This is a genomic window from Streptomyces sp. NPDC037401, from assembly GCF_055602345.1.
This window is the reverse complement of the sequence record NZ_JBVJWO010000012.1, coordinates 186,636-235,657: the sequence shown is the minus strand read 5'-3', so window position 1 is coordinate 235,657 and position 49,022 is coordinate 186,636. Positions and strand designations below refer to the sequence as shown.

The following is a 49,022-nucleotide window of genomic DNA, read 5'->3' as shown; positions in this document are numbered from 1 at the left end:
ACCAGCATCGTGGCCAGGCCCGGCGCGAGCATGCCCGCGCCCTTGGCCATCCCGCCGACCGTCCAGCCCTCGCGCGTCACCACGGCCGTCTTGTGGACGGTGTCGGTGGTCTTGATGGCGATGGCGGCGTCCTCGCCGCCGTCGGCCGTCAGGGCCGCGGCGGCCTGCTCGACGCCCGGCAGCAGTTTGTCCATCGGGAGCAGCACGCCGATCAGGCCGGTGGAGGCCACGGCGACCTCGCCGGCGTTGTGCTCGCCGCCGAGGACCTCGGCGACCTTCTCGGCGGTGGCGTGGGTGTCCTGGAAGCCCTTCGGCCCGGTGCAGGCGTTCGCGCCGCCGGAGTTGAGGACGACGGCGGAGACGGTGCCGCCGCGCAGGACCTGCTCGGTCCAGTGCACCGGGGCCGCCTTGACCCGGTTGGAGGTGAAGACGCCCGCGGCCGACAGCCTCGGCCCGTTGTTGACCACGAGGGCCAGGTCCGGGTTGCCGTTCTCCTTGATGCCGACCGCGACGCCGGCGGCGGTGAATCCCTGAGCAGCGGTGACGCTCACTGCATCTCCTTCTTCGCTTCTCCGCCCGCGCGGCGCGCCGGCACGGCCATCATCGTCGTCTGCAGCCCGGTGGCCGCGCGTGCGACGCTCACGGTGCGACTCCGATCGTGGAAAGTCCGAGGCTCTCGGGGAAGCCGAGGGCGATGTTCATGCTCTGCACCGCCCCGCCGGCGGTGCCCTTGGTCAGATTGTCGATGGCGCTGACCGCGATGATCCGCTGCGCCGCCTCGTCGTGGGCGACCTGGACCTGAACGGCGTTGGAACCGTAGACCGACGCCGTCGACGGCCAGCGGCCCTCCGGGAGCAGGTGGACGAACGGCTCGTCCGCGAAGGCCTTCTCGTACGCGGCGCGCAGCGACTCGGCCGTGGTCCCGGGCACGGCCTTGGCCGAGCAGGTGGCGAGGATGCCGCGGGGCATGGGGACGAGGTTCGGCGTGAACGACACCGAAACGCGCTGCCCGGCCAGCGGGGACAGGTTCTGCACCATCTCGGGGGTGTGCCGGTGGCCGCCGCCGACGCCGTACGGGGTGACGGAGCCCATCACCTCGGAGCCGAGCAGGTGCGGCTTGAGGGCCTTCCCCGCGCCGGAGGTGCCGGTGGCGGCGACGATCACCGCTTCCGGCTCGGCCAGGCCTTGCGCGTACGCCGGGAAGAGCGCGAGGGAGACGGCGGTGGGGAAGCAGCCGGGTACGGCGACGCGCTTGGCGCCCTCCAGCGCGGCGCGGCCGCCCGGGAGTTCGGGGAGTCCGTACGGCCAGGTGCCCGCGTGCGGGGACCCGTAGAATTCCTCCCAGTCGGCGGCGTCCTTCAGCCGGAAGTCGGCGCCCATGTCCACGACGAGGGTGTCGTCGCCCAGTTGTTCGGCGACGGCGGCGGACTGGCCGTGGGGCAGGGCGAGGAAGACCACGTCGTGTCCGGCCAGCACGTCCGGCGTGGTGGCGTCCAGGACCCGGTCGGCGAGCGGGAGCAGATGCGGCTGGAGCGCACCGAACCGCTGCCCTGCGTTGGAAGCGCCGGTCAGGGCACCGATTTCGACCTCGGGGTGCGCGAGCAGCAGGCGCAGCAGCTCCCCGCCCGCGTATCCGCTCGCTCCGGCCACCGCAACTCGTACCACCATCGGACCCTCCTCCTTGGGGGCATGACTATACGTAACGCTGCACGTTTATGCAAAGTCCTTCCGGGTCGCGGGCGCCGGCGCATGGTGTAATAAATGAACGGGCATTTATTAATGCCCGTTCGACGAAGACGACGAGGACGAGGGAGGACAGCCGATGGCCGGGCGTCCCCGGAGCGTGGACGATGCGGAGATCCTGCGGGCCGCCGTGGCGGTGATGGGCCGCGCGGGGCCCGCGAAGCTGACCCTGGCGCTGGTCGCGCGGGAAGCGGGCCTGGTGCCGGGCACGCTCGTACAGCGGTTCGGATCCAAGCGCGGACTGCTCCTCGCACTGGCGGAACACAGCGCCCAAGACACGGGGACACTCTACGAGCAGGTGCGCGCCTCGCACACCTCCCCCCTCGCGGCCCTCGGCGCGCTGCTGACCGGGCTCTCCGAGCCGCTGGACACCCCCGAGTCCTTCGCCCACCACCTGGCGTTCCTCTGCGCGGACCTCGGCGATCCGGAGTTCCGCGAGGTCGCCCTCGACGCACAGCGCCGGCAGGGCGGGCTGATCGCACGGCTGCTGGCGCAGGCCCTGGACGCGGGCGAACTGCTGCCGGACACGGAGACCGGCCCGCTCACCGCCGCCGTACAGGCCGCCGTGGCGGGCAGCGGGCTCCTGTGGGCCGTGGACCGCGAGGACACCCTCGCCCGCCGCCAGTGCGCCGCCCTCGACCACGTCCTCGCCCCGTACCGCACCGAACCGACCCGGGAGGCATCCGGTGACCACCCCCACCCCCACCACTGACGAGCGGCCCGCACGGCACTTCCGGGCCCACGGGTACCTGGGAGCCAGCCTCGACGGGTACATCGCCCGACCCGACGGCAGCCTGGACTGGCTCGAAGAGCGCGGCGCCGAGGCCGGGGACACCGGCTACGAGGCCTTCATCGCGGGCATCGACACCCTGGTCATGGGCCGCAACACCTACGAGAAGGTGCTCACCTTCGGCTTCTGGCCGTACGACGGCCTGCGCGTGCTGGTCCTGAGCACCCGGCCCGCTCCCCCGGACCCGCGCGTCACCGTCCTGCCCGGCCTGGCCCCCCTCCTGGCGCACCTGGAGGCGGTCGGGGCGCGGAACGTCTACGTGGACGGCGGGCAGGTCGTGCAGTCCTTCCTGCGCGAGGGCCTGCTCGACGAGCTCACCGTGACGACCGCTCCGGTCCTGATCGGCGAGGGGATCCCGCTCTTCGGGCCGCTGGACGGGGACGTGGGGCTCACCCACCGCACGACGAGGACCCTGGGAGCGGGATCGGCGGGATTCGTGCAGACGACGTACGACGTGGCGGGGGCTCAGCCCAGGCCGTGACGGACCCACACGTTGGGCTCGACGTAGACGGCGTAGCCCTGGTCCGGTTCGCACCGGACCGGGACCAGGGCGCCCGGGACGGTGACCGGGCCGGCGGTGTCGAAGGGCAGGCCGGTCCAGGCCCGCCACTCGTCGAGGCCGCCCGAGATGGTCATCGAGGCCGGGGCGACCTTGTCGATGACGCCGCCGGCGCGGACGTGGACCCGCAGCCACGGGTCGTACGGCAGGCCGTCCTCGCGGGTGCGGAAGGCGTACTCGTCGATGAGGGCGTCGGGTTCGGCGTGCTTGAGGTTGGGGCGGACAGGGGCGACGACCTCGGAGAAGCCGCGGGAGCGGGCGTTGTCGCGCATCGCGGCCAGCATCCGGCCGGAGAGCCCGGTGCCCTGGCGCCCGGTGGCGACGGTGATCTCGATCGCGCTGACGGTGTCGGGCGCGACGCCGTGGCGCAGGTCGGAGAAGGCCCACAGGAATATCTGGTCCCAGCCGCGGGCGGGGAGTTCGCCGCGGCCCGGCCGGTGCAGCGCGAACGGCAGGCTGAAGGCGCGGGCGACCACCTCGTCAGCTTCGGTGCCGTCGGTGCCCGCGGTGGCCACGAGCACGTACTCGGGCAGCTCGGCGACGATCCGGCCGTACAGCAGCCAGCCCAGCGGGTCCTGGAGCGAGAACTCCGGCCAGCTGTCCTTCATGTCCCAGAGCCGGGAGGCCAGTTCGGGCCGCTCGGCCAGGGTGGTGATGTGCACGTCGGCAGAAGTGTCGTCCATGATCGCAGACTAGGCGGCGGCCGCCGTCGGCCTCAATGCATTTACGCGCGGTCCGGCCCGCTCAGGCGGGCGCCTGGAGGGACAGGTGCCAGCGGCCGGCCCAGCCGTGGAGGGTGACGGCGGCCAGCGGGCGCACGTCGACGTTCCAGTAGGTCAGCGGGGGCGCCTGGAGCGCGTAGACCAGGGCCGCGCGGACCACGGAGGGTTCGGCGACGGCCACGATCGCTCCGCCGTCGTCGGCGGGCCGGGTGTCGAGCCAGCCGCCGATCCTGGTGATGAAGGCCAGCAGGGACTCGCCGCCGTGCGGGGCGGACCGCGGGTCGGCCAGCCAGGCGTCGACGGCTTCGGGTTCGCGCGCCGCGACCTCCGCCAGGGTCAGCCCCCGCCAGCGCCCCATGTCGCACTCGCGCAGCGCGGGCTGGGCGATCGGGGCGTAGCCGAGGGCCTGCCCGGTGGCCCTGCTGCGGGGTGTGGGCGAGCAGTAGCGGAGCTCTGCCGCACCCAGGGCCACCAGCCCGCGCGCCGCGTGCTCCACCGTCTGCCAGCCGGTCCGGTCGAGCGGCCGGTCGTCGTCGAAGCGCTCGGCGAGCAGTGGGGAACTGCGCGCTGCGGCGACGAGCGAGACCCGAACATGCATGCGGCGATGGTGAGCCGCCTCACGCACCTGGTCAAGCGTCAGTGCGCAGCAGATGCGCGCAGGCCGACAGCCGGCGCACGGCGTCGGTGAGTTCGGCGGACCCCGACACCCCGGCGAAGCTCAGGCGGATGTGCGGCGCCGGCGGCTCGGCGCTGAAGAACGGGCGGCCCGGCCCCACCGCCACCCCCTCGCGCAGGGCGGCCGCGACGAAGCCGGCCTCGTCGGTGCCGTCGGGCAGCCGGGCCCACAACTGGTACCCGCCGCCCGGGAGGTGGGGCAGCCTCAGGGCCGGCAGGCGCAGGGCCAGCTCCCGGGCGAGGACGTCGCGGCGGTGCCCCAGCTCGGCTCCGACGGTCCGCAGGTGCCGGGCCCAGGCGGGTGCGCCCACCAGTTCCAGGGCGGTCTCCTGGAGCGGCCGCGGTACGAAGAAGCTGTCGACGACCTGGATGGCCCGCAGCCGCTCCAGCACCGGCCCGCGGGCGGCGAGCGCGCCCACCCGCAGGCTGGGCGAGGTGGCCTTGGTGAGCGAGCGGACGTGCACGACGACCCCGTCCGGGTCGTCGGCCGCCAGCGGGACGGGCAGGGTGACGCCGTCGTCGTGGCCGAGGTGGCGGGCGAAGTCGTCCTCGACGACGAAGGCCCCGGCGGCGCGGGCGATCCGGCGCACCTCGGCGCGCCGGGCCTCGGAGAGCACCGATCCGGTGGGGTTCTGGAAGAGCGGCTGGCAGATGAACACGCGGGCGCCGGTGGCCTCGAAGGCCGCTTCGAGCAGTTCGGTGCGCACCCCCTGCGCGTCCACCGGTACGGGCACGGGCCGCAGTCCGGAGGCGCGGGCGATGGCGAGCATCCCCGGGTAGGTCGGGGACTCGACGAGTACGGGGGCCCCGGGCGGGGCCACGGCCCGCAGGGCGGTGGTCAGGGCGCTCTGGCCGCCCGCCGTGACCAGGACGTCGGCGGCGGTGACCTGTCCGCCGATCGCGCGGGCGAACCAGTCGCGCAGCTCGGGCAGGCCGTCGACGGGCGGGCGGGTCCAGGCGCCGGGCCGGCGTCCGGCGCGCGCGAGGGCGGCGGCCATCGCCCGCTCGGGCTGCAGGGACGGGTGCAGGTAGCCGCCGTTGAGCTCGCTCACCCCGGCGGGAGGCACCGCCAGCGAGACCAGGACCCCGGAGGCGTCCACGGAGCGCGGCACGGACTCGCCGGCGGGCTCGGCGCTGAGGGTGACCTCCTGCCAGGAGGTATCGCCCGCCACGGCGGCCTCGGTGCGGGGCCGGGCCCGGAAGGCGCCCGCGCCGGGCCGGGTCACGACGAGGCCTTCGGCGGCCAGCTGGGCGAGTACCCGGGTCACGGTCACCGGACTGACCCGGAAGCGCTCGACGAGCACCCGGCTCGACGGCAGCTTTCCACCTACTGGATAGCGGTTCAGTTCAGAGCGCAGGAACTCCGTCAGTTCTGCCCCACTGCTACGCTCGTTCATGAGAGCACAGAATAGCGCTACCGCCTCTTCGCCGATAGCGGTCCCGGCCCGGGAGACCCGGGGAGCGGGCTCCGGCCGCGGGACCGCGTACGCCGCGCTCGGCGTCGCCGCCTTCTCCACGACCTTCCCCTCCACCGCCTGGGGCCTGGAGAGCTTCGGCCCCTGGTCGCTGGTCGCCCTGCGCGCCACGCTGGCCGCCACGGTCGCGGTCGCCCTCCTGCTCGCCCTGCGCGTGCCGCTGCCGCACCGTGCCCACTGGGCGGGGCTCGCCGTGGTCGCGGGCGGGGTCGTGGCCGGCTTCCCGATCCTGACCACCCTGGCGCTCCGGACGTCGACCACCTCGCACGCGGCCGTGATCGTGGGCCTGCTGCCGCTGACGACCGCGGCGTTCGCGGCCGTGCGCACCGGGGTCCGGCCCTCACGCACCTTCTGGGCCGCGGCGCTCGCCGGGGCCGCCGTCGTCGTCGGCTTCACCCTCGGCCAGAACGGCGGCTCCCTCGCGCCGGGCGACGGCTACCTGTTCGTCGCCCTGCTCGTCTGCGCCGCCGCCTACGTCGAAGGCGGCCGGCTGGCCCGGCTGATGCCGGGCTGGCAGGTGATGGGGTGGGCCCTGGTGCTGTGCCTGCCCGTCGCCCTGACCGGGGCCGCGCTGGGCCTCGCGTACGAGCCCGTGCACCTGACCTGGCACGGGGTGACGGGCCTGGTGTGGGTGGCGGTGGGCTCGACCTTCTGCGGCGGGTACGTCTGGTACCGCGGGATCGCCTCGATCGGCCCCGCCCGGGCCAGTCAGCTCCAGCTCGCCCAGCCGCTCCTGACCCTCGTGTGGTCGGTGGCACTGCTGGGCGAGCAACTGTCCCCCGCCGTCCCGCTCGCAGCCGTCGGCGTACTGCTCTGCATCGCGGTGACCCAGCGGGCTTAAATACGACGAACCGCCGTAAACTGCTGTCACCGGAACACTCCGCCCCCAGGGAGGTCAGCAATGCGCGCGACCGAAGGCGACCAGCTGGTGCAGCACGGCAGAGTCGTGGGACAGCACGACAAGGTGGGCGAGATCACGCAGGTGCTGGGCGACAACGGCACCCCTCCCTACCGCGTGCGCTTCGAGGACGGCCACGAGGCAGTGATGTCCCCGGGCCCCGACTGCGTCGTACGACACCCCGCGGAGCCCGGACACTGATCAGCGCGGCGGCACTGCCGCCGGGTAGTGGTCGGCCACGACCCGGGCCATCGCTCCGTTGGGATCCGCGGCCACCTGCTTCGCGGAGAAGAACACGTGGCCGCGGACCTCGGCGTGCCGGGCCGCCAGCGTGAGATGCCGGGACAGCTCGTCGGTACGGCGCCAGGCGGCGGTGGAGCTGTTCGCGTCACACCGGTAGAGCGCCTCGCCGACGTACAGGTCGACGCCGGTGTCACGGACGGTCTGCGCCCACCAGGGCACCAGCGTGGCGTAGTCGGCGGACTTGTACCCGATGTGCCAGTAGAGCTGCGGCACGACGTAGTCGATCCAGCGCTCCCGGACCCAGCGCCGGGTGTCGGCGTACAGGTCGTCGTACGTCGCCAGGCTGGTGGTGTCGGAGCCCCGCGGGTCCGCCGACTTGGTGCGCCACACGCCGAACGGGCTGATCCCGAACCGGGTGCCGGGACGCACCGCCGCGATCCGCTCGGACATCTCGCGCACCAGCGTGTCGGTGTTGTGGCGCCGCCAGGCGGCCCGGGAGGCGAAGTCCCCGCCGTGTTCCTCGTAGGCGGCGTCGTCGTCGAAGTACTCCCCGTCGACCGGGTACGGGTAGAAGTAGTCGTCCCAGTGCACGGCGTCGACCGGATAGCGGGCGACCGCGTCGAGCATCGCGTCCTGCACGAAGCGCCGCACCTCCGGCAGCCCCGGGTTGTAGTAGAGCTTCCCGCCGTAGGGGACCGTCCACGAGGGGTTCTCGCGCGCCGGGTGCGAGGACGCCAGCCGGCCGGGATCGTCGTGGTTGTTGGCCACCCGGTACGGGTTGAACCACGCGTGCAGCTCCAGCCCCCGCGCATGGGCCTCGGTCACCGCCGTGCCGAGCGGGTCCCAGCCCGGGTCGGCGCCCTGCACGCCGGTCAGCCACTGCGACCACGGCTCGAAGGACGACGGCCACATGGCGTCGGCGCTGGGGCGCACCTGGAGCACCACGGCGTTGAGCCTGCGCTCCACGGCGGTGTCCAGCAGCCCGACGAGCTCCGCGCGCTGGCGCTCCGCGCTCAGTCCCGACCGCGAGGGCCAGTCGACGTTCTGCACGCTGGCCACCCACATGCCGCGGAACTCCGGTCCGGGGCCCCGCTCCCGGCCCGTCGGCCCGGCCGCGGCCGCCGCCGTCCCGGCGCCCGTTCCCACCACTGCGATGCCCGTACCCGCCGCCGTCACGGCACCGGCCAGGGCACCCGCCGCCCCTGCCAGCAGCCCCCTGCGCCCGATGTGCGCCATGTGACACTCCCGTCTCACTGAGTGACGAAGATCCGTACGCGCCCAGCATGCCCGCCCCGGCCCCGCGGACCGTGCAGGGTCGGGAGTAACGTCGGGGGGCGTGGCGGGCGCCGGAATGCAGTTATCACTGACACACGGGGGACCTGCCGGCGGATGACCACGAAAGGCACGATGTGACTGACCTCCCTACCGACATCAAGCGCGTCGGCGTAGTGGGCTGTGGCCAGATGGGCGCGGGCATCGCCGAGGTGTGCGCCCGCAGTGGTCTTGAGGTCAAGGTCGCCGAGACCACCGGCGAGGCCCTGGAGATCGGGCGGACCCGGCTGCACAACTCCCTGACCAAGGCCGCCGAACGCGGCAAGATCAGCGAGGAGGAGCGGGACGCGACCCTGGCCCGCCTGAGCTTCACCACCGACCTCGGCGAGTTCGCCGACCGCGACCTCGTCATCGAGGCGGTCGTGGAGAACGAGCAGATCAAGACCGAGATCTTCCAGGTCCTCGACCAGGTGGTCACCCGGCAGGACGCGATCCTCGCCTCGAACACCTCTTCCATCCCGCTGGTGAAGCTGGCCGTCGCGACCTCGCGTCCGGACCAGGTCATCGGCATCCACTTCTTCAACCCGGCGCCGGTGCAGAAGCTCGTCGAGCTGATCCCCGCACTGACCACCTCCGAGGAGACGGTCAAGCGCGCCGACGCCCTGGTGCGGGACGTGCTCGGCAAGCACGCCATCCGCGCCCAGGACCGCTCCGGCTTCGTCGTGAACGCGCTGCTCATCCCGTACCTGCTGTCGGCGATCCGGATGTTCGAGTCCGGGATCGCGAGCCGCGAGGACATCGACAACGGCATGGAGCTCGGCTGCGCCCACCCGATGGGTCCGCTCAAGCTCGCGGACCTCATCGGCCTGGACACCGTCGCCTCGGTCGCCGACAGCATGTACGCCGAGTTCAAGGAGCCGCTGTACGCCGCTCCCCCGCTGCTCCAGCGGATGGTCGACGCGGGCCGCCTCGGCCGCAAGACGGGATCGGGCTTCTACCCGTACGGGTGATCCCCCGGGGCCGTCTCAGCCCAGCCGGAGATGGTGCAGCAGCAGGAGACCGGCCGCCATGTTGGCGGCCGGCACCTCGCCGCGCGCGATCATGTCCGGCACGAGCTTGAGCGGCACCCACTCGCGGCGTGAGGATTCGAAGTCGTCCTGCGGGTGGCCGACGTAGGTGGCGCCGTCCGCCCAGTAGAGGTGGTGGCGGGCGTCGGTCAGGCCGTTGGACGGCTCGACCGTCATCAGGTGGTGGAGCGGGCCGGGGCGCCAGCCCGACTCCTCCTCCATCTCGCGGGCCGCGGCCCCGGCGATGTCCTCGCCGTCCTCGACCACCCCCGCGGGCAGCTCCCAGCCCCAGCTGTCCGTGATGAACCGGTGCCGCCACAGCAGCAGGACCTCGTTGGACTCGTTGACCGCCGTCGCCACGGCGACCGGCCGCATCCGGATCAGGAAGTGGTCCAGGTGCCGGCCGTCCGGCAGGGCGACATCGGCGAGATTCACCCGGAACCAGTGGTTCTTGTACACAGTCTGCTCACTCAGGTTCGTCCACTGCACGGTTGTGCCACCTTCCCTTCGAGTGGGTGGCAACATGGCAGCAGCTGCCAGGTCACAGGGGAACGCGCAGCGCCCCGTCGATGAGCTCGGCCGTCTCCTGCGCGCCGGTACAGCCGCTGGTCAGGAGCCGTTCCCGGACCGTGCGCAGCCGCTCCCGCAGCCGGTGCGACTCCATCCCCCGTGCCCGCTCGGCCATTTCGGCCGCGGCCGCCACGGCCGGCTCCGCCTCCCCCTGGCGCAGCTGGATCTCGCACAGCATGGCCAGCCGGTGCACCCGTCCCCGGTCGTGGGCGGGAGTGCCGACCGCCGCGACCGCCTGCTCGTACGCCCCGCCCAGGTCCCCCAGGCTGAGCAGCGCCTCCGCCACCTGCACGTTGACCAGCCCCGGCTGCACGTACCCGGTCTCGTCCGGCTCGGTGCCCGGACGGATCCGCTCGGCCGCCGCCTCGGCCCGCCGGATGCAGGCCAGCGCCCCCGGGGTGTCGCCGAGCCGGGCGAACGCCTTGGCCTGCATCGCGTACAGGTCGGCGGCCAGCGCCGGGGTGGTGTGGCGGTCGGCGGCCCGCAGCGCGGCCTCCGCGAAGGCCACCGCCTGCCGGTGCTCCCGCAGGTGGAGGGACTGGTTGACGAGCAGCGCGATGACGTACGCGCCCAGCCCCCGGTCCCCGCTGGCCTTCGCCAGCCGCAGCGCCTGGTGGAAGTAGCGCTGCGCGAGCCCGTGGGCGTCCGAGTCGTACGCACAGATGCCCGCGACCGCCACCAGCGAGCCCGCGGCCCGGTGCAGCCGGCGGCCCAGGTCGTCGGAGTAGCTGCCGCGCAGCAGCGGGGCGGTCTCGCTGCCGAGGAAGCGCACGATCCGGGCCCGGGTCGCCATCCCCCCGGCCCGCCGGTACATGAGTTCGTAGTGCATGCGGGCGGCCCGCAGGATCTCGACGTGCTCGGGGCCGACCCGGACGGGGCCGGACCGGGAGACGTCGCCGTCCTCGGGCGGGTTCTCCCACTCCCACACGGGGATGACGGCCGGCGTGCCCGTCACGGCCGCGGCCGACAGCAGCGGGAGGCGGCCCTGTTCGTCCGAGCGCCACAGGGCGGTCGCGCGGTCCACGAAGCCGCTCAGCGGCGAGCCCTGCGGGTCGGCGGGGGCACCCGGGATGCCGAGGCCGACGTCGTCGAGGCTCAGCGTGCGCTTCAGCCTGCGCGCCAGCACCTCGCAGATCAGGTCGGGCACCTGGCCGCGCGGCCGCTGCCCCTTCAACCAGCGGGCCACGGCGGTGTGTTCGTACCGCAGCGCCAACCCCCGGGTGCGGCCGGCCTGGTTGACGTGCGCGGCGAGGCCCGCGTGCGAGATGCCCGCCTCCGAGAGGAGGGCGTCGAGCAGGATGTTGGGCTGCATGGGCCCCTCCAAGGGCTCGTCGGACTCAGCGTAGTGCGCGGCGCGTTCACACGGGGTGTGAACCGTAAACGCGCATAAATGCGCTTCGCACCCTGCCGCGGGCAGCCCCGGGACCGGTTGACTGAAGCGCCTCGCCAAGAGGCAGCCCCGGGCCGTCGGCTCCCCCTCGTACAGTGCGACGGCCCGAACCCCGCGCCGCCCGCCCTGCCGTCTGCCCGACACTCCATGGCAGGGCGGGCGGCGCTCCCGCCGCCGCCTCGACGAGACTCCGCTCTCGGGACCTGTCAGGTCCCGTGCGGGGTCGCTGCCCGGCACACCGCCTGCCCGTGCGGTTGCGCGGGCAGCAGGCGGCGGTCGTTGCGCACCACCAGCAGGGCGACATCGTCGGCGAGTCGCCCGCTGGTGTGGCGTAGCAGCGCGGCGTGCACCCCGGCCACCAGGCCCGCGGGCGAGAGCGGAGCGGCAGCGCCCGCCGCCTCCGTCAGCGCGCCGCGCAGCGGGAAGTACCGCCCCGCCCGGTCCCGCGCGTCCTCCACGCCGTCCGTGTGCAGGAAGAGGGCCTCGCCGGGCAGCAGCCGCGCGCACAGCTGCGAGGGCAGTTCGGCGGGGAGCGGGAAGGCCCCCAGCGGCGGCAGCGGATCGCCTCCGACGAGCACCTCGGCGCTGCCCCGCGGCAGACCGGCAGCCGCCGTGCCGGGACGCGCGGCCGCGGCGCCACGCAGCCGGTACGGCCACGGGTGGCCGCAGTTGAGCGCCCGCAGTCGGCCGTCCCCCGCGATCTCCAGCAGCAGGACCGTCACGAACTCCTCGGCGACCGAGCTCTCCGGATCCGCGGAGCAGGCGGCCGGGTGCTCGGACCGCGCACGGTCCCGCAGGTGCCGCTGCAGGGCCCGCTCCATCCGGCGCAGCACGCCGGAGAGACTGCGCTCGTCGTACGCCGCCTCGCGGAAGCTGCCGAGGACGGCGGCCGCGGCGGCGAGGGCGGGCAGGCCGTGTCCGCGGACGTCCCCGATGACGACGCGCACGCCGTAGGGCGTGGCGACCGCTTCGTACAGGTCGCCGCCGACGGCCGCGCCCCGGCTCGCCGACAGCTGGGCCGCGGCGAACGCCAGCCCCTCCATCCGGGGCGGCAGCGGCCTCAGCAGGACCCGCTGGGCGGCCCCGGCGATCTCCTGCGTGCGCCGCAGCTCGCCGAGCAGGCACTGCCGGATGTACAGCGCGGCACCGGTGGCGAGCAGCAGGAAGGCGATGCAGGTCACCAGCCGCGCCGCCAGCGCGTCGGCAGCGGGCGTGCACAGCTGCCAGGAGACCGCCGCGCCTCCCCAGGTCAGCACGCACAGCCGGCGCAGCCGCGGCACCTCGTCGCGCGTGGCCCACCGCGCCCTCATGTGGTTCATGCCGACGGCCTCCCCGAAGGCTGTGCATCTGGTCGGGCCGGTGACTCTCTGTTCCCCCTCGGCCGGAACGATTGTGTCGATCGTCCGGTTCTGCTCACCGGGTTCACCGCACTTCTCACCCGAACGAGTGAGGGGCGCACCCGGTGTCCCGGGTACGCCCCTCACAGTCCGTGCACTAAGGCACCAAGGCACTGCGCACCTGCAGCACTGCGGCCGCGGGTGCTCAGGCTCCGCGCAGCACCGCTCCGGTGCGCTCGGCGGCGAGCGCGACGGCCGCGTCGCGGGCAGCCGTGGACTCCTCGGCCGTCAGCGTGCGGTCGGCGGCGCGGAAGCGCAGCGCGTACGCGAGCGACTTCTTGCCCTCGCCGACCTGCTCACCGGTGAACACGTCGAACAGCCGCAGCGATTCGAGCAGTTCGCCCGCGCCCTTGCGCAGCGCGGCCTCCACCGAGGAGGCGGGGACCGACGCGTCGACGATCAGCGCGACGTCCTGGGTCGCCACCGGGAAGGTGGAGATCCGGGGAGCCTGCAGCGCCTCGCCGCCGGCCGCCGCGAGGCGGTCGAGGTCCAGCTCCATCGCACTGGTGCGGGCCGGCAGGCCGAGGGCCTTGACCACGCGCGGGTGCAGCTCGCCGGCGTGGCCGACGACCTGCTCGACGCCGTCCAGGGAGACGAGGAGCTCCGCACAGCGGCCCGGGTGCCAGGGGCCGTACTGGCCCTGGCGGACCACCAGCTCGGCACCGGCCTCGCGGGCCAGCGAGCGCGCCGCCTCGACGGCGTCCGCCCACTCGGCCGGGCGGCCCTTGCCCCACCAGCCGGCCTGCTCGCGGGCCCCGGCCAGCACGACCGCGGCGTACCGCGGCTGCGCGGGCAGCGCGGCGTTGAGCGTGGCCACCTCTTCGTCGGTGGGACGGCGGTCGACGGGCAGCCGCACCGCGACGCCCGGCTGGGCGCCGGCGCGGAACACCAGACCGGTCTCGAAGAGCGCGAGGTCGTGGCTGCCGCGGCTGTCGTTGCGGCGCAGCGCGCCGAGCAGGCCCGGCAGCAGGGTGCTGCGCAGCGCCGGCTCCTCGTCGGAGAGCGGGTTGACCAGCTTGACGACCTGGCGGGAGGCGTCGTGCGCGGGGATCTGGAGCTGGTCGAAGACCTGCTCGCCGACGAACGGGTAGTTCAGCGCTTCGACGTACCCGGCGCCGGCCAGCGCGCGGCCGACCCGGCGGTGCAGCAGCTGCCGGCCGGTCAGGCCGCGGCCCGACGGCGGCTGCGGCAGGGTGGAGGGCAGGTTGGCGTAGCCCTCCAGCCGGATGACCTCTTCGGCGAGGTCGTTGGGCTCGCGCAGGTCGGGGCGCCACGAGGGCACGGTGACGACGAGCTCGTCCTGCCCGTACACGTCGCAGCCGACCTCCTGGAGGCGGCGTACGACGGTCTCGCGGCCGTAGTCCACGCCGGCGACCTTGTCCGGGTGGTTCGCCGGCATGGCGATGGTGTGCGGCGCGGACGGGGCGATCACCTCGGTGACGCCGGCCTCGGCGGTGCCGCCGGCGAGCAGCACCAGCAGGTCGACGGTCCGCTGGGCGGCCGCGGCGGCGGCCTGCGGGTCGACACCGCGCTCGAAGCGCTTGGACGCCTCGGAGGACAGCTTGTGGCGCCGGGCGGTGCGCGAGATCGACAGCGCGTCGAAGTGCGCGGCCTCGACGACGATGTCCGTGGTGCCCGTGACCAGGCCGGTCTCGGGGTCGGTCACCGGGTCGGCGATCTCGGTGTCGGCGCCGCCCATGACGCCGGCGAGGCCGATCGGGCCGCTGTTGTCGATGATCACCAGGTCTTCGGAGTCGAGCGTGCGCTTGACTCCGTCGAGGGTGGTGAACTTCTCGCCCTGCTCGGCACGGCGGACCCCGATGGGGCCGTCGATGCGGGAGCGGTCGTAGGCGTGCAGCGGCTGGCCGAGCTCCAGCATCACGTAGTTCGTGATGTCCACGGCCAGCGAGATCGGGCGCATGCCGGCCTTCTGGAGGCGGCGCTTGAGCCAGATCGGCGAGCGGGCGTCCGGGGACACGCCGGTCACGGTGCGGGCGGTGAAGCGGTCGCAGCCCTGCGGGTCGGCGACCTTGACCAGGTAGCCGTACGAGTTCGGGGCCGGGACGTCGAGCAGCGCCGGGTCGCGCAGCGGCAGCCCGTAGGCGGTGGCCGTCTCGCGGGCGACACCGCGCATCGAGAGGCAGTAGCCGCGGTCCGGGGTGACGGCGATGTCGAGGACCTCGTCGACGAGCTGGAGCAGCTCGATCGCGTCGGTGCCGACCTCGTGCTCGGGCGGCAGCACGATGATGCCGTGCGTGCCGTCGTCGCCCATGCCCAGCTCGTCGCCGGAGCAGATCATGCCGTGCGAGGTCCTGCCGTACGTCTTGCGCGAGGCGATCGCGAAGTCGCCGGGCAGCACCGCGCCGGGGAGGACCACGACGACCTTGTCGCCCACGGAGAAGTTCCGGGCGCCGCAGACGATCTCCTGCGGCTCGCCGGTGCCGTTGGCCCGGCCGACGTCGACCGTGCAGAAGCGGATCGGCTTGCGGAAGCCCTCGAGCTCCTCGATGGTCAGCACCTGGCCGACGACCAGGGGGCCCTTGAGGCCCGCGCCGAGCTGTTCGACGGTCTCGACCTCGAGACCGGCGTCGATGAGCTTGGCCTGTACGTCACGACCGGTCTCGCCCGCAGGCAGGTCGACGTACTCCCGCAGCCAAGAAAGCGGGACCCGCATCAGATCTCCATCCCGAACGGCCGGGTGAACCGGACGTCACCCTCGACCATGTCTCGCATGTCTTCGACGTTGTGGCGGAACATCAGCATCCGCTCGATGCCGAACCCGAAGGCGAACCCGCTGTACTTCTCGGGGTCCACACCGCAGGCGGTGAGCACCTTGGGGTTGACCATGCCGCAGCCGCCGAGCTCGATCCAGCCCTCGCTGGAGCAGGTGCGGCACGGCCGGTCGGGGTTGCCCACCGACTCGCCGCGGCACACGTAGCACTGCATGTCCATCTCGGCGGACGGCTCGGTGAACGGGAAGAAGTTCGGGCGCAGGCGCGTGGTCATGTCCGCACCGAAGAGCGCCTGGACCATGTGGTCCAGGGTGCCCTTGAGGTCGGCCATGGTCAGGCCCTCGTCGACGGCGAGCAGCTCGATCTGGTGGAAGACCGGGGTGTGCGTCGCGTCGAGCTCGTCGGTACGGAAGACCCGGCCCGGGCAGACGACGTAGACGGGCGGCTCGCGGTGCAGGAGCGTGCGGGCCTGCACCGGGGAGGTGTGGGTGCGCAGCACGACGCCGGACTCGTCGCCCTGGACGCCCTTGGGGCCCTGAACGAAGAACGTGTCCTGCATCTGGCGCGCCGGGTGGTCGGGCGTGAAGTTGAGGGCGTCGAAGTTGAACCACTCCGCCTCGACCTCGGGACCCTCGGCGACCTCGTACCCCATGGCCACGAAGATGTCCGCGATGCGGTCCATCAGCGTGGTCAGGGGGTGCCGGGCGCCGGCGGGGACGCGGTCGTACGGCAGCGTGACGTCCACCGCCTCCTCGACCAGCACGCGCTCGTCGCGCTCCGCTTCGAGCTCGACCGTGCGGGCCCCGAAGGCCTTGTTCACGGCGCCGCGGGCCTGTCCGACGCGCTTGCCCGCCTCGGCCTTGGCCTGGGGCGGCAGCGCGCCGATCTCGCGGTTGGCGAGGGCGAGGGGCGAGCGGTCGCCCATGTGCGCCGTCTTCGCCTCGCGCAGCGCGTCGAGGTCGCCTGCGTCGGCGAAGGCGGCGAGCGCCTCGTCCCGCATGCGCTCGATCTCTTCCGGTTTCAGTGCCTCGACCTCAACAGGGTCGTACGACTTGTTCGGTGCCGACATCTCTTCCCGTACTTCCGATGGGCTGGCTGGAGGTCCCCGCCCGGCCGTGGTCCTGGCGGACCGCGTCAGGCTCGTCACAGGGACGCAAAGGTGCCAAAGGACGAGTCTACGGGCCGCGCGGGGTGAAGGAGCCCGTGGGCCGCCTGGCGAGACTCTCGTGCGGTGGCTACGAGAGATAGGCCGGGGCGCCCACGGGCAGGGTAAATCGGAACTCTGCGCCGCCGCCGGGGCCGCGCCCGACCGTGATGGTGCCGCCGTGCGCCTCGACGATGCCCTTGACGATGTAGAGGCCCAGGCCGGTGCCGCCGCGCTTGCTCCCCCGCCAGAAGCGGGTGAAGACGCGGCCCATCGATTCCTCGGGGATGCCGGGGCCTTCGTCGGTCACGGTGACGGCCGTTCCCTTCACGGGGGTCTCTGCGTGCTGGATCAAGGCGGGTGCCACCTCGATGGTGACGGTTCCCTCGCCGTGGCGCACGGCATTTTCGAGCAGGTTGCCGAGGACCTGGTCGACCTTGTCGGGGTCGGCCCACAGGTCGGGCAGCGGGCGCCGGATCCGGACGAGGAACCGCTCGGGGGCCTGGCCGTTCGCCGTGAGCGCCTGGACGTGCCGGCCGACGGCGGTGGCGATGTCCACGGGCTGTCGGCGCAGCTCGAGGCGTCCGGAGTCGATCCGGGAGATGTCGAGCAGCTCGGCGATCAGGCGGGTGACGCGGTTGGCGTCGGCGTCGACGGTCTCCAGCATCAGGCGCTTCTGGTCGTCGGTGAACCGCTCCCACTTGGCCAGCAGGGTGGCGGTGAAGCCCTTGACGGAGGTCAGGGGCGAGCGGAGCTCGTGGGCGACCGTGGCGATCAGCTCGGCGTGGCTGCGCTCGGTGCGGCGCCGGGCCTCGGTGCCGCGCAGGGTCACCACGAGGCGGCGGACGGGCCCGGTGGGGTGGTCGCGGACGTAGCGGGCGGAGACCAGCACTTCGCGGCCGCCGGGGAGCAGCAGATTGCGCTCGGGCTGGCCGCGGCGGGTGGCCAGTCCCCCGTACGGGTCGGTCAGCGCCCACCAGCGGCGGCCGTCGAGGTCCTCGAGGGGCAGGGCGCTCTCGATGCGGGCGCCGAGAGCGTCGCCGGGAGCGACGGCCGTGATCCGCGCGGCGGCCCGGTTGAAGCAGACGACGTGTCCGGTGTGGTCGGCGACGACGAGCCCGTCGGGGAGCTCGTCGGGGTCGACCGTGCCCAGTGCCGCGAAGGCAGCGGCCGTGGCCGCTGCGGGCACGGGCTGCGCGGGAACGGCCCCGGCGAGCTCCCCGACGGGCTCGTGCACCTGCGGCGAGCTGTTCGTACCGACGGTCATGTCCCCGTACCCCACATCTCCGAGTAGCGCAGTGGGCCCCCGGGCCGCCACATTACTAGCTGGGGGTCACGGAGCGGCACCCTCCGGGCGCCCGCTGTGCACGCGCGGAGGCGTACAGGCACACCGCGGCCGCGGTGGCCAGGTTGAGGCTCTCGGCCTTGCCGTGGATGGGGACGCGCACGACGGCGTCGGCCAGGGCCCGGGTCTCCTCCGGCAGACCCCAGGCCTCGTTGCCGAACACCCAGGCCGTGGGCCCGCCCATGGTGCCCGCGTCGAGCTCGGCGTCCAGGTCGTCGGTGCCCGCTCCGTCGGCGGCGAGGATGCGCACGCCGGCGGCGCGCAGCCCGGCCACGGCCTGCTCGACGGGGACGCCCACGGCCACCGGCAGGTGGAAGAGGGAGCCCACGGAGGCGCGTACGGACTTGGGGTTGTACAGGTCCACGGAGGCGTCGGTGAGGATCACGGCGTCGGCGCCGGCGGCGTCGGCGCAGCGCAGCACGGTGCCGGCGTTCCCGGGGTCGCGCACGTGCGCGAGGACGGCGACGAGCTTGGGCCGGGCGGCGAGGACGTCCTCGAAGGACGTGTCGAGGAAGCGGCAGACGCCGACCAGGCCCTGCGGGGTGACGGTCTGGGAGACCTCGGCGAGCACCTCGTCGGAGGCGTAGTGGACCCGGGCGCCCGTGGCCCGCGCCGCGTCGACGATGCCGGCGTACCGTTCGGCGGCCTCGACGGTCGCGAACAGCTCGATCAGGGTCGCGCCCTCGTCCCCGCGGTGCTCGACGGCCTCGCGGACGGCCTGCGGGCCCTCGGCGATGAAGCGGCGCTCCTTGGTGCGGAAGTTGCGGCGGGCCAGTCGCCTGGCTGCGGCCACCCGGGGCGAACGGGGGGAGATCGGCTCGGCGGGGGTGGACATGGTTCGGCGGCTCGCTTCCGTACGTACAGCGGGTACAGCGGGGTGCTCAACGCACCGGACCCGCAGGCTCTGGGCCTGCGGGTCCGGGCTTCAGCTCAGGGGAGCTGAGAAGGTCGGTGCCTGGATCAGGCAGCGGCCTTCGGGGCGTTCACGTCGGCCGGGAGGGCCTTCTGCGCGACCTCGACCAGCGCGGCGAACGCGTTGCTGTCGTTGACGGCCAGCTCGGCGAGGATCTTGCGGTCCACCTCGATGTTGGCGGCCTTCAGACCCTGGATGAGGCGGTTGTACGTCATGCCGTTCTGGCGGGCAGCGGCGTTGATGCGCTGGATCCACAGCTGACGGAAGTCGCCCTTGCGCTTCTTGCGGTCGTTGAAGTTGTAGACCAGCGAGTGGGTGACCTGCTCCTTGGCCTTGCGGTACAGGCGCGAACGCTGACCGCGGTAGCCGGAGGCCGCCTCGAGGATCGCCCGGCGCTTCTTGTGGGCGTTTACTGCCCGCTTGACGCGTGCCACTTGTTAACTCCTTGTAGCGGGGCCGTGGTTGTCTTCACACGGCCCGAAATTCGAATGGGTCCCGGTCTCGACGTCACCGCTCCCGGCAGGGGAGCGGAAGGACGTCACTTGCCGAGAAGCTTCTTGATCTTCGCGGCGTCGCCCGGGGCCATCTCGGCGTTGCCGGTGAGGCGACGCGTCAGCTTGGACGACTTGTGCTCGAGCAGGTGGCGCTTGCCGGCGCGCTCACGGAGCACCTTGCCGGAGCCGGTGATCTTGAAGCGCTTCTTGGAACCGCTGTGCGTCTTGTTCTTCGGCATGGCGCCGTTGTCTCCTCGTCGGTGGCGCTCCCGCCGGTCCGGGCTGGACCGGTGACCGGGAGCGTCAGTTGTGTCGGTTGATCCGGGGCAGGCTGCTCCGGAATCAGGCCTCGGCGGGTTCCTCAGCAGCAGCCGCGTCCACGTCGGCGTCCGCGTTCTCGACGGAAGCGTCCGTGGTGGCGGGCTGGCCCGTGCGCTCGGCCTTGCGGGCCGCCTGCGCCTCGCGGGCTTCGGCCATCGCCTCGGTCTTCTTCTTGTGCGGACCGAGGACCATGATCATGTTTCGGCCGTCCTGCTTCGGGTTCGACTCGACGAAACCGAGGTCCTGGACGTCCTCCGCCAGACGCTGCAGCAGTCGGTAGCCGAGCTCCGGCCGGGACTGCTCGCGACCACGGAACATGATCGTGATCTTGACCTTGTCGCCCTGCTTGAGGAACCGGACGACGTGACCCTTCTTGGTGTCGTAGTCGTGCGGGTCGATCTTCGGCCGGAGCTTCATCTCCTTGATGACCGTGTGCGCCTGGTTCTTGCGCGCCTCACGGGCCTTCATGGCCGACTCGTACTTGAACTTGCCGTAGTCCATGAGCTTGCAGACCGGGGGCCGTGCAGAGGCCGCGACCTCGACCAGGTCCAGGTCGTACTCCTGCGCAAGCTCGAGCGCCTTGGCAAGCGGAACAATCCCGACCTGCTCGCCGCTCGGACCGACAAGTCGCACCTCGGGAACGCGAATCCGGTCGTTGATGCGGGGCTCGGTGCTGATGGATCCTCCTCGGTTGCACCAACGGCTGCCTGGAGGACAGCCGCTTGACGTCTGTGTCATCAGACCAACCGCGTGGGAACATGAAAAATGCCCCGACGGAACACAGGCGGGAGCTCCATGAAAACCGGAACACCGCCGCATGTACCGCGCGGGGCGCAAAATCGGGCCGCGTTCCATCGTCCGTACGGAACGATGGATGCCGCCTGACCGGTGACCCGCCGTCCCGGAGGACGGTCAGGTGGGAGAACGGAGCCTCCACTTGTGGGCCGGGGACGTGAGTCTCCGGCCGGTCGTCACACAAGGTTAGCAGCACGGCGGCGGCGGCGCTAACCAGGCGGCCCCGGGCCGCTTCGTCCGGTTCCGCCCGCCCGGCTTATCGTGTGAGGCATGACTGACGCGACGCCCCCCACCGCCCCCGCGGCCGAGCAGGCCCCGGACGCCCCCGACTACGACGCCATGACCCGCGACATCGCGGACGTGCCCGCGGTCGAGGTGATCACCACGGTGGCCGTGCACCTGCTGAGCGCCGCCGCGGTCAACCTGGGCCTGGACAAGCCGGACTCGGAGCACAAGGACCTCGACGAGGCCCGCAAGCTCATCACGGCGCTGGCCGGCCTGGTCACGGCGAGCGCGACCGAGATCAGCTCCTTCCACGCGGCTCCGCTGCGCGACGGCCTGAAGTCCCTCCAGCTGGCCTTCCGCGAAGCGTCGATCGTCCCGGACGAGCCGGGCCAGGGGCCGGGCGAGAAGTTCACGGGTCCGGTCTTCGCCTGATCCCCGCCGACGGGTGATCCGCTCGCGGTGATCCTGCACACACGGAAAGGGCCCCGGGGTGCGTGCACCCCGGGGCCCTTTCACGTCTCCGGCGCCCGCGGTCAGCGGGCGAACAGCGGCTCGCCGGGGGGCGCGGGCGCACCCGCCGGGAGCAGCGCCAGGTTCAGGCCCCGCACCAGCCGGGCCCGCAGGGTCTCGTCCGCGGCCAGCGCACCGGCCACGCGGCGGGCGGCGGCCGGGGCGTCCGTACCGTCCGCGAGCACGATGGCGAGGACGCCGTCCGCGTCCGGCCCGCCCGGTCCCAGGTGGGCCCGCAGGACGGCGGGCTCCGCGGCCGCGGCCGCCCGTACGGCCGCCGTGACGGCGGGGTCGGCGAGCGGGTCGGTGGAGGTGCGGCCCTCGGCGAGCGCCAGCAGGGCCGGGCCGGTCAGCTGGTACGGCACCGGGCCGGCCAGGTCGAGGACGACCGTGTCGGCCTTCTCGTGGGCGGCGGCGGCCAGCGCCTGGTGCAGGGGTACGGCCACGGGGCGCGCGGCCGGGTCCCACCGGGCCAGCGAGGCCGTGGACGTGAAGGCGGGCAGCGCGCGCCGGCCGCCGGCCGTGAGCGTCGGCACGGCCATGTCGCTGGTCTTCTCGCGCCGCAGCCCGGTCTCCGGGTCCTCCTCGACCTCGCCGAGCACGGCGACGACGGGGACCAACAGCCGTGCGTCCTTGAGGGCGGCGAGGACGTCGGGCTCGGCGGACCTGTCCGCGGCCCACGCGGCGAGAGCCGCGCTCAGCCGGGGGTCGGCGGAGCCGTCGTCGTCGGAGAAACCGGGGTCGGGAATGTTCTTCTGCGCCACAATCACCCGACCCTATCCCCTATCCCCACCCGGTTCCCCCAGTCCCCTGCCCGTCGGCCCCGCCGCCGACGGCGCCCGCCCGCTCCGCTGCGTACCGCCGGCGCTCTTGGCCGCCGTCGCCCTCCCGGCCCTCTCCGCCCTCTTGGCCCTCTCGGCCCTCTCGGCCCTCTTGGCCCTCTCGGCCCTCTCGGCCCTCTTGGCCGCCGCGGCCCCGTCGGCCGAGCGCGAGGCCGGCCGCGAGCAGGGCGACTCCCGCGCCGCCCGCCGCGAGGGCGGGCAGCCCGACGCTCTCCTGCGGCGGCCGCGCCGGCTGCGGCCCGGGCCCGAAGTACCGGCGCGGGTACCCGGCCGGTGCGGGCAGCGGCTGCTCGGGGCTCAGCCGGGCGGCCGCGGCGAGCGCAGCCGCCGGGTCGACCAGGCCGTGGCCGCGGGCGTCGTCGCGGCCGCCCGCGGGGGCGTCCCGGGCGGTGTCCGCGAGCAGCGTCTTGATCTGCGCGGGCGACAGTCGCGAGTGGGCGGCGCGTACGAGCGCCACCGCGCCGGAGACGAAGGCGGCCGCGGCGCTGGTGCCCCAGCCTTCGTAGTAGCTGCGGTCGGGGTCGGCGATGACGATGTCGACGCCGGGGGCGCTGACGGTCGCGTACCAGTGCCGGGTGGAGAAGGGGGCCTTGGTGTCCCGGCGGTCCACGGCCGTGACGGCGATCACCCCCGGGTAGGCGGCGGGATAGGAGACGCGGTCGCCCTGCTGTCCGCCGTTGCCCGCGGAGGCGACGACGGCGATGCCCTTGCCCAGGGCGTACTGGATGGCCTCGTCCTCGGCCGCCTCGTGGTGGGCGGACTCGCTGTCGTCGCCGAGGGAGAGGTTGATCACGTCGGCGCCGTGGTCGGCGGCCCAGCGGATGCCCTGGGCGAGTGCGCCGCCCTTGTCCTTGCGGGCCTTGGCCCGGCCGGGGTCGCCCTCCTCCAGGATCACGCGGACGGGGAGGATCCGGGCCCCGGGGGCGATGCCGAGTACGCCCTTGCCGCGGCCCGGGCCGTGGCCGCGGCCGGCGATGATCCCGGCCATGGCGGTGCCGTGCCGGGCCCAGGCCCGGTCTCCGCGGCCGGCGCCGAAGCCGACCATGTCCTTGCCGTCCAGTACCCGGCCGCGCAGGTCGGGGTGGGTGGGGTCGACTCCGGTGTCGAGCACGGCGACGGTGACGCCGGCGCCGTCGGTGGTCTGCCACGCCTCGTACGCGTGCAGGGCGGCCAGCGCCCACTGGCGGTCGCGGATGCCGTCGGCGGCGGCGGGTGCGGCGCCGGCGGCGGCCGTGGCGGAGGTGGCGAGGCCGAGGACGAGGGCGAACGACAGGCAGCGGCGGGCGCGGGTCACCGGGCGGCCCCCGGGGCCGGGGCGGGGCCGGCCGCCGCGATCCGGCGCAGGGAGCGCTCGACGCGGTCGGCGACGGCCTGGGCCTCGTGGCCGAGGCCGGCCTGGGCGGCGGGGCTGGTGTCCTTGGGTGCGGTGGCCGAGGCGGCGGGGCGCGGGCGGTCCACCGCACGGCCGTCGGCGAAGCCGGACACGGCGTAGACGACGACGGGTGCGTCGGGGAGCACGGACACGGCCCAGCTCGCGCGCTGCCGGTCGGCGATGCCGTAGGCGGCGGGCGGGGGTGCGGTCGGTTCGAATCCGGTGCGCAGGGCGGTCATGGCCGGGGCGGCGGCGGGGGTGAAGACCATGCCGACGCTGACGACGGAGCTGCGGGTGGCGTCGGTGTAGGTGGCGCGCAGCAGCCGGGTGCAGCCGACGGGCGTGAGGGCGGCGGACCAGACGGCGCCGAGCGGGGCGCAGCGGTCGTCGGGGGCCACGGCGGTCCGGGTCCACCTGCGGTCGGCGCTGCCGGGTCCGGCGCCGTCGCCCTGGAGGAGGGGCGGGAAGAGGGTGTCGACGGGCTGGTCGCGCCAGAGGGACGCGGCGCGGGTGTAGGCGGCCCGGTCGGCGGGCAGCTCGTGCGCCTTGCGGGCGGCCCAGGTGCCGCCGACGGCGCCCACGGCACCGACGACGAGTCCGCTGCCGAGGATCCAGCACGCGGCGGCGGCGAGGCGGGGGCCGCGCGGGCGGGGTGCGGCGGCCGTCGCGGGCGCAGGTGCGGGCGAGTGCGGCGCGGGGGGCCGGGGAGGCGTCGGTGGCGCGGGTGTGTCCTGACCGACCGTCATGCGCATCCGCCCCCGTTCCGTACCGCGCGTGTACGCCGCGTACTTTACGGGGCCGGGCCGGGGCCGCGCCTCCCCCCGCGGCTGGGGCCCGGGACGGCAGGGCCGGGCGGCGGGCCGGGGCCGTACGCCTCTACCCACGGGTAGCGGGATCTGGCACGCTGCGCGCATGACTACCCCCGCCGCCGACCGGGCCCGTTACGACCGGGCCACCGCCCATCTCGACGCTCCGCTCGCGATCGTCGACCTGGAGGCGTTCGACGCCAATGCCGACGACCTGGTGCGGCGGGCCGGCGGCAAGCCGGTCCGGGTCGCGAGCAAGTCCGTGCGGTGCCGGGCCCTGCTGGAGCGGGTCCTGGCGCGCGAGGGCTTCGCGGGGATCATGTCGTACACGCTGGCGGAGTCGCTCTGGCTGGCCCGGTCGGGGTTCGACGACGTCCTGCTCGCCTATCCGTCCGCCGACCGCGCGTCCTTCGCCGAGCTCGCCGCCGATCCCAAGCTCGCCGCCGCGGTGACGGTGATGGTGGACGACCCTGCGCAGCTGGAGCTGATCGACGGGGCTCGGGCGGGCGGGCAGGAGGAGGTCCGCGTCTGCCTGGAGCTGGACACCGCGCTGCACCTGCTGGGCGGGCGGGTCCGGGTGGGCGCGCGCCGCTCGCCGCTGCGCGAGCCGGAGCGGGTGGCCGAGCTGGCGCGCGCGGTGGACCGGCGGCCCGGCTTCCGGGTGGTGGGGCTGATGGCGTACGAGGGGCACGTGGCGGGGGTCGGCGACGCGGTCGCCGGGCGTCCGCTGCGTTCCCGGGCGATCCGTGTGATGCAGGCGGCCGCCCGGCGGGAGCTGGCGGCCCGGCGGGCGGAGACGGTCCGGGCCGTGCGGGCGGCCGTGGGCTCGCTGGAGTTCGTCAACGGCGGCGGGACGGGGAGCGTGCAGCACACGGCGGCGGAGGACGCGGTGACGGAGATCGCCGCCGGGTCGGGGCTGTACGTGCCGCGGCTGTTCGACAACTACACCTCGTTCCGGGGCCGCCCGGCGGCGCTGTTCGCGCAGCCGGTGGTGCGGCGTCCCGGGGTGGGGGTGGTGACGGTGCTCGGGGGCGGCTACCCGGCCTCCGGGGCCGCGGGCGCGGACCGGCTGCCGGTGCCGTACCTGCCGCAGGGGCTGCGGTACGACCCGCAGGAGGGGGCGGGCGAGGTGCAGACCCCGCTCCTGGGGTCCCCGGCCGACGACCTGCTGATCGGCGACCGGGTGTGGTTCCGCCACGCGAAGGCGGGCGAGCTGTGCGAGCGGTTCGACGCGCTGCACCTGGTGGAGGGGGACCGGGTCACGGAGACGGTCCCGACCTACCGGGGCGAGGGCCGCACCTTCCTCTAGGCACGGCCTGACGGAAGGCCCCGGGAGGCCGGGGCGGCGGTCAGAAGACGGTGTCGTGCTGGTCGGGGACGGTGCTGCCGTCCCCGCGGCGCACCGGGCCCGGGGTGCCGTCGGCGCCGGTGTAGCCGGTGGTGGCGCAGGGGTACGGCGCGGTCTTGCGCGGCTTCGGCTCGATGAACATCGGGTTGACGATCCAGCGGCCGTCGCCGTTGTCGTACGCCCGGCACATCAGCTCGTTCTTGTTGCGGTTGACGACGAGCCGCAGGGCGGTCGCGTCGCGCAGGAACGACACGTCGGTGTCGGAGTCGCCCGCGGCGAACACCGGGCGGCGGGCGGGCGGCTGGACCCGCTCGGCGGCCGCGCCGCGCAGGCCGTAGACCTCCTGGTTGATCCAGCAGCGCTTGCCGTCGATGTACGTGATCACCGTGTCCCGGCCGTCGCGCACGGTGCCGCAGCCGCGCAGGCGCGAGGTGTACGTGCCGCGGTACGAGGTGACGTTGCGGATGCCCATGACGCGGTCGGCGCGGATGCCGGCGCCCTCGGCCCACACCTCGACCACGGGTTGCGGGGAGGCGGAGCTGATCCACACGTCGAACCCGGCCTCGTGCAGGGCTCGTACGAGGTCCTTCTGCTGGTCGTAGTAGCGCACCCAGCCGGTGACGGAGCCGCTGCCGACCCGCTGCTTCGCGCCGACGGGCGCGGTGAGGTTCTCGGTGCGCGCGGCGGCGGCGAAGCCCCGTATCTGGCGGGCGGTCCAGCCGTGCAGGAGCTGGGCGAGCCAGGCGTAGCCGGGTTCGGTGGTGCGGCGGTTCCAGCCGGCGAAGGCCGGGGCGCCGGTGCGGGTGGCGCCGGTGCCGTAGACGGCGGCGATCTCGTCGGCGCAGGGGGCGCCGGCGGGGGTGCCGGTGGGCAGCGGGGCGCCGGGCCGGGCGAGCGGGTCGCAGGCGGCGGCGAGGGCTTGGGCGGCGGGCGCGGTGAGGTGGCGGCTGGTGGCGGTCCAGTCGCCGCCGGCGGGCCGCCGGATCCGGCCGTTGCGCAGCATCCAGAACAGCGTGGCGTCGCCGACGTCGTTCTTGACGACGGTGTTGTCCCAGTCGAAGACCGCGACGGGCCGGGGGCGGGCGGGCCGGTGGGGGGTGCAGCGGCCGTAGGTGTCGATCAGCTGCTGGAGCCGGGCGCGGTTGTCTCCGTACCAGCCGCCGGAGAGCCGGGGGGTGGTGGCGCAGGTGTCGGCGGGGCGGGCGGCCTGGGCGGGGGGCGCGGTGAGGAGCCCGGCGGTGGTCGCCGCGACGAGGGCGAGGGCGGCGGGCCACCGGGGGGACGCGGGGGACGTGCGCTGAGCGTGCATCGTGCTCCTTCTCGGCTGACTGGCCGGGGGACGTGCCGGGGGACCTGTCGGGGGACTTGCCGGTCTGGCCGGCGCTTCGGCAAGCGGACAGCCGGGCGTCGTGGGGAGACGCCCGGCTGTCCTGTGGGGGTGGCGGTGGCCTGCGGGGTGGAGGCGACGAGCGGCGGCCTACAGGGGCGTGACGTACGCGCCGGAGATCCCGCCGTCGACGAGGAAGTCGGTGGCGTTGATGAAGGAGGAGTCGTCGCTGGCGAGGAAGGCGACGGCGGCGGCGATCTCGGTCGGCTCGGCGAAGCGGCCGAGGGGGATGTGGACGAGGCGGCGGGCCGCGCGCTCGGGGTCCTTCGCGAAGAGCTCCTGGAGCAGCGGGGTGTTCACGGGCCCGGGGCACAGGGCGTTGACGCGGATGCCCTCGCGGGCGAACTGCACGCCGAGTTCGCGGGACATGGCGAGCACGCCGCCCTTGGAGGCGGTGTAGGAGATCTGGGAGGTGGCGGCGCCCATGATCGCCACGAAGGACGCGGTGTTGATGATGGAGCCGCGGCCCTGGCGCTGCATGTAGGGCAGGGCGGCCTTGCAGCACAGGTAGACGGAGGTGAGGTTGACGTCCTGGACGCGCTTCCAGGCCTCCAGGCCGGTGGTGAGGATCGAGTCGTCGTCGGGCGGGGAGATGCCGGCGTTGTTGAAGGCGATGTCGACGGAGCCGTAGGTGTCGAAGGCGACCTTGAAGAGGTTCTCGACCTCGTCGGGCGAGGTGACGTCGACCTTGACGAAGGTGCCGCCGACCTCCTCGGCCGCGGCCTTGCCCGCGGTCTCGTCGATGTCGCCGCAGACGACGTTGGCGCCCTCGGAGGCGAGGCGGCGCGCGGTGGCCAGGCCGATGCCGCTGCCGGCACCGGTGATGACGGCGGTACGGCCGACCAGGCGGCGGCAGACGGTCTCGGCGGTTGCTTCGGTGCTCATGGGTGCTAGGCCTCCGTGCTGATGAAGACGTTCTTGGTTTCGGTGAATGCGGTGAGGGCGTCGGGGCCCAGTTCGCGGCCGAGGCCGGACTGCTTGAAGCCGCCGAAGGGGGTCCAGTAGCGGACGCTGCTGTGGGAGTTGACGGAGAGGTTGCCGGCGGCGACGGCGCGCGAGACCCGCAGGGCGCGGCCGACGTCGCGGGTCCAGAGGGAGCCGGAGAGCCCGTACTCGGTGGCGTTGGCCAGCCGTACGGCCTCCTCCTCGTCCTCGAAGGGCAGGAGGACGGCGACGGGGCCGAAGACCTCCTCCGCGGCGACGGGTGCGGCGGGGTCGGCGCCGGTCACCAGCGTCGGCGGGTACCAGAAGCCGGGGCCGTCGGGGGCACTGCCGCGTACCACTGCAAGGTCATCGGTGACATATGACCGTACGCGGTCCCGTTGCGCCCGGGAGATCAGCGGGCCCATCTGGGTGTTCTCGTCGGCGGGGTCCCCGACCACGACCTCCTTGAGCGCCGGCTCGACCAGCTCCAGGAAGCGGTCGTACACGGACCGCTGGACGAGGATCCGGGTGCGGGCGCAGCAGTCCTGGCCGGTGTTGTCGAGGAAGGCCATCGGGGCGGCGGCCGCCGCCGCCTCGACGTCCGCGTCGGCGAAGACGATGTTGGGGCTCTTGCCGCCGAGTTCGAGGGTGACCCGCTTCACCCGGTCCGCGCACTTGGCCATGATCTGCTTACCGACCCGGGTGGAACCGGTGAAGACGATCTTCGCGACGCCCGGGTGCTCGACCAGGGCGTCGCCGGCGACCGGCCCGGTGCCCGGGAGGACCTGGAAGAGGTGCTCGGGCAGCCCTGCCTCCAGGGCGAGGGCGGCGAGGCGCAGTGCGGTGAGCGGGGTGGTCTCGGCGGGCTTGAGGATGACGGCGTTGCCCGCGGCGAGGGCGGGGGCGGTGCCCCAGGCGGCGATGGGCATCGGGAAGTTCCACGGGGCGATCACGCCGATGACGCCGAGGGGTTCGAGGAAGGTGACGTCGAGGCCGCCGGGCACCGGGATCTGGCGGCCGGAGAGCCGCTCCACTCCCCCCGCGGAGAACTCCAGCAGGTCGCGGACGTTGCCCGCCTCCCAGCGGGCGTTGCCGAGGGTGTGGCCTGCCTCGCGGACCTCCAGCAGGGCCAGTTCCTCCAGGTGCCCGTCGACGGCGTCGGCGAAGCGGCGCAGCAGCCGTGCCCGGTCGGCGGGGGCGGCCGCGGCCCAGAGCCGCTGGGCCGCGGCGGCGCGTGCGACGGCGGCGTCCACGTCGGCGCGGCCGGCGGCGGGGACGGTGGCGACGACCTCCTCGGTGGCCGGGTTGAGCACGGTCAGTTCGGTGGGCTCATGCCCTTGCTCGGGTGACACCTGATGCCTCACATGCGTTCGAAGGAGCGGCGCAGTTCCCAGTCGGTCACCGCGGAGTCGAAGGCGTCGAGCTCGACGCGGGCCATGTTGCGGTAGTGGGCCACCACCTCGGGGCCGAACGCCGCCTTGGCGATGGCGCTGTTCTCCCAGAGTTCGGCCGCCTCCCGGAGCGAGCCGGGGACGTGCTCGTAGTCGCCGGTGTAGGCGTTGCCCGCGCAGGGCTCGGGCAGCTCCAGCCGGTTCTCGATGCCGTACAGCCCGGCCGCGACGAGTCCGGCGACGGCGAGGTACGGGTTGACGTCGCCGCCGGGGAGGCGGTTCTCGAAGCGCGTCGAGCGGCCGTGGCCGACCACGCGCAGGGCACAGGTGCGGTTGTCGGCTCCCCAGGCGACGGCCGTGGGGGCGAAGGATCCCGGCCGGAAACGCTTGTACGAGTTGATGTTCGGGGCGTAGAGAAGGGAGAACTCGCGCAGGGCGGCCAGCTGTCCGGCGAGGAAGTGCCGCATGACCGGTGACATGGCATGCGGTTCCGGTCCCTCGCCCGCCATGGCGTTGCGGCCCTCGGCGTCGGCGAGAGAGAGGTGGATGTGGCAGGAGTTGCCCTCGCGCGCGTCGTACTTGGCCATGAAGGTGAGCGAGACGCCTTCCTGGGAGGCGATCTCCTTGGCACCGGTCTTGTAGACGGAGTGCTGGTCGCAGGTGACGAGGGCCTCGTCGTAGCGGAAGACGATCTCGTGCTGGCCGAGGTTGCACTCGCCCTTGGCCGACTCCACGGTGAGCCCGGCGGCCGCCATCTCGTTGCGGATCCGCCGCAGCAGCGGCTCGACCCGCCCGGTGGCGAGCACGGAGTAGTCGGCGTTGTACTGGTTGGCCGGGGTCAGGCCGCGGTAGCCGGCGTCCCAGGCCTGCTCGTAGGTGTCCTTGAAGACGATGAACTCGAGCTCGGTGCCGACCTGGGCGGTGTAGCCGTGCTCGGCGAGGCGCTCCAGCTGGCGCCGCAGGATCTGGCGGGGCGCGGCGACCACCGGTGTGCCGTCGTTCCAGGCCAGGTCGGCCATGACCATGGCGGTGCCGTCGTTCCACGGCACGCGGCGCAGGGTGGACAGGTCGGGGTGCATGGCGAAGTCGCCGTACCCCCGGTCCCAGGAGGACATCTCGTACCCGTCGACGGTGTTCATGTCGGCGTCGACGGCGAGCAGGTAGTTGCAGCCCTCCGTGCCGTGGGCGAGGACGTCGTCGAGGAAGAACTGTGCGGCGAACCGCTTGCCCTGGAGCCGCCCCTGCATGTCGGGGAAAGCCAGGACGACTGTGTCGATCTCGCCGCTCGCGACGAGGGAGCGGAGCTCCTCCGTACCGAGCGGCGGTGTGCGGTCTACCACGGGATCTTCTCCTTCGGTGCGCCGAGAAGCCATAAGGTATGGGGAACAACCATTGCTTGGGAAGAGGGAAATCCGACGTGGTGAGCGAAAGCGTGAACGGCGGGGGCACGGACCGGCTGAATCCCGTCCTGCGACAGGTGCGCGCGGGCAACGGTTTCGAAGAGGCGCTGGAGCAGATCCTCCAGGTGGTCCGGCTCGGACTGGTGCCCGGCGGCGAACGGCTCCCCCCGGAACGCGAACTGGCCGAACGCATGGGAATCAGCCGCGTCACCCTCCGGGAGGTGCTGAAGGTACTCCAGGACCAGGGCCTGGTGGAGAGCAGGCGCGGCCGGTACGGCGGAACGTTCGTCCTGCCGCGCCCCGACACCCCGGCCGGCGGCGCCGAGGCCGAGCTGCGCCGGCGGGTCGCGGGCGTGGACATCGAGGACGCACTGCGCTTCCGCGAGGTGCTGGAGGTCGGCGCGGCCGGGCTCTGCGCGGCCCAGGGGCTGACCGGGCCGGACGCGGACCGGCTGCGCGACGCGCTCCAGGCCACGCACGACGCCCCGCTGTCCGACTACCGCCGCCGCGACACCCTGCTGCACCTGACCCTCGCCGAACTCTCCGGCTCCGCCACCCTCACGGCGCAGTACGCGGCCGTCCGGGCGACCGTCAACGACCTGCTGGACTGCATCCCGCTGCTGGTGCGCAACCTGGAGCACTCCCAGCAGCAGCACGCGGTGCTGGTCGAGGCGGTGCTGGAGCGCGATCCCGACGCGGCCCGCGAGGTGATGCGCGAGCACTGCTGCGGCACGGCGGCGCTGCTGCGCGGCTTCCTCGCGTGAGGCGTCCGTAACAGCCGTTTAACGCAGGGGGCTTGCGCATGGCCGGATCCGACCGCAAAGGTGTGCGCCTAAACCATTGCCCGGGTCTTCGGTCTCCCCCCGCGACCCCGGGCATCCCCTGGGCAGTCCCGAGGCAGGAGCGCACATGGCGGACTACGCCGAGAACGCCGAGAACGCCACGACCGCAGCAGGCACGGCACCCGTGCCGGCCCCCGCATCCGCATCCGTATCCGCACCCGCATCGCCTTCCGCACCACCGGAGTCCGACGCGGCCTATCTGGAACGCCGCACCCTGCGCCGGGGCAGCGCCGGCTGGCTGCTGCTCACCGGCCTCGGCGTCGCCTACGTCGTATCGGGCGACTTCTCGGGCTGGAACCTCGGCCTGGAGAAGGGCGGCTTCGGCGGCCTGGCCATCGCCACCGTGCTCATGGGCGCCATGTACGCCTGCCTCGTCTTCTCCCTCGCCGAGCTCTCCGCGATCCTGCCGACGGCGGGCGGCGGCTACGGCTTCGCCCGGCGCGCGCTCGGACCCTGGGGCGGCTTCCTGACCGGCACCGCCATCCTCATCGAATACGTCCTCGCCCCGGCGGCGATCGTCATCTTCATCGGCGACTACGTCGAGTCCCTCAAGCTGTTCGGCCTGACCTCCGGCTGGCCCGTCTACCTGGCCTGCTTCGTGATCTTCATCGGGATCCACCTGTGGGGCGTCGGCGAGGCACTGCGCTTCAGCCTCGTCGTGACGGCCATAGCCGTCGCCGCGCTGCTGATCTTCGCGGTGGGGGCGTTCACGGAGTTCGACGCCTCCGGCCTGAACGACATCCCGGTCGACCCCTCCGCCGCAGGGGCCGGTTCCTGGCTGCCGTTCGGGGTGCTCGGCATCTGGGCGGCGTTCCCCTTCGCCATGTGGTTCTTCCTCGGCGTCGAGGGCGTGCCGCTGGCCGCCGAGGAGGCCACGGACCCGGTGCGCTCGATGCCGCGGGCCCTGTCCTGGTCGATGGGCGTCCTCGTGCTGCTCGCGGTGCTGACCTTCCTCGCGGCGACCGGCGCCCAGGGCGCGGACGCCGTCAAGTCGGCCGGCAACCCGCTGGTCGTGGCCCTCGAAGGGGACGGCGGCCCGACCGGGCTGAGCCGGTTCGTCAACTACGCCGGCCTGGCCGGGCTCGTGGCCTCGTTCTTCTCGCTCATCTACGCCGGCTCCCGCCAGCTGTTCGCCCTGTCCCGGGCGGGCTACCTGCCCCGGTTCCTGTCCCTGACCAGCAGCCGCAAGGCCCCGTACCTGGGCCTGCTGATCCCCGGCGCGATCGCCTTCACGCTCGCCGCCGTCACCGGCAACGGCGCCCGGATGCTCAACATCGCCGTCTTCGGGGCGACGATCTCGTACGCACTGATGGCGCTCTCGCACATCGTGCTGCGGCGGCGCGAGCCCGGACTGGCGCGTCCGTACCGCACCCCGGGCGGCATCCTGACCTCGTCGGCGGCGTTCGTCCTGGCCCTGTCGGCGCTCGTCGCCACCTTCCTGGTGGACAAGGACGCCGCATTCATCGCACTCGCCGTGTACGCCGTCGCACTCGCCTACTTCGCGTTCTACAGTCGGCACCGGCTGGTGGCAGGCGCGCCCGAGGAAGAGTTCGCGGCCCTGGCGGCGGCCGAGGCCGAGCTCGCCCGCGACTGATCCCGTACCGCCCGTTCCCGTACACCGTCACCCCGGAGGTTCCCGCCGTGCCCAGGCCGCTCATCGGCATCACCACCTACCTGGAGGAATCCACCCGCTACGGCCCCTGGGACATCCCGGCGGCCCTCGCACCCTCCGGGTACCACGAGTACGTCCAGGCGTCCGGCGGCACGGCCGTGCTGCTGCCGCCCGACGACCCGGAGGTGGCGGCCGGGGTGGTGGCCCGGCTGGACGGCCTGGTCATCGCCGGCGGCCCGGACGTGGAGCCGGCCCGGTACGGCGCGGCCCGCGACCCCCGTACGGGGTCGCCGGCGGCCGAGCGGGACGCCTGGGAGCTGGCCCTGGTCCGGGCCGCCCTGGACCACGGCGCCATCCCCCTGCTGGGCATCTGCCGGGGCATGCAGGTGCTGAACGTCGCTCTGGGCGGCACCCTCGTCCAGCACATCGACGGGCACGCCGAGGCCCCGGGCGTGATGTCCCTGCACCGGGTCCGGCCGGTGCCGGACACCCGGTACGGGACGCTGGCCCCCGAGGAGACCGACGTGCCGACGTACCACCACCAGGCCGTGGACCGGCTCGGCGAGGGGCTGGTCGTCTCCGCGTGGGCCACGGACGGGACGGTCGAGGCCGTCGAGCTCCCCGGCGAGCAGTGGGTGCTGGGCGTCCAGTGGCACCCGGAGCGCGGGACGGACACGCGCGTGATGCGCTCCCTGGTCGCGGCGGTCCGCGAGCCCGTACCGGTGGGCTGACCGTACGGCCCGGGACCGGTGCGCCCCTGCCCCGGTCCCGGGCCGCACCGGTCGCAGCCCTGCCGGCCGGCCGCCAGGCCGCCGATCGGGCAGGCGATCGGGCAGGCGATCGGGCAAGACGCTCGGGAAACGCACTCGGGCGGGACGCTCAGGCAAGGCCCTCAGGCAGGGGTGCGCGTGAGGGACAGCAGGTCGCGGGCCGGGCCCGCGGGGCGGGAGGCCGCCGGCCACACCGCCCTCAGCGCACGCCGCAGCGGCGCCCCGGCCACCGGGACCGCCACCAGCTGGCGCGCCGCCAGCTCGGCGCCCAGCGCCAGTTCGCTCAGCACGCACGGCCCGGCCCCGCCGACGGCCGCCGCCTTCACCGCCGTCGTGGAGGCCAGCTCCAGCAGCGGCGCGGCCAGGCCCCCGTGCGCGGCCAGCGCCGCGTCCAGCACCTGGCGCGTTCCCGAGCCCTGTTCCCGCAGGATCAGCGGGGTGGCCGCCACCTCGTCCGCGGGCACGGGCGCCCGGCGCCGCGCCCAGGGGTGCTGCGGGGCCACCGCGACCACCAGCCGGTCGTGCGCGATCACCGCCGAGTCCAGCCCCTCCGGCACGGTCAGGCCCTCCACGAACCCGAGGTCGGCCTCGTGCGCCAGGACGCGTTCCGCCACCGCCGCGGAGTTCCCCGCGTGCAGCGAGACCGCCGTCCCCGGCCGCTCCGCCCGCAGCGCGACCAGCCAGCCGGGCAGCAGGTACTCCGCGATCGTCATGCTCGCCGCGACCCGCAGCCGCGAGTCCCGGCGCCCCCGCAGCGCCTGCGCCGCCGCGTCGAAGGCCTCCGCCGCCTCCACGATCCGCCGCGCCCAGTCCGTGACCAGCGCGCCTTCCGCGGTGAGCGTGGAGCCCCGGGGAGAGCGGTCCACCAGCGCCACCCCCAGCCGCGTCTCCATGGCCCGGATCCGGCTGCTCGCCGCCGGCTGGGTGATGCCCAGCTCCCGCGCCGCGGCCCCCAGGCTGCCCCGGCGGGCCACGGCCAGCAGCAGTTCCAGGGCGCCCAGGTCGGGCACCCGGTGGGCGAGGGGAAGGTCCGGCGGCTCACTGCTCATAAATCCAGTTTATGAGGACATAGGAAGATCACCTCTACTGGGCGGCCGCACCGGGCACGACGCTGGATCCATGGCCACCACCGCTCAGCTCGACGCTCCCGCCCGGACCACCGGGACCCTCCGCACCGCCCCCGGTTCCGCCCCCCTCACGCCCCGGCGCCTGCCGGCCCTGCGGCACCTGGGTCCCAACTGGTACGCCTCCGTCATGGGCACGGCCATCGTCGCCAACGCCGGCGCCTCGCTCCCGTACCAGTTCACCGGCCTGCGGGTGGCCTGCCAGGTGGTCTGGGCGCTGTCGGCCCTCGCGCTCGCCGTGCTCCTCACGGCCCGCGCCGGGCACTGGCTCCACCACCGCGACCAGGCCCGCGCCCACCTCCTCGACCCGGCCGTGGCCCCCTTCTACGGCTGCCTGGCCATGGCGCTGCTGGCCGTCGGCGGCGGCACCCTCATCGTCGGCAAGGACCTCATCGGCCAGGACGCCGCGGTGGCCGTCGACGCCGTGCTGTTCACCGCCGGCACCGCCACCGGCCTGGCCGCCGCCGTGGCCATCCCGTACCTGATGGTCGTGCGGCACGAGGTGGAGGCGGCCTCGGCCAGCCCTGTCTGGCTGCTGCCCGTGGTCGCACCCATGGTCTCGGCCGCCCTCGGCCCGCTGCTCATACCCCACCTGCCCGAGGGGCAGGCCCGGGAGGCCATGCTGCTCGCCTGCTACGCGATGTTCGGGATCAGCCTCCTCGCCACCCTGCTGATGCTGCCCCTGATCTTCGGCCGGCTGATCGTCGGCGGGCCCCTGCCCCTGGCCCTGACCCCGACCCTCTTCCTGGTCCTCGGCCCCATGGGCCAGTCGGTCACCGCCGTGAACCAGCTCGCCGACCAGGCCCCCCTGGCCATCGGCAGCCCCTACGCCGAGGGCCTGAGCGCCTTCGCCGTCGTCTACGGCGTCCCCGTGATCGGCTTCGCCCTGCTGTGGGGCGCCCTGGCCGTCGCGATGGCCGTCCGCGCCGTCCGGTCCGGCATGGGCTTCGCGATGACCTGGTGGGCCTTCACCTTCCCCGTGGGCACCTGCGTCACCGGCGCCGAGGGCCTGGCCCGCCACACCGGCCTGATCGCCTTCCAGTGGCTCGCCGCCGCCCTGTTCGCCGTCCTGGTCACCGCCTGGCTGACCGCCGCCGTCCACACCCTGCGCGGCCTGGCCTGCGGCCGGCTGCTCGCCGCCCCCGCTCAGGCCCGGCCCGCCGCAGCGGTCTGCAGCTCGTAGTCCACGGCGGTCGAGAACGCACCCGCCTCGCCCCGGATCTCCGGCCTGTGGGATCCGGGGCCGAGCAGGTCCCCGCGAGCCGGGCGGTACCGAGGAGCAGGGCCAGGAATCTTGCGGGGCGCATGGTCGGCAGCGTGTGCCGCCGCATTCAGCGGGCCGCCTCCAGGGCTGCCGCCAGCACCGCGGGCGCCTCGACCAGCGAGGGCCCGTACCAGGTCAGATGCCGTCCGCTGACGAGGGCGGCGGGCAGACCGGGGAAGGCCTCCGGACCGTCCGAGGCCGAGAAGGCGTACGGCTCGTCGGGCAGCACCACCAGGTCGCAGCCGGATCCGGCGAGCACCTCCGGAGGCACCCGCGGGTACCGCTCGGCGTGCCGCGCGTACCGGTTGTGCACCCCCAGGCGGGCCAGCAGGTCCCCGGCGAAGGTGTCCCGGCCCAGCACCATCCAGGGCCGCCGCCAGACCGGGACGAACGCCGTCCGCGGCGCCCCCGGCCGCACCGCCGCCCAGGCCGCCTCGGCCTCGTCGAGCCAGCCGGGCCTGCGCAGCCCGCAGCCCCGCACGAGGACCCGGTCCAGCTCGCGGAACGCCTGCGGCAGGTCGCGGATCTCGGTGACGAGGACCTCCAGGCCCGCGGCCCGCAGCGCGGCGAGGTCCGGGGCCCGGTTCTCCTCCTCGTTCGCGATCACGAGGTCGGGGCGCAGCGCGGCGACCGCCCCGAGGTCCGGGTTCTTCGTGCCGCCGATCCGTACGACGTCCAGGCCGGCGGGATGCGTGCACCAGTCGGTGGCTCCGGCGATCAGGCCGGGGGCGGTCTCCTCGACCGCCTCCGTCAGCGACGGCACCAGGGAGACGACCCGCATCAGCGGCCCGGCGGTTCGGCGGTGGCGTCGATGTGGTCGCCGACCGCGACGACGAGGATCCGGGTGTCCTCGGAGGCGGCCCGCCAGCGGTGGCGCACCCCGCCGGACAGGAAGAGCGCATCGCCGCTCTCCAGCCGGTACGCCCGCCCCTCGGCCTCCACCTGGCAGGCCCCGGCGACCACGTACATCAGCTCGTCGTTGCGGTGCTGGTACTCGCGGCCCGCGTCCTGCTCCCCGGTGAACTCCAGAGCGTGCAGCTGGTGGTGCCCGCGGACCAGCGGGCGCACCCCGGCCGGCGCCAGACCGGAATCGTCGTCGGCGCGCACGAGGTCGACGGTGCGCGTGGTGTCGGACGCGGCCAGCAGCTCGACGGCCGTGGTCTCCAGCGCCACGGCGACCCGCTCCAGGGAACGCATGCTGGGCCGGGCCCGCTCGTTCTCTATCTGGCTCAGGAACGGAACCGACAGGCCGCTGCGCGCCGAGACGGCGGCCAGCGTCAGCTGGAGCGCCCGGCGCCGCTTGCGCACGGCCGTACCGACCCGGAGCGGCTCCCTCGCGTCCCGGTCCCGGTCCTTCTGCTTGTCGTCGCGGTCGTCCCTGTCGTCCATGGCGGGGCTGCCCTCCCCTTGTCCGGTCGCACATCGGTGTGCTGTAAGCACCTTACGCAGCTTCCACCCCATGTTTCGCGCCCACGCCCCACCCGGCCACCACCTCGGCCGGTCCGCGCCCCTCGGGGTCGCGGCCGGTGGGCTGACGGTGGCGTGAGGCATCATCGTGACCGTGACGCGACGCCTGATGCTCCTCGACACCGCTTCCCTCTACTACCGCGCGTACTTCGGCGTGCCCGACTCCGTGCGGGCGCCGGACGGGACGCCCGTCAACGCCGTGCGCGGGCTGCTCGACTTCATCGGGCGGCTGGTGCAGGACCACCGGCCCGACGAGCTCGTCGCCTGCATGGACGCCGACTGGCGGCCGCACTGGCGGGTCGAGCTGATCCCGACCTACAAGGCCCACCGGGTGGCCGTCGAGACGGAGAGCGGGCCCGACGAGGAGGAGACGCCCGACACCCTGCTGTCGCAGGTCCCCGTCATCGAGGCCGCGCTCGACGCGTTCGGCATCGCCCGGGTCGGGGTCGCGGGGTACGAGGCCGACGACGTCATCGGCACCCTGACCGCCCGCGCGACCGGGCCGGTGGACATCGTGACCGGGGACCGCGACCTGTACCAGCTGGTCGACGACGCCCGCGGGGTGCGCGTGCTCTACCCCCTCAAGGGCGTCGGCACCCTCCAGCTGACCGACGAGGCCGTGCTGCGGGAGAAGTACGGCGTGGACGGGCCGGGGTACGTCGACCTCGCGCTGCTGCGCGGCGACCCGAGCGACGGGCTGCCGGGCGTCCCGGGCATCGGCGAGAAGACGGCTGCCAAGCTGCTGGACGCGTACGGCAGCCTGGACGGCATCATGGCCGCGGTCGACGACCCGGCGTCCGGGCTGACGCCCTCGCAGCGCAAGAAGCTCGACGGGGCGCGTGCCTACGTGTCCGTCGCCCCGAAGGTGGTCCGGGTCGCCTCCGACGTCCCGCTGCCGCCCTTCGACCCCGCGCTGCCGTCCGCTCCGGCGGACCCCGGGGCCCTCGACGAGCTCGCCCGGCGCTGGGGCCTCGGCGGGGCCGTCGGCCGGCTGCTCACCACTCTCCGGCACTGAAGTGATAACTTAGGTAAGCCTAAGCTATTCACGCCGGACGCGTGTACCGGGGACCAGGGGAGAACGACGTGGCAGAAGGACCCGCCCGCAAGGTCGGCACCGCGCGCGTAGTGCGCACCGAGCAGCTGACGCCGCACATGGTGCGCGTCGTCCTGGGCGGTGAGGAGCTGGCCGGGTTCGACGCGGGCGAGTTCACCGACCACTACATCAAGATCCTCTTCGCGGCCGAGGGCGCCGTCTACCCCGAGCCGTGGGACCTGGAACAGATCCGCGCGGCATTCCCGCGCGAGCAGTGGCCCCGCAACCGTGCGTACACCGTCCGCGCCTGGGACCCGGCGCACCGGGAGATGACCGTCGACTTCGTCGTCCACGGCGACGAGGGCCTCGGCGGCCCGTGGGCGGCCCGCGTCCAGCCCGGCGAGCGGGTGTACTTCCTCGGCCCCGGCGGCGCCTACGCCCCGGACCCGGACGCCGACTGGCACCTGCTCGCCGGCGACGAGAGCGCCCTGCCGGCCATCGCGGCCGCCCTGGAGCGCATCCCGGCCGGAGCCACCGTGCACGCCTTCCTGGAGGTCGCCGGCCCCGAGGAGGAGCAGAAGATCATCACTCCCGACGGGATCACACCGGTGTGGCTGCACCGCGGCGACCGCCCGGTCGGCGAGGCCCTGCTGCGGGCCGTCACCACGCTCGACTTCCCCGACGGCACCCCGCACGTCTTCGTGCACGGCGAGGCGGCCTTCGTCCGGGACCTGCGCCGGCACCTGCGCCTGGATCGCGCCGTCCCGCGCGAGCGCCTGTCGATCTCGGGCTACTGGCGCCTCGGGCAGACCGACGAGGGCTGGCGCTCGATCAAGCGCGACTGGAACGCCGAGGTGGAGGCCGAGCAGGAGGGCTGACCCCCGGCCCACGGCCCGGGGCCCACGGCTCCGGGCTCCCCGGCCCCGCCGCACCCCCGCGGCCCGGAGGCCGCGAACGCCCGTAGGGTGGGGCGGTGAGACGCCGCCCCACCCCACCGCCGTCGCCGCTCCCCCAGCGGAACGGCATCGACCCCGTACGGCTGCGCCTGCCCGCGGACGGCGACTGGCCGACCCTCGGCGCCTACCTCCGCGACCGGTACGCCGACGGGCCCGGCGCCGAGGCCATCGCACGGCTGCTGGACGCCGGGCAGGTCTACGGCGGGCACGGCCGGCCCGTCGGCGCCGCGGACCCGTACACCCCCGGCGCCCACCTGTGGTTCCACCGGGAGCAGGTCCCGGAGGCTCCCGTGCCGTTCCCCGTGGCGGTGCTGTACCGCGACGACCACCTGGTCGTCGCCGACAAGCCGCACTTCCTCGCCACCACCCCCCGCGGCAGCCACGTCACGCAGACCGCGCTCGCCCGGCTGCGCACGGAGCTCGGCCTGCCCGCGCTGAGCCCCGCGCACCGGCTGGACCGGCTGACCGCCGGTCTGGTCATGTTCACCGTGCGGCCCGAGGACCGCGGCGCCTACCAGCGGCTCTTCCAGGACAAGGAGATCCTCAAGGAGTACGAGGCCCTCGCCCCGTACGACCCCGCGCTCGCCGCCACCCTGCCGCGCACCGTCCGCAGCCGCATCGAGAAGGTCCGCGGGGTCATCGCCGCCCGCGAGATCCCCGGCCCGCCCAACAGCGAGAGCCGCATCGAACTCCTCGAGCACCGCGGCGCCCTGGCCCGCTACCGGCTCGTCCCGCGCACCGGCCGCACCCACCAGCTGCGCGTCCACATGAACGCCCTCGGCGTCCCGATCCTCGGCGACCCCGTCTACCCCGAGGTCACCGACCCGGCCCCCGACGACTACCGCGACCCGCTGCAACTGCTCTCACGGCGGCTGGAGTTCACCGACCCGGTCACCGGCCGCGGGCACGTCTTCGAGAGCGCCCGGACCCTGACCGCCTGGCCCGGCTGAACACGGCCCCACACCGGCGACCCGCAGCGCCGCGTCCGCCGCCGACTCCGCGAAGGGCACCAGCGACCGCCGCGGATCCGCGGCACGGATCAGGATCACTCCCTCGACCAGCCCGAACACGAGGTCGCGGCGCAACTCCAGCTCCGCGGCGGGCAGCTGCGCACCGGCCGGGGTCCGGGCCAGCAACCGGCCGTAGGCGTCCTTCAGTTCACCGCGCACGCGGCGGAACCCGGCGAACCGCTCCCCCCGCACCTCCGGCAGCAGGTACAGCGCGCCCGCATTGTGCGGCCCGCCGCACAGCAACAGCACGTCCGCACGGCACAGCTCCCACAGCCGGCGCTCCGCCGGCCGCCCGTCGTCGGCCAGCAGCCGCAGGGCCAGACCGAGCGAAGGCGCCACCGTCGACTCCAGGAGCTCCGCGAGGAGTTCCTCCTTGCCGCCGAAGTAGTGGTACATCGTGGCCTGCCGCATCCCTGCCCGCTCCGCCACCGCCCGCGTGGTCGTCGCGGCGTACCCGCGGACCGTGAACAGCTCGGCCGCCGCCCCGAGAAGCTCCTCCCGGGGCGACAGCCCACTCTGCGGCCGCAGCCGGTCCGCCCTCGGACGCCCGACCCGACGACCTGTAGAACTCATGTCCCGATCGTCGCACAGCACCCCCGGACACGATCATGCCCGGAGAGCACACCACACCGGCCCTGACCTCGGAGGAACGTCCGAACGCGGCTACCCCACCGAGCTGTAGGCGACCACACCGCGCAGCAGCGAGTCCACGGCCTTGCGCGCATTGCGCGCCACCGTGCTGCCGCCCTCGCCGGACGCCGGCGCCGCCGCGGCGATCTGCCCCAGCACGTCGATGACCTGCTTGCACCAGCGCACGAAGTCGCCGGCCGGCATCTCCGCCTCCCGCAGCACCTCGTCCAGGCTCTTGTCCGAGGCCCACTGGTACGCCGCCCACGCGAAGCCGAGGTCCGGCTCACGCTGGCCCACGCCCTCGGCCTGGTTGATCCGGTGCTCCTCCTCCAGGGCGTCCAGCCGGCCCCAGATCCGCACCATCTCGCCCAGCGCGGCCTTCGCCGCACCGCCCGGCACCTTCGGCGCCACCGCATCGTCGGACTGCCGCGCCTCGAACACCAGCGCCGAGACGCACGCGGCCAGTTCGGCGGGGCCGAGCCCCTCCCAGACCCCGGCCCGCAGGCACTCCGACGCCAGCAGGTCCAGCTCGCCGTACAGCCGCGCCAGCCGCCTGCCGTGCGCCGTGACCTCGTCCTCGCGCAGGTAGTCCAGCTCGGTGAGCAGCGCGTGGATCCGGTCGAAGGTACGGGCGATGGTGTTCGTCCGTCCCTCGATCCGGCGCTCCAGCAGCTTCGTGTCGCGCTGGAGGCGGTGGTAGCGCTCGGCCCAGCGCGCGTGGTCCTCGCGCTCGTCGCAGCCGTGGCACGGATGCGCCCTCAACTCTGTGCGCAGGCGCGCGATCTGACGGTCGTCCGCAGCAGCCGCCCGGCCCGGCCGGTGCCGGTCCGGCACGATGTGCCCGGCCTTCGTCCGCAGCGCCGACGCCAGGTCCCGGCGCGACTGCGGGGAGCGCGCGTTGAAGGACTTGGGGATCCGCATCCGCTCCAGCGGCTCCACCGGCACCGGGAAGTCGATCGACGCGAGCCGCTTGACCTGCCGCTCCGCCGTCAGCACCAGCGGGCGCGGGCCCTCCTGGTACTCGTACCCGCGGTGGCCGTTGGACCGCCCGGCCGGCACACCCGGATCCAGCACCAGCGCCAGACCCGCGAACTTGCCCGTCGGCACGTGGATCACGTCGCCCGGCTTCAGCTTCTCCAGCGAGGCCGCCGCCTGCGCCCGGCGCTGTGCGGCGCCCTGCTTCGCGAGCTCCGTCTCCCGGTCCTTGAGGTCGCGGCGCATCTGCGCGTACTCCTCGAAGTTCCCGAGATGGCAGGTCATGCCCTCGCGGTAGCCCTCGAGGCCTTCCTCGTTGCGCTGCACCTGCCGGGAGATCCCGACCACCGAACGGTCCGCCTGGAACTGCGCGAACGACGTCTCCAGCAGCTCGCGCGACCTGTGCCGGCCGAACTGCTGCACGAGGTTCACGGCCATGTTGTACGAGGGCCGGAAGCTGGAGCGCAGCGGGTACGTACGCGTGCCCGCCAGGCCGGCGAGGGCCCCCGGGTCCATGCCGCGCTGCCACAGCACCACCGCATGGCCCTCGACGTCGATGCCGCGCCGCCCGGCCCGGCCGGTCAGCTGCGTGTACTCGCCCGGGGTGATGTCGGCGTGCTGCTCGCCGTTCCACTTGACGAGCTTCTCCAGGATCACCGTGCGCGCGGGCATGTTGATGCCCAGCGCCAGGGTCTCCGTCGCGAACACCGCCTTGACCAGGCCGCGGACGAAGAGCTCCTCCACGACCTCCTTGAAGGTCGGCAGCATGCCGGCGTGGTGCGCGGCGATGCCCCGCTCCAGGCCCTCGAGCCATTCGTAGTACCCGAGGACGTGGAGGTCCTCGCCGGGGATCGAGGCGGTCCGCTCCTCGACGATCTCGCGCACCTTCAGGCGCGCCTCGTCGTCGTTGAGCCGCAGCCCGGCGTACAGGCACTGCTGTACGGCGGCCTCGCAGCCCGCCCGGCTGAAGATGAACGTGATGGCGGGGAGCAGGCCCTCGTTGTCGAGGCGCTCGATCACCTCGGGGCGGCCCGGGGTCCAGATGCGGTTGCGCGAGCGCCGCTCCCGCTCCCGGTCCGCCTCGCGGACCATCTTGCCGCGGCGCCGGTCGCGCGGGTTGTACGTCTTGCTGTTCTCCATGCGCGCCATGCGCAGCAGGTCGGGGTTGACCTCGCGGCGGCCGGAACCGCGGCCGCCGTGGTCGGTCTCCTCCTCGAAGAGGTCGTAGATCCGCCGCCCGGCCATCACGTGCTGCCACAGCGGGACGGGACGCTCCTCGGAGACGATCACCTCGGTGTCGCCGCGGACGGTGTCCAGCCAGTCGCCGAACTCCTCGGCGTTCGACACGGTCGCCGAGAGGGAGACCAGCGTCACCGACTCGGGGAGGTGGATGATCACTTCCTCCCAGACGGCCCCGCGGAACCGGTCGGAGAGGTAGTGCACCTCGTCCATCACCACGTACCCGAGGCCCAGCAGCGACTGCGAGCCCGCGTACAGCATGTTCCGCAGCACTTCCGTGGTCATGACCACGATCGGCGCCTCGGAATTGACGCTGTTGTCACCGGTCAGCAGGCCGACCTTCTCGGCGCCGTAGCGCTTGACCAGGTCTGCGTACTTCTGGTTCGAAAGGGCCTTGATGGGCGTGGTGTAGAAGCACTTGCGGCCCTGGGTGAGCGCGAGGTGCACGGCGAATTCGCCGACGATCGTCTTGCCCGAGCCGGTCGGCGCGGCCACGAGTACGCCCTTGCCGGCTTCCAGCGCCTTGCACGCCTCGATCTGGAACGGGTCCAGTCCGAAGGGGTACAGCTCGCGGAAGGGGGCCAGCGCGGTGGCCTCCTCGGCAGCGCGGATCCGGGCAGCGGCGTACCGCTCGGCGGGGGAGAGGTCTTCTGTCATCTTGTCTCCGAGCCTACCCGCCCCCTCCGACACCAGTCGCGATCTTTACCGATGGGGCCGGGGACCGCACGGAAGAGCACGCAGGGGCCGGGCTCCGGACCCGGCAGGTTCCCGGCCCGCAACGCGGAAGCGGCCGGCGGCGCGGCATGCGCGCCCCGGCCGCTGCCCGCGGTGGGATGGACGGCAGAGCGGTGACTGCGCCGTCACCGGCCGGACACGACCGGTCAGGTCGCGTCGTCGTAGCCGTTCAGCCGGCTCCGGCCGCCGTCGGCCTGCTCGGGCACCGAGGCCGGGGCCGCGACCGGCTCGGCCGTGCCGAGGTCGGAGGGGGTCAGGTCCAGCTCCGAGGCCTCGTCGTCGTCGAGCCCGGCGTCCGGGTCGTTGCGCCGCCGCCTGCGGTCGTTGAGCAGGCAGATGCCGACCGCGATGAAGTAGAGGGCCACGATCGGCCCGGCCAGCGACAGCATCGTGAGCGGGTCGCCGGTGGGCGTCGCGAACGCCGCGAACACCGTGATGCCGAGGACGAATCCGCGCCACCAGCCCGCCATCCGCCTGCCGGTGAGGACCCCGGTGAAGTTGAGGAGGATCAGGAGCAGCGGCAGTTCGAAGGCCAGGCCGAAGACCACGATCAGGCGGGTGACAAGGTCGAGGTAGTCGTCGACCGGGAGCAGGTTGCGCGCGTGCTCGGGCGTGAAGTCGAGCAGGATCTCGGCGGTCTGCGGAAGGATGTTGTACGCGAGGACCGCGCCCGCCAGGAACAGCGGGGCACCGACGGCGACGAAGCTCACCGCGTACTTCTTCTCGTGGCCGTGCAGGCCGGGGGCGACGAACGCCCACAGCTGGTAGAGCCACACCGGCGCGGACAGCACCACACCGGCGGCGAGCGCGACCTTCAGGGCGATCGAGAACGGCGCGATCAGGCCGTTCACGGTCATGTCGGCACAGGGCCGGCCGTTGACCTGCTTGACCACACCGTCGGTGCAGCCCACGGAGTCCAGCATCGGCTTCAGCATGAAGTCGATGAGTTCCTTGTAGAAGAACGCCGCGACGATCGTGACCGCCAGGATGGCGACGACCGACTTCAGCAGGCGGTTTCTCAGCTCACGCAGGTGCTCCGCGAGGGGCATCCGCCCCTCGGCGTCCTGGTCCTGCTTGCGGGCAGACTTGAGCAACCCACGTCCCTTGTCTCGTGCAGCGGTCAACAGCGGGGTGGAACGTGCCGGTTCAGCCCTGGGTCGTGCGGTCCGGCTCGCTCACCGGGCGGGCGCTGGTGACATCGCCGGGCGCGGCCTGGATCGTCTTCGGAGCGGCGGCCTGCGGCGCCGGCTCGGCGGGCGCGGCGGCAGCCGGCTCGTCGTCCTTCTTCATCGCCTTGGCCTCGCTCTTGAGGATGCGGGCCGACTTACCGAGGGAGCGCGCCATGTCGGGGAGCTTCTTCGCACCGAAGAGCAGAATGATGACCCCGAGAATGACGAAGATCTCCCAACCCCTGAGGTTGCCAAACATAGGTCTCTTCCTTTTCACGGAGGATTGCTGCGCGCCCCGGACGGCTGCCCAGGTGTCGCTTCTGCCAAGGATCGTAACCTGCGGGTGTGAACGCCCGGCAATCCCCCGGCGTCATCACGATTGCCGGTCCGGCCCCCGGAATGATCCACCGGAGCGGGCCAGACCGGCCGCGGCGTCTTCCAGTTCGCCCGCGACCTGCCCGATCCGGACACTGGCGTCGGCCACCTGCCGGGACAGCCTCTGCACCTCGACGAACACCCGTACCGCCAGGGCGGCGAGCACGGTCAGCCCGAGGAAGCCCAGAACAATTGCGATCATCGGCCACAGCATGGGACGAGCCTAGACGCTCCGCAGCGTTCTGACGCCACCGCCGGTCAGGAGTTCCACGATCCGCTCGCCCGCGGGCTTGCGCACCGACACGCCGCATTCCGGACAGGTGAAGGAGTAGAACGTCGAGCGCTTGCTGCCGCCGATCGCCAGCCGCAGTGCGCCCGCCGCCAGCTCGAACCGCGCCCGGCAGTCCGGGCAGGCCGCCTTGAACAGCACCTCCATCGCGGACAGCCCGGACTTCGCCGGCCTCCCCGGCTTCCCCGCGGTCATACGCAAGCCCCCCTCAGCCCCGAACCCCATGACTGTCGTGCCCCTGCCCGTCGCGCACACCCGGCACGCCCTGCGCGTCCTGCACGCCCTGCGCGTCCTGGAGCTCGTACGCCTCCAGGGCCTCGCGGGCCGCCTGCCGGGCGCTGTCCGCGAGCCCCTGCGGCGCCGTGATCCGCCCGTCCCGCCCCAGCCGCAGCGCCAGCCTGCGCAGCGAAGCCGGGTCCGGGGTGCGCAGCGTGATCCGCAGCCCCCCGTCCGGCAGCTCCCGCGCACTGTCGTGCGGGTAGTACTCGGCGACCCAGCGGCCGCCCGGCCCCACCTCGACCACGACCTCCGGGTCCTCGGCCGCCGGCTGGACCAGCCCCTCGGACAGGTCCCGCGGCTCGATCGCCGGCGGCTCCGCCCGCTCGTCCAGCAGCCGGATCTCGGCCACCCGGTCGAGCCGGAAGGTGCGGCGCGCCTCCGAGAGGTGGCACCACCCCTCCAGGTAGGTGTGACCGACCGCGAACAGCCGGATCGGGTCCACCGTGCGCTCGGTCAGCTCGTCGCGCGCCGGCGAGTAGTACCGCAGCCACAGCCTGCGCCGCTCCGAGATCGCCCGGTCGACGTCCGCGAAGACCCCGCCCTCCGACTCGAACGTCACCGACAGCCGCGCACTGGCCCCGGCCGCCTCGCCGGCCGCCGCCTCCAGCTTCGCCGTCGCCCGCAGCAGGGCGTCGCGGTCGCTCTCCCGCAGCCCCGGCAGGGTCGCCACCGCCCGCGCCGCCACCAGCAGCGCGGTCGCCTCGTCGGCGGCCAGCCGCAGCGGCTCGGCCGTGGACTCCCCCGACGCGTCGGGATTGCGCCACCAGATGCGCTCCCCGTCCGTGTCGATGTCGAGCAGGTCGCCGCCGCGGAAGCTCGTCCCGCACATCGGCAGCACGTCCAGGTCCGAGATCAGCTCGTCCTGGGTGATCCCGAACGCCCGCGCGACGTCCGCGATCCGCGCCCCGGGGCGCTCCCGCAGATACGTCACGAGCGACAGCATCCGCCGGGTCTGGTCAATGGCATTCGCAGCCATGCTGGTACGCGTCCCCCTCAGCCCTTGGCCACGGCACGCAGCCGGTCCACCACATCGGCCCGCAGATCCGCGGGCTCCAGCACCACTACATCCGGTCCGAACTCGACCAGCCAGGCATCCAGGCCGTGCCCGTACGGGATCTCCAGCTCGTCCCAGCCGTCACCGAGCTCGCGCACGGCCGTCGCCCGGGCCCGCAGCGGGTACCCGGCGCCCCCGCGCAGCCTGATCACCGCGGACCGGTCGGCGGTCTCCCCCGCCCATCCGGCCACCGTCTCGCGCACGGTCACCACGTCCGGCACCTCGGCGGTGTACGCACCGGCCTTCGACTTCACCTTGCCGGTGATCCGCGAGAGCCGGAAGACCCGCTCGGCGCCCCGGCTCCGGTCGAAACCGGCCAGGTACCACTGGCCGCGCCAGCACTCCAGCGCCCACGGCTCCACCTGCCGCTGCTCGGGCCGGGCGGCGTTTGACCTGCGGTAGTCGAAGGTCACCGGCCGCCGGTCCCGGCAGGCCAGCATGAGCGGCTCGAAGGCCGCCTCGTGCACGGGGATCCGCGGCTCGATCGCACTGTGCTGGCCCTCGTACGGGTCGCCCGCCTCGGGCATGCCCGCCGCGCGCAGCTTCTGCAGCGCGCCGCTGGCCGCGCCCGCGAGCCGCGCCTGCTGCCACACCTTCGCGGCCAGTCCCAGCGCGGCCGCCTCCTCGGCGTCCAGCGAGACCGGGGGCAGCCGGTTGCGGTCGCGGCGGGCGAGGTAGCCGGTCTCGCCCTCCAGGTTCTCCACCGTCTCGATCACCAGACCGAGTTCCCGCAGATCGTCCTTGTCCCGCTCGAACATGCGGTTGAAGGAGTCGTCGTTCGCGGCTTCCATGTACGCCTCGATGGACCCGCGCAGCTCACGCTTGCTCAGCGGCCGCCGCGTCCCCAGCAGACACAGTGCCAGGTTCATCAACCGCTCGGCCTTGGCAATCGCCATCGACGCCCTTCCCCGCGTAACCAGTCGTGACCGTGACCGTACCGCCCCGGCGCGCCCCGGCAAAAGCGAGGGGCCCCCGCCGGACGGCGGGGGCCCCTCGGTGATCGTCACCGATCACGGGCGTCCTGAATCAGACAGCGATCAGGTCGCAGACGAAGATCAGCGTCTCGCCCGGGGCGATCGGGCCGACACCGCGGTCGCCGTACGCCAGGTGCGCGGGGATGACCAGCTGACGGCGGCCGCCGACCTTCATGCCCTGGATGCCCCGGTCCCAGCCCGTGATGACCTGACCGGCACCGAGCTTGAACTCCAGCGGGTTGCCGCGGTTCCAGGAGGCGTCGAACTCCTCGCCGGTGGACAGGGCCACACCCACGTAGTGGACCTTGACGAAGTCGCCGGCCTTGGGGGGGGGGGGGGGGGGGGGGCGGGGCCGGCCCCCCCCCCCCCCCCCCCCCCCCCCCCCCCCCCCCACCCCCCCCCCCCCCCCCCCCCCCCCCCCCCCCCCCCCGATGGGCTTACCCGCCCCGCCGCCGGCACCGCGCCGGCCGCCGCA

At 73.7% G+C, this 49,022-nt stretch carries 48 protein-coding genes and 1 pseudogene; 14 read left to right on the top strand and 35 right to left on the bottom strand.

The annotated features are described in order from the left end of the window. Both ACZ7H1_RS15570 and argC read right to left on the bottom strand, forming a co-directional pair. Nucleotides 1–551, bottom strand: a 551-nt coding sequence (locus ACZ7H1_RS15570) for a bifunctional ornithine acetyltransferase/N-acetylglutamate synthase (RefSeq protein WP_470786989.1), incomplete at its 3' end; no start/stop codon positions are given. Between the two features lie 88 nt (nt 552–639). Continuing rightward, nucleotides 640–1,668, bottom strand: coding sequence for an N-acetyl-gamma-glutamyl-phosphate reductase (argC, locus tag ACZ7H1_RS15565; RefSeq protein ID WP_470786987.1), 1,029 nt, complete (start codon nt 1,666–1,668; stop codon nt 640–642). A 154-nt stretch (nt 1,669–1,822) separates the two neighbouring features. Between argC and ACZ7H1_RS15560 the strand changes: the two genes are divergently transcribed. Both ACZ7H1_RS15560 and ACZ7H1_RS15555 read left to right on the top strand, forming a co-directional pair. Further along, nucleotides 1,823–2,455, top strand: a complete 633-nt coding sequence (locus ACZ7H1_RS15560) for a TetR/AcrR family transcriptional regulator (protein ID WP_470786986.1) — start codon at nt 1,823–1,825, stop codon at nt 2,453–2,455. Continuing rightward, nucleotides 2,430–3,014, top strand: coding sequence for a dihydrofolate reductase family protein (locus ACZ7H1_RS15555; protein ID WP_470786985.1), 585 nt, complete (start codon nt 2,430–2,432; stop codon nt 3,012–3,014). Before ACZ7H1_RS15560 ends, ACZ7H1_RS15555 begins: the two co-directional genes overlap by 26 nt. Here the strand turns inward: ACZ7H1_RS15555 and ACZ7H1_RS15550 are convergent. The 3 genes from ACZ7H1_RS15550 to ACZ7H1_RS15540 all read right to left on the bottom strand — a co-directional run bounded on the left by ACZ7H1_RS15550 (nt 2,999) and on the right by ACZ7H1_RS15540 (nt 5,886). Next, entirely contained in the window at nt 2,999–3,775 is a 777-nt protein-coding gene (locus ACZ7H1_RS15550; protein WP_470786984.1) for an N-acetyltransferase, read from the bottom strand. The two genes, ACZ7H1_RS15555 and ACZ7H1_RS15550, sit on opposite strands and share 16 nt — an antisense overlap. 61 nt (nt 3,776–3,836) lie before the next feature. Continuing rightward, the gene (locus ACZ7H1_RS15545) at nt 3,837–4,412 is read right to left on the bottom strand and encodes a histidine phosphatase family protein (protein ID WP_470786983.1); all 576 of its coding nucleotides are present in this window, start codon (nt 4,410–4,412) and stop codon (nt 3,837–3,839) included. Nucleotides 4,413–4,443: 31 nt separating this feature from the next. After that, complete coding sequence (locus tag ACZ7H1_RS15540) at nt 4,444–5,886, bottom strand: aminotransferase-like domain-containing protein (protein WP_470786982.1); 1,443 nt, start codon at nt 5,884–5,886, stop codon at nt 4,444–4,446. Here ACZ7H1_RS15540 and ACZ7H1_RS15535 point away from each other — a divergent pair. Continuing rightward, entirely contained in the window at nt 5,885–6,805 is a 921-nt protein-coding gene (locus ACZ7H1_RS15535) for a DMT family transporter (RefSeq protein ID WP_470786980.1), read from the top strand. The genes ACZ7H1_RS15540 and ACZ7H1_RS15535 overlap by 2 nt on opposite strands. 60 nt (nt 6,806–6,865) lie before the next feature. Beyond that, a complete protein-coding gene (locus tag ACZ7H1_RS15530) occupies nt 6,866–7,063 on the top strand; it encodes a DUF1918 domain-containing protein (RefSeq protein ID WP_470786979.1) in 198 nt (65 codons plus the stop codon). Here ACZ7H1_RS15530 and ACZ7H1_RS15525 read toward each other — a convergent pair whose 3' ends face one another. Next, the gene (locus tag ACZ7H1_RS15525; RefSeq protein ID WP_470786977.1) at nt 7,064–8,341 is read right to left on the bottom strand and encodes a glycoside hydrolase family 10-like protein; all 1,278 of its coding nucleotides are present in this window, start codon (nt 8,339–8,341) and stop codon (nt 7,064–7,066) included. A 173-nt stretch (nt 8,342–8,514) separates the two neighbouring features. Between ACZ7H1_RS15525 and ACZ7H1_RS15520 the strand changes: the two genes are divergently transcribed. Beyond that, entirely contained in the window at nt 8,515–9,387 is an 873-nt protein-coding gene (locus tag ACZ7H1_RS15520) for a 3-hydroxybutyryl-CoA dehydrogenase (RefSeq protein ID WP_470786976.1), read from the top strand. A 15-nt stretch (nt 9,388–9,402) separates the two neighbouring features. Here ACZ7H1_RS15520 and ACZ7H1_RS15515 read toward each other — a convergent pair whose 3' ends face one another. From ACZ7H1_RS15515 to infC, 10 genes are all read right to left on the bottom strand, one after another. Continuing rightward, nucleotides 9,403–9,933: an NUDIX hydrolase gene (locus tag ACZ7H1_RS15515; RefSeq protein ID WP_470786974.1), complete on the bottom strand. Its 531-nt coding sequence runs from the start codon at nt 9,931–9,933 to the stop codon at nt 9,403–9,405. Between the two features lie 52 nt (nt 9,934–9,985). After that, nucleotides 9,986–11,326 (bottom strand): transcriptional regulator, encoded by a 1,341-nt coding sequence (locus ACZ7H1_RS15510; RefSeq protein WP_470786972.1) that lies wholly within the window; start codon nt 11,324–11,326, stop codon nt 9,986–9,988. 284 nt (nt 11,327–11,610) lie between these two features. Next, entirely contained in the window at nt 11,611–12,714 is a 1,104-nt protein-coding gene (locus ACZ7H1_RS15505; RefSeq protein WP_470787008.1) for a PP2C family protein-serine/threonine phosphatase, read from the bottom strand. A gap of 232 nt (nt 12,715–12,946) precedes the next feature. Then, nucleotides 12,947–15,475 (bottom strand): phenylalanine--tRNA ligase subunit beta, encoded by a 2,529-nt coding sequence (gene pheT / locus ACZ7H1_RS15500; RefSeq protein WP_470786970.1) that lies wholly within the window; start codon nt 15,473–15,475, stop codon nt 12,947–12,949. Then, a complete protein-coding gene (gene pheS / locus ACZ7H1_RS15495) occupies nt 15,475–16,602 on the bottom strand; it encodes a phenylalanine--tRNA ligase subunit alpha (RefSeq protein WP_470786969.1) in 1,128 nt (375 codons plus the stop codon). The genes pheT and pheS overlap by 1 nt, the downstream gene beginning before the upstream one ends. Before the next feature lie 166 nt (nt 16,603–16,768). Further along, nucleotides 16,769–17,944 carry a sensor histidine kinase gene (locus ACZ7H1_RS15490; RefSeq protein WP_470786968.1) on the bottom strand — a complete coding sequence of 392 codons (1,176 nt, stop codon included), beginning with the start codon at nt 17,942–17,944 and terminating at the stop codon, nt 16,769–16,771. Between the two features lie 55 nt (nt 17,945–17,999). Beyond that, nucleotides 18,000–18,857, bottom strand: a complete 858-nt coding sequence (locus tag ACZ7H1_RS15485; protein ID WP_470786966.1) for a TrmH family RNA methyltransferase — start codon at nt 18,855–18,857, stop codon at nt 18,000–18,002. A 125-nt stretch (nt 18,858–18,982) separates the two neighbouring features. Beyond that, on the bottom strand, nt 18,983–19,369 hold the full coding sequence (gene rplT / locus ACZ7H1_RS15480) for a 50S ribosomal protein L20 (RefSeq protein WP_365049664.1): 387 nt from the start codon (nt 19,367–19,369) through the stop codon (nt 18,983–18,985). Nucleotides 19,370–19,473: 104 nt separating this feature from the next. Beyond that, the gene (gene rpmI, locus ACZ7H1_RS15475) at nt 19,474–19,668 is read right to left on the bottom strand and encodes a 50S ribosomal protein L35 (RefSeq protein ID WP_030192941.1); all 195 of its coding nucleotides are present in this window, start codon (nt 19,666–19,668) and stop codon (nt 19,474–19,476) included. Between the two features lie 103 nt (nt 19,669–19,771). Next, a complete protein-coding gene (gene infC / locus ACZ7H1_RS15470) occupies nt 19,772–20,488 on the bottom strand; it encodes a translation initiation factor IF-3 (protein ID WP_470786963.1) in 717 nt (238 codons plus the stop codon). Between the two features lie 327 nt (nt 20,489–20,815). Here infC and ACZ7H1_RS15465 point away from each other — a divergent pair, with 327 nt between their 5' ends. Beyond that, nucleotides 20,816–21,202, top strand: a complete 387-nt coding sequence (locus tag ACZ7H1_RS15465; protein ID WP_470786962.1) for a DUF1844 domain-containing protein — start codon at nt 20,816–20,818, stop codon at nt 21,200–21,202. A gap of 101 nt (nt 21,203–21,303) precedes the next feature. Here the strand turns inward: ACZ7H1_RS15465 and ACZ7H1_RS15460 are convergent, their stop codons facing one another. Genes ACZ7H1_RS15460 through ACZ7H1_RS15450 form a run of 3 tightly spaced genes read right to left on the bottom strand, consistent with a single transcriptional unit; the run spans nt 21,304 to nt 24,246 of the window. Beyond that, nucleotides 21,304–22,044 (bottom strand): SseB family protein, encoded by a 741-nt coding sequence (locus tag ACZ7H1_RS15460; protein ID WP_470787006.1) that lies wholly within the window; start codon nt 22,042–22,044, stop codon nt 21,304–21,306. Nucleotides 22,045–22,063: 19 nt separating this feature from the next. Next, nucleotides 22,064–23,416 (bottom strand): type VII secretion-associated serine protease mycosin, encoded by a 1,353-nt coding sequence (gene mycP / locus ACZ7H1_RS15455; protein WP_470786961.1) that lies wholly within the window; start codon nt 23,414–23,416, stop codon nt 22,064–22,066. Further along, nucleotides 23,413–24,246, bottom strand: a complete 834-nt coding sequence (locus ACZ7H1_RS15450) for a hypothetical protein (protein WP_470786959.1) — start codon at nt 24,244–24,246, stop codon at nt 23,413–23,415. The genes mycP and ACZ7H1_RS15450 overlap by 4 nt, the downstream gene beginning before the upstream one ends. Before the next feature lie 160 nt (nt 24,247–24,406). Here ACZ7H1_RS15450 and ACZ7H1_RS15445 point away from each other — a divergent pair, with 160 nt between their 5' ends. Continuing rightward, nucleotides 24,407–25,609 carry an amino acid deaminase/aldolase gene (locus ACZ7H1_RS15445; protein WP_470786957.1) on the top strand — a complete coding sequence of 401 codons (1,203 nt, stop codon included), beginning with the start codon at nt 24,407–24,409 and terminating at the stop codon, nt 25,607–25,609. Nucleotides 25,610–25,649: 40 nt separating this feature from the next. On the opposite strand, the gene ACZ7H1_RS15440 is transcribed toward ACZ7H1_RS15445, so the two are convergent. From ACZ7H1_RS15440 to ACZ7H1_RS15425, 4 genes are all read right to left on the bottom strand, one after another. Beyond that, nucleotides 25,650–26,957, bottom strand: coding sequence for a haloacid dehalogenase-like hydrolase (locus ACZ7H1_RS15440; protein ID WP_470786955.1), 1,308 nt, complete (start codon nt 26,955–26,957; stop codon nt 25,650–25,652). A gap of 168 nt (nt 26,958–27,125) precedes the next feature. Continuing rightward, the gene (locus tag ACZ7H1_RS15435) at nt 27,126–27,920 is read right to left on the bottom strand and encodes a 3-oxoacyl-ACP reductase (RefSeq protein ID WP_470786954.1); all 795 of its coding nucleotides are present in this window, start codon (nt 27,918–27,920) and stop codon (nt 27,126–27,128) included. A 5-nt stretch (nt 27,921–27,925) separates the two neighbouring features. After that, entirely contained in the window at nt 27,926–29,311 is a 1,386-nt protein-coding gene (locus ACZ7H1_RS15430) for an aldehyde dehydrogenase family protein (protein WP_470786952.1), read from the bottom strand. A gap of 8 nt (nt 29,312–29,319) precedes the next feature. After that, entirely contained in the window at nt 29,320–30,690 is a 1,371-nt protein-coding gene (locus ACZ7H1_RS15425; RefSeq protein ID WP_470786950.1) for a glutamine synthetase family protein, read from the bottom strand. 38 nt (nt 30,691–30,728) lie between these two features. Between ACZ7H1_RS15425 and ACZ7H1_RS15420 the strand changes: the two genes are divergently transcribed. From ACZ7H1_RS15420 to ACZ7H1_RS15410, 3 genes are all read left to right on the top strand, one after another. Next, nucleotides 30,729–31,514 (top strand): FadR/GntR family transcriptional regulator, encoded by a 786-nt coding sequence (locus ACZ7H1_RS15420; protein ID WP_470786948.1) that lies wholly within the window; start codon nt 30,729–30,731, stop codon nt 31,512–31,514. A 145-nt stretch (nt 31,515–31,659) separates the two neighbouring features. Beyond that, the gene (eat, locus tag ACZ7H1_RS15415; protein ID WP_470786947.1) at nt 31,660–33,186 is read left to right on the top strand and encodes an ethanolamine permease; all 1,527 of its coding nucleotides are present in this window, start codon (nt 31,660–31,662) and stop codon (nt 33,184–33,186) included. A 47-nt stretch (nt 33,187–33,233) separates the two neighbouring features. Next, nucleotides 33,234–33,935 carry a gamma-glutamyl-gamma-aminobutyrate hydrolase family protein gene (locus ACZ7H1_RS15410; protein WP_470786945.1) on the top strand — a complete coding sequence of 234 codons (702 nt, stop codon included), beginning with the start codon at nt 33,234–33,236 and terminating at the stop codon, nt 33,933–33,935. Between the two features lie 161 nt (nt 33,936–34,096). On the opposite strand, the gene ACZ7H1_RS15405 is transcribed toward ACZ7H1_RS15410, so the two are convergent. Further along, nucleotides 34,097–35,023, bottom strand: a complete 927-nt coding sequence (locus ACZ7H1_RS15405; RefSeq protein ID WP_470786944.1) for a LysR substrate-binding domain-containing protein — start codon at nt 35,021–35,023, stop codon at nt 34,097–34,099. A 70-nt stretch (nt 35,024–35,093) separates the two neighbouring features. Between ACZ7H1_RS15405 and ACZ7H1_RS15400 the strand changes: the two genes are divergently transcribed. Next, nucleotides 35,094–36,281 carry a TDT family transporter gene (locus tag ACZ7H1_RS15400; RefSeq protein ID WP_470786943.1) on the top strand — a complete coding sequence of 396 codons (1,188 nt, stop codon included), beginning with the start codon at nt 35,094–35,096 and terminating at the stop codon, nt 36,279–36,281. 148 nt (nt 36,282–36,429) lie between these two features. Here ACZ7H1_RS15400 and ACZ7H1_RS15395 read toward each other — a convergent pair whose 3' ends face one another. Then, entirely contained in the window at nt 36,430–37,143 is a 714-nt protein-coding gene (locus ACZ7H1_RS15395; RefSeq protein WP_470786942.1) for a helical backbone metal receptor, read from the bottom strand. Further along, the gene (locus tag ACZ7H1_RS15390) at nt 37,143–37,751 is read right to left on the bottom strand and encodes a helix-turn-helix domain-containing protein (protein ID WP_470786941.1); all 609 of its coding nucleotides are present in this window, start codon (nt 37,749–37,751) and stop codon (nt 37,143–37,145) included. Before ACZ7H1_RS15390 ends, ACZ7H1_RS15395 begins: the two co-directional genes overlap by 1 nt. 187 nt (nt 37,752–37,938) lie before the next feature. Between ACZ7H1_RS15390 and ACZ7H1_RS15385 the strand changes: the two genes are divergently transcribed. From ACZ7H1_RS15385 to ACZ7H1_RS15375, 3 genes are all read left to right on the top strand, one after another. After that, nucleotides 37,939–38,844, top strand: a complete 906-nt coding sequence (locus tag ACZ7H1_RS15385) for a 5'-3' exonuclease (protein ID WP_470787005.1) — start codon at nt 37,939–37,941, stop codon at nt 38,842–38,844. Between the two features lie 68 nt (nt 38,845–38,912). Further along, the gene (locus ACZ7H1_RS15380) at nt 38,913–39,740 is read left to right on the top strand and encodes a siderophore-interacting protein (RefSeq protein WP_470786939.1); all 828 of its coding nucleotides are present in this window, start codon (nt 38,913–38,915) and stop codon (nt 39,738–39,740) included. A gap of 95 nt (nt 39,741–39,835) precedes the next feature. Next, complete coding sequence (locus tag ACZ7H1_RS15375) at nt 39,836–40,768, top strand: pseudouridine synthase (RefSeq protein ID WP_470786938.1); 933 nt, start codon at nt 39,836–39,838, stop codon at nt 40,766–40,768. Here the strand turns inward: ACZ7H1_RS15375 and ACZ7H1_RS15370 are convergent. The 9 genes and pseudogenes from ACZ7H1_RS15370 to ACZ7H1_RS15330 form a co-directional block, all read right to left on the bottom strand. Beyond that, nucleotides 40,682–41,401 carry a TetR/AcrR family transcriptional regulator gene (locus ACZ7H1_RS15370; RefSeq protein WP_470786936.1) on the bottom strand — a complete coding sequence of 240 codons (720 nt, stop codon included), beginning with the start codon at nt 41,399–41,401 and terminating at the stop codon, nt 40,682–40,684. The two genes, ACZ7H1_RS15375 and ACZ7H1_RS15370, sit on opposite strands and share 87 nt — an antisense overlap. Before the next feature lie 90 nt (nt 41,402–41,491). Further along, nucleotides 41,492–44,329, bottom strand: a complete 2,838-nt coding sequence (locus tag ACZ7H1_RS15365; protein ID WP_470786934.1) for a DEAD/DEAH box helicase — start codon at nt 44,327–44,329, stop codon at nt 41,492–41,494. A gap of 224 nt (nt 44,330–44,553) precedes the next feature. After that, complete coding sequence (gene tatC / locus ACZ7H1_RS15360) at nt 44,554–45,501, bottom strand: twin-arginine translocase subunit TatC (RefSeq protein ID WP_470786932.1); 948 nt, start codon at nt 45,499–45,501, stop codon at nt 44,554–44,556. A gap of 52 nt (nt 45,502–45,553) precedes the next feature. Continuing rightward, nucleotides 45,554–45,835: a Sec-independent protein translocase subunit TatA gene (gene tatA, locus ACZ7H1_RS15355; protein ID WP_470786930.1), complete on the bottom strand. Its 282-nt coding sequence runs from the start codon at nt 45,833–45,835 to the stop codon at nt 45,554–45,556. A 114-nt stretch (nt 45,836–45,949) separates the two neighbouring features. Beyond that, nucleotides 45,950–46,153, bottom strand: coding sequence for a hypothetical protein (locus tag ACZ7H1_RS15350; RefSeq protein WP_470786929.1), 204 nt, complete (start codon nt 46,151–46,153; stop codon nt 45,950–45,952). Nucleotides 46,154–46,174: 21 nt separating this feature from the next. Continuing rightward, nucleotides 46,175–46,435, bottom strand: coding sequence for a hypothetical protein (locus ACZ7H1_RS15345; RefSeq protein WP_470786927.1), 261 nt, complete (start codon nt 46,433–46,435; stop codon nt 46,175–46,177). 13 nt (nt 46,436–46,448) lie between these two features. Next, nucleotides 46,449–47,495 carry a helix-turn-helix transcriptional regulator gene (locus ACZ7H1_RS15340; protein ID WP_470786925.1) on the bottom strand — a complete coding sequence of 349 codons (1,047 nt, stop codon included), beginning with the start codon at nt 47,493–47,495 and terminating at the stop codon, nt 46,449–46,451. Nucleotides 47,496–47,512: 17 nt separating this feature from the next. Then, on the bottom strand, nt 47,513–48,469 hold the full coding sequence (locus ACZ7H1_RS15335; RefSeq protein WP_470786923.1) for a helix-turn-helix transcriptional regulator: 957 nt from the start codon (nt 48,467–48,469) through the stop codon (nt 47,513–47,515). Nucleotides 48,470–48,599: 130 nt separating this feature from the next. After that, nucleotides 48,600–48,881, bottom strand: a pseudogene (locus ACZ7H1_RS15330) (FKBP-type peptidyl-prolyl cis-trans isomerase); the annotation flags it as partial. Between the last annotated feature and the right edge of the window lie 141 nt (nt 48,882–49,022).

What these genes read in the sequence shown, in the direction of transcription:
- ACZ7H1_RS15365 (WP_470786934.1), bottom strand. Translation starts at nt 44,329, where the DNA reads ATGACAGAAGACCTCTCCCCCGCCGAGCGGTACGCCGCTGCCCGGATC.
- ACZ7H1_RS15535 (WP_470786980.1), top strand. Translation starts at nt 5,885, where the DNA reads ATGAGAGCACAGAATAGCGCTACCGCCTCTTCGCCGATAGCGGTCCCG.
- ACZ7H1_RS15385 (WP_470787005.1), top strand. Translation starts at nt 37,939, where the DNA reads ATGCTCCTCGACACCGCTTCCCTCTACTACCGCGCGTACTTCGGCGTG.
- ACZ7H1_RS15465 (WP_470786962.1), top strand. Translation starts at nt 20,816, where the DNA reads ATGACTGACGCGACGCCCCCCACCGCCCCCGCGGCCGAGCAGGCCCCG.
- ACZ7H1_RS15405 (WP_470786944.1), bottom strand. Translation starts at nt 35,023, where the DNA reads ATGAGCAGTGAGCCGCCGGACCTTCCCCTCGCCCACCGGGTGCCCGAC.
- ACZ7H1_RS15505 (WP_470787008.1), bottom strand. Translation starts at nt 12,714, where the DNA reads ATGAGGGCGCGGTGGGCCACGCGCGACGAGGTGCCGCGGCTGCGCCGG.
- ACZ7H1_RS15445 (WP_470786957.1), top strand. Translation starts at nt 24,407, where the DNA reads ATGACTACCCCCGCCGCCGACCGGGCCCGTTACGACCGGGCCACCGCC.
- rpmI (WP_030192941.1), bottom strand. Translation starts at nt 19,668, where the DNA reads ATGCCGAAGAACAAGACGCACAGCGGTTCCAAGAAGCGCTTCAAGATC.
- ACZ7H1_RS15550 (WP_470786984.1), bottom strand. Translation starts at nt 3,775, where the DNA reads ATGGACGACACTTCTGCCGACGTGCACATCACCACCCTGGCCGAGCGG.
- ACZ7H1_RS15420 (WP_470786948.1), top strand. Translation starts at nt 30,729, where the DNA reads ATGGGGAACAACCATTGCTTGGGAAGAGGGAAATCCGACGTGGTGAGC.
- ACZ7H1_RS15450 (WP_470786959.1), bottom strand. Translation starts at nt 24,246, where the DNA reads ATGCGCATGACGGTCGGTCAGGACACACCCGCGCCACCGACGCCTCCC.
- ACZ7H1_RS15340 (WP_470786925.1), bottom strand. Translation starts at nt 47,495, where the DNA reads ATGGCTGCGAATGCCATTGACCAGACCCGGCGGATGCTGTCGCTCGTG.
- ACZ7H1_RS15510 (WP_470786972.1), bottom strand. Translation starts at nt 11,326, where the DNA reads ATGCAGCCCAACATCCTGCTCGACGCCCTCCTCTCGGAGGCGGGCATC.
- pheS (WP_470786969.1), bottom strand. Translation starts at nt 16,602, where the DNA reads ATGTCGGCACCGAACAAGTCGTACGACCCTGTTGAGGTCGAGGCACTG.
- eat (WP_470786947.1), top strand. Translation starts at nt 31,660, where the DNA reads ATGGCGGACTACGCCGAGAACGCCGAGAACGCCACGACCGCAGCAGGC.
- argC (WP_470786987.1), bottom strand. Translation starts at nt 1,668, where the DNA reads ATGGTGGTACGAGTTGCGGTGGCCGGAGCGAGCGGATACGCGGGCGGG.
- ACZ7H1_RS15530 (WP_470786979.1), top strand. Translation starts at nt 6,866, where the DNA reads ATGCGCGCGACCGAAGGCGACCAGCTGGTGCAGCACGGCAGAGTCGTG.
- ACZ7H1_RS15390 (WP_470786941.1), bottom strand. Translation starts at nt 37,751, where the DNA reads ATGGACGACAGGGACGACCGCGACGACAAGCAGAAGGACCGGGACCGG.
- tatA (WP_470786930.1), bottom strand. Translation starts at nt 45,835, where the DNA reads ATGTTTGGCAACCTCAGGGGTTGGGAGATCTTCGTCATTCTCGGGGTC.
- ACZ7H1_RS15540 (WP_470786982.1), bottom strand. Translation starts at nt 5,886, where the DNA reads ATGAACGAGCGTAGCAGTGGGGCAGAACTGACGGAGTTCCTGCGCTCT.
- infC (WP_470786963.1), bottom strand. Translation starts at nt 20,488, where the DNA reads ATGACACAGACGTCAAGCGGCTGTCCTCCAGGCAGCCGTTGGTGCAAC.
- ACZ7H1_RS15435 (WP_470786954.1), bottom strand. Translation starts at nt 27,920, where the DNA reads ATGAGCACCGAAGCAACCGCCGAGACCGTCTGCCGCCGCCTGGTCGGC.
- ACZ7H1_RS15400 (WP_470786943.1), top strand. Translation starts at nt 35,094, where the DNA reads ATGGCCACCACCGCTCAGCTCGACGCTCCCGCCCGGACCACCGGGACC.
- ACZ7H1_RS15560 (WP_470786986.1), top strand. Translation starts at nt 1,823, where the DNA reads ATGGCCGGGCGTCCCCGGAGCGTGGACGATGCGGAGATCCTGCGGGCC.
- ACZ7H1_RS15335 (WP_470786923.1), bottom strand. Translation starts at nt 48,469, where the DNA reads ATGGCGATTGCCAAGGCCGAGCGGTTGATGAACCTGGCACTGTGTCTG.
- ACZ7H1_RS15485 (WP_470786966.1), bottom strand. Translation starts at nt 18,857, where the DNA reads ATGTCCACCCCCGCCGAGCCGATCTCCCCCCGTTCGCCCCGGGTGGCC.
- ACZ7H1_RS15525 (WP_470786977.1), bottom strand. Translation starts at nt 8,341, where the DNA reads ATGGCGCACATCGGGCGCAGGGGGCTGCTGGCAGGGGCGGCGGGTGCC.
- pheT (WP_470786970.1), bottom strand. Translation starts at nt 15,475, where the DNA reads ATGCGGGTCCCGCTTTCTTGGCTGCGGGAGTACGTCGACCTGCCTGCG.
- ACZ7H1_RS15545 (WP_470786983.1), bottom strand. Translation starts at nt 4,412, where the DNA reads ATGCATGTTCGGGTCTCGCTCGTCGCCGCAGCGCGCAGTTCCCCACTG.
- ACZ7H1_RS15370 (WP_470786936.1), bottom strand. Translation starts at nt 41,401, where the DNA reads ATGAGTTCTACAGGTCGTCGGGTCGGGCGTCCGAGGGCGGACCGGCTG.
- ACZ7H1_RS15345 (WP_470786927.1), bottom strand. Translation starts at nt 46,435, where the DNA reads ATGACCGCGGGGAAGCCGGGGAGGCCGGCGAAGTCCGGGCTGTCCGCG.
- ACZ7H1_RS15490 (WP_470786968.1), bottom strand. Translation starts at nt 17,944, where the DNA reads ATGACCGTCGGTACGAACAGCTCGCCGCAGGTGCACGAGCCCGTCGGG.
- ACZ7H1_RS15395 (WP_470786942.1), bottom strand. Translation starts at nt 37,143, where the DNA reads ATGCGGGTCGTCTCCCTGGTGCCGTCGCTGACGGAGGCGGTCGAGGAG.
- ACZ7H1_RS15440 (WP_470786955.1), bottom strand. Translation starts at nt 26,957, where the DNA reads ATGCACGCTCAGCGCACGTCCCCCGCGTCCCCCCGGTGGCCCGCCGCC.
- ACZ7H1_RS15350 (WP_470786929.1), bottom strand. Translation starts at nt 46,153, where the DNA reads ATGATCGCAATTGTTCTGGGCTTCCTCGGGCTGACCGTGCTCGCCGCC.